Source organism: Microbacterium sp. WCS2018Hpa-23, assembly GCF_031843845.1.
Classification (GTDB): domain Bacteria; phylum Actinomycetota; class Actinomycetes; order Actinomycetales; family Microbacteriaceae; genus Microbacterium.
The window spans coordinates 110,574-167,532 of sequence record NZ_JAVTIZ010000004.1 but is presented as its reverse complement, the minus strand read 5'-3'; the positions used below and the strand labels follow the sequence as shown (position 1 = coordinate 167,532).

The window sequence follows — 56,959 nt, the reverse complement described above, 5'->3', positions numbered from 1 at the left end:
CCTCCGGCGAGATCCCTCTCGCTGCGGAAGAGCCCGCCGACCAGACGGACTCCGAAGAGGATCCCGTCGCCGCCGTCGCAGAGCTCGGCATCGAGGTCGAGTCTGCGGACGAGGACGACGAGGTCGACCCGGACGATGTCCTCGCTGATGTCGATCGCAAGGACGACGCCGACCTCTCGGAGGGCGAGCACCCCACGGTGAACCCGGCGTTCGGTCAGGGTCTTCTCACCGACGAGGCAGAGACCCGCAAGCCCTTCTCGCCGTCTTTCGACGAGCTCCTCACAGTCGGTGACTCGACCGGTTCGCAGCACCTCGCTCCGAACACGCTGATCTTCAACCCCTCGCCGGGAGACGGCTCGCTGTCCGGTCCGGTCGCTTCGACGGGTGAGATCCTCGTTACCGGCTCCTACGAACTTCCCAAGGGCCTCGGCTCCCAGGGCCACGCGCACGGCACCACCGACGGCAAAGACGTCGACGCCGTGCTCATCGACGGCGAACTGCCTCCGGCATCCTCGCCCACGCCGATCGCCGCCAGCGCGGCCGTCAGCACCATCAAGCCCGCAGGCGAGGTCATTCGCCCGCCCGCCCCCGAAAAGGGCAACAAGCTCATGCTCATCCTCGCGATCGTGGCGGGTGGTCTCGCGCTCGCGCTGGGCGTTTCCCTGATCGTCGCCTTCACCACGAATGTGTTCTGATGCAGTCACCTGAAAACGCCGTTGAGATGCTCCAGCTCGCGGCAGACGCCGCCGTCTCGAAGGGCGGTGAGGATCTCGTCGCGCTGAACGTGTCGGAGCCTCTGCCGCTCGTCGACATCTTCCTCCTCGTCACCGGAAACAGCGAGCGCAACGTCGCCGCGATCGCCGACGAGATCGAGGACAAGCTGATCGAGGCAGGGCACAAGCGCGTCCGCCGCGAGGGTCGTGCGGAGGCCCGCTGGGTGCTTCTCGACTTCGGCGACCTGATCGTGCACGTCTTCCATCAGGAGGAGCGGGTCTACTACGGCCTCGAGCGCCTCTGGAAGGACTGCCCCGTGGTCCCGTTCGAGCTCGCCGATTCCGCGGCAGACCGCGGCTGACATGAGCGTTCACCTCATCACCGGTGCCGGGTCCGGCATAGGTGCTGTACTCGCGCGCCGTCTGCTCGACCGGGGTGATCAGGTCGTGGTGCTCGCACGCGATGCGGGTCGCGCCAAAGAGATCACCGCCGCGCTTCCAGGGTCCTCTGCGATCGTCGGCGACCTCGCTCAGCCGGGGCGGCTGTCGTGGGCGCTGTCCAAGCAGACGGCTCTTCCCGAGCGCATCGATTCCCTCGTGCATGCGGCGGGAGTCGTCGACCTCGGGTCGGTGGCAGACCTGCCGGCCAATCTGTGGGAGCGTCAGCTCGCGGTGAACCTCGTGGGACCGGCAGAGCTCACCCGGCTCCTGCTGCCGGTGCTGCGCGTCTCGCGCGGCCGTGTGGTGTTCGTCAACTCGGGCGCCGGCCTGCACGCGCATGCGGGGTGGTCTGCGTATGCAGCCTCGAAGCACGGTCTCAAGGCTCTGGCGGACTCACTGCGCGCCGAAGAGGCCGAACATGGCGTCCGAGTGACCTCGATCTATCCGGGGCGCACGGCGACTCCCATGCAGGAGCGGGTGCACCAGCAGGAAGGTCGTGAATACGACGCCGCGCGCTTCATCTCGGCGGACTCGGTCGCGACGACCATCCTGACCGCGCTCGATCTTGCCGATGACGCCGCTCTGACGGACCTGACGATCCGCCCGACGGGCTGATCTCGAGACAGGTTCCGCCTTCCGACCCTGTCAAGGGGGTATCCGCCACAGCGTCCTCGATGGATGATCTGCTGGGGGAGACAAGTCTTGGAGGGCTGTTGAATGTCTGGAGATCCAGAGCCTAGATATGTACTGCGACGTGTCACGTCATCGGAGTGGGTGATCAACGATCGGCGGTACGAGACCGATGATCCACGGCACGTCGTGGCCTGCGTCCACGATGTGGATGGCGAGGTCGAGGTCGTTCGTCTTCGCGATCTGCCGCTCGAGACCCGCTATCCAAGCGCTTCCGACGTGCTCGAAGCGGTCGCGCGCGCCAAGGATCCGAGCAGAGCGACACGGCCGATCGTGATCCCGTCTCATCCTCCGCTCTTCGCCAACTGAGGGAGTCGTGCGGCGGGATCCGTGTCGGAACCCCGCCGCGCGCTGAGCTCAGGCTCCGTCGTCGGACTCCGCTCGTTCCGCAGCCAAGCGATCGGCCTCCGCGCCGTCGACCTGATCGGCATCGACGTCCGTGTCGAGGACGGCTTCGCCGTCGACCTCGCGCTCGGGAACGCCTGTGGGGTCACCGTCGTCAGGCATCGGCACCAGCGGTGGGGTCGGTGTGGACATGATGTGCTCCTCTCGTGTCATCGTGGCGACACGCTAGGGTGCTCGGCGCCCGATCAGGGAGTGGGTTGACCATTCAGCCCACGAGGAGTAGATGATCCTCCAGACCGAGCGGGCCGGATGACCCGCGGCGCCAGACGGCCCGCTCGGTCTTGGAGGATCACACCTCTTCCGGGCGCTTCTTCCGGAACGGGCGGGCCGGGGTGTGCGGGCCGTCCCATACGGTGATGATCCCCCAGGCGACGGCGGCGATCGGCACCGAGAGAACGGCGCCGACGATTCCGCCGAGGATCGTGCCCGTGGTGAGGGCGAGCAGGATGACGAGGGCGTGGAGCTTGAGAGAACGAGCCATCACGACGGGCTGCAGGAAGTTGCCCTCGAGCTGGTTCACGAGCACGACGATTCCGACGACGATGAGGGCCGCGACCGGGCCGTGCGTGACGAGGGCGACGAGAGCCGCCAGGATCCCGGCGGCCGTCGCGCCGACGAGCGGGATGAACGCCGTCAGGAAGACGATCACCGCGAGCGGGATCGCCAGTGGGATCTGAAGGATGGCGAGACCGATCCCGATGCCGAGGGCGTCCGCGGCCGCGACGATGGACGTTCCGCGGATGTAGCCGCCGAACACGTCGACCGTCTTGTCGCCGATGCGGCGTGCACGCTCGTAGCTCGTGCCGGTGAAGGGGCGGAGCAGGAACTCCCAGATGCGCGGTCCGTCTTTGAGGAAGAAGAAGAGCACCACGATCATCAGGGCCAGGCCCGTGAAGAAGCTCGCGGTCGCCGAGACACCTGCGAGTGCTCCGCGGCCGAAGGAGGCGCTGGTCAGGAACTCGCCGGCGCTCGCCCAGACGTCGTCGAGATCGATCGCCGAGATGTCGAACGGCAGCGTGCCCAGCCAGGCCGTCACCTGTGCGATGCCGTCGGTGGTGGATTCGACGAGGTCATCCCACTGGGAGCGAACCGTGAGGACGATCACCCACACGATGCCCCCGAGAATCACGATGATGCCGATCAGCGCGATCCACGTCGCCAGGATCGAAGGGACTCCCTTGCGTCGCATCAGAGCGACGAGAGGATGGATCGCGGACGCGAGGATCAGCGCGATCGTGACCGGGATGAAGACCAGCGACAGCTGGGTGATCACCAGGACGCCGACGGCGACGAGCGCGAGCACTGCCAGCGTCTGCAGACTGCGGGTCGCGGCGAGGCCGAAGCCGCGGGACCAGAGACCGGGCTCTCGGGGCGCTGCGACGCCGTCTGACAGGGGCTCCGGTCGTCGAAAAAGTCCCAGCACGCGTGTTCTCCGCTCTTCAGGGATCGCCGCTCCGGCGATCGATGGCCTCGTATGTCTATCCGGGACGCCGGGACAAGGCAAGCCCCTGGCGCTCGGTTGCGCATCCCCAGTCTGTCGCGTTCACCGGGCCTCGTCGCGAGCGACGTCGCTGTATGGCGCATTTCCGATCGATTCGTCGCGTAACAGAAGCCGGGTTCGCGAGTCTCTATAGGTGTGAGGGCGATATGACGCGCGGTCGTGCGTCGTCGTCGGATGAGAGGAGTGCCGCCGGTGAGTGTGCTGACCCGGACGCGGCTACGTCATCGATTCCGTGCGGAGGCCACGATGCGATCGGCGGTCAGGGACTTCTCGGCGGTCGGACTGCCGGCTGACCCTCTCGTCGCTCGAATCGAGCTGGGGGAGGAGGGCACGTTGGCCGCCCACCTCGACGTCGCCGATCGAACGCTGCGTGTCTGTGCCGAACAGCATAAGCGGCTCGCTGTCGCGGTCGCGTCTTTCCTCCAGGAAGGTGAGTTCCTCCGCGGAAATCAGTGGCCGACCATCCCAGGGCTGGGTCTGCTCCGGCCGATGGTGCAGGGCGACCGAGCCGTCTGGGCTCTGCCCGATGGTGACATCCTCTGCGACATCGGCGAGCTGTTCGAGCCGGTCCCGTAGTCGGGCGCGCACTGCACGGCGGACCGTGCAGGCACGCCCGGATCCGCGTGCAGATACAAGAAAACCCGCGATCTCTCGCGGGTTTCGTTGTGGACCTGGGGGGACTCGAACCCCCGACCCCCTGCATGCCATGCAGGTGCGCTACCAGCTGCGCCACAGGCCCAGAACTGCTTCCTGACTGCTCGAAGCAACTTGAACAGAGTACTACACGGATCGCGCGCAGCACCAATCGGGACAGGCCTCCCGGGCGCGTCGCCCTAGGGTGGACGCCATGACGAACATCACCGCTGTCACGCGAGACGACTTCGAGGAATGGTCGGCCTTGTGGGCCGGCTACCTGACGTTCTACGGAGCGCAGATCGCCGACGCTGTCACGAGGCACACCTTCGACCGCATCGTCGGCGACCGCGAGATCCACGGCGCCATCGCACGCGACGACGCCGGCCACGCCATCGGCATCGTGCACTGGCTCACGCACCCGGCGACGTGGAGCGACGCCGACTACTGCTATCTCGAGGACATCTTCGTCGCCGCGGAGTCGCGCGGGTCCGGAGCCGGACGGGCGTTGATCGCCCACGTGCGCGCCTGGGCGGAGGCGCGGGGCTGCGCGAAGGTGTACTGGCTCACGCAGGAGGGCAACACCACGGCGCGGACGCTTTACGAACGCGTGGCGACGCACACCGGCTACACGCATTACCAGATCTCGCTCTGACAGGGCCGGAACAACCGCACACCCCCAGGCGTTGACATCATCGTGAGCATCCTGGACAGCGTCGTGATCGGCGCCGGTCAGGCCGGTCTCTCGGCCTCCTTCCATCTGACCCGTCTCGGCATCTCCCACGTCGTGCTCGACTCCGACGCCGAGCCCGGCGGTGCGTGGCGGCATCGGTGGGATGCTCTCACTATGCGCGACGTGCACGGCGTGGCCGAGTTGCCGGACGATGCGCCCCCTCCGCGCGACGCGCAGCGGGCGAACATCGCCGTTCCGGCATACTTCGCCGCGTATGAGCGTGAGCATCACCTTCCGGTGGTCCGCCCCGTGCGCGTCGACCGCGTGGTGGACGAGGATGGCATCCTCGTGGTGCACGCGGGGGACCGGCAATGGCGGACGCGGACGATCGTGAATGCCACGGGCACCTGGACGCATCCGTTCCTGCCGCACTACCCGGGAATGGAGACGTTCCTCGGGGAGCAGCTGCACACCGTCGACTACCCGGGTCCCGCGCACTTCGTCGGCAAGAGGGTGCTCGTCGTCGGCGGCGGGGCCTCAGCCGTCCAGTTCCTCGGAGCGCTCGCCCCGCTCACCGACACGCTCTGGGCGACCCGCACGGAGCCCGTGTGGCGAGGCGACGACTTCACCCCGGAAGCAGGGGCTGCGGCGGTCGCTCTCGTCGAGCAGCGTGTGGCGCAGGGCCTCCCGCCGCAGAGTGTGGTGAGTGTGACGGGCCTGATGCTCCGCCCGCAGGAACGCGAGGCCGAGCGACTGGGCGCCTACGCCGCACGTCGCCCGATGTTCGCTCGCATCGAGCCGGACGGCGTCCGCTGGGCCGACGGGTCGTTCGAGCGCGTCGACGTCATCCTGTGGGCGACCGGGTTCCGTCCCGCGATCGCCCACCTCGCGCCGCTGCATCTGCGCAGTGCGGCGGGCGGCATCCAGCTCGACCGACACGGACGCGGAACGACTGCGGTGCAGGATCCTCGAATCCAGCTCGTCGGCTACGGTCCGTCCGCGAGCACGATCGGAGCGAACAGGGCTGGACGCTCGGCGGCGAAGGGCGTGCAGCGAGCTCTGGCCGCGGCACCCGTCCGCACCGTGTGAGTCGTCCGGATCCTGCGCGCCCGATTCCGCGATCCGGCGACGTGTCGTCGCTACGCTGAGGGCATGATCCGCATCGTCTTCCTGGTCATCTGGCTGCTGCTGTCGGCATGGCTCGTCATCTGGACCGGCGAAGGCCTGTTCGGCATCGATCAGCGCGAGTCGATCCTGCCGTTCTCCGGCGAGGACACGCTGGGCGGACCGATCATCATCGGGGTCGCCTGGGGGCTGATCCTCACCTTCGGGAGCACGATGTCAGGCCTCGGTCGCAGTAAGAGGGTGCGGGGGGAGTCGCAGATCGGCGTGGGGCGCATCGTCGAGATCTCCCGCACCGGCCTCACCGTCAATGATGTCCCGCAGTACGACCTGTTCATCCGGGTCACCCCGAAAGCGGGGGAGGACTTCGTCGGACAGCTGCGGATGCTCGTCGACCCCAGTGATCTCGCCTCTCTCCAGATCGGACAGCCGATCCCTGTGAAGTACAGCCTCACCGACCAGGACACGGTCGAGCTCGCAGACATCACCGATCCGACTGTTCGGGACGCGATGCTGCAGTGGAGGATCGATCGCGGTCTCATCGACCCTCGTCTGGTGAAAGCGCGAACGACGGGCACGCAGGTGCCCGCGTCGGTGCTGGCGGTGCGACCGACCGGACGTCGCCTCGAGGGACAGAGCGAGCTCGAGCTGAAGGTGCTCATGGCGCCAGAAGGCGCCGCGACGTGGGAGACGGACACGACGGTGTTCGCGTATCCCGAGGCGATCTCGCGATTCCAGGTCGGCGCGCCGATCTGGGCGTTCTACCGGCGCGAGGACCCGAAGACCGTGGCCGTGACGATCGAGAAGGAGGCCGGACGATGAACATCCTCGACACACTGATCTGGTTGATCAACTTCCCGGCGGCACACGGGTACGCGATGGTGTTCATCGCCGGCTTCTCGATCCTCGGTCTGTTCGCGATGTCCGCCTCCGGTTCTGCTCCCGGCGTGTCGATACGGCGTGTCCGCGAGCGCGAAGGGCTGCTCCACGGCGAGGCGGCGACACGAGGGCAGGCGGTGGGCACCGCACGGCGCATCGTGTTCCGCATCCTCGCCTTCGTCATGCTGGCGAACCTCGTGATCGGCATCGTCAGTCTCACGGGTGTGCCGATCACGCGCGCATACATCCACGAGCACGGTCAGCCGACGACGGGCACCGTCGACGGCGACTGGGTGACGTTCACTACCTCGAGCGGTGTGGAGTACACGATCGAGAGCAACTTCTTCACCCCGGCCGTGTACCCCGATCGTGATGCCTACCTGCCCTCCGGTGAGCCGGTCGTGATCCGCTACCTCCCTGGACATCCGCAGGCCTTCGTCATCGACAGCTCGCGGGGCCCTCGCTGATCGCACCCCGAGCCGGCGTCGGTAGAGGCGCGTAGGGTGAAGACATGTCGCGAATCATCGTCTTCGGCGGCCACGGCCGCATCGCTCTGCTGCTCGCTCCTCTCCTCGTCGCCCGCGGCGACGAGGTCACATCGGTCATCCGCAACCCGGATCACGTCGCCGAGGCCGAAGAGACGGGAGCCCAGGCGCTTGTCGCTGACGTCGAGACCCTCGGCACGACCGAGCTCGCGGACATCATCCGAGGTCACGACGCGGTGGTGTGGTCGGCAGGAGCAGGCGGCGGATCCGCGGAGCGCACCTACGCGGTCGACCGCGATGCCGCGATCCGCACGATGGATGCCTCGGCCGAGGCCGGAACCGCGCGCTACGTCATGGTGTCGTGGATCGGCTCGAAGGCCGACCACGGTGTCGCGGAGGACGCGGACTTCTTCCCGTATGCCGATGCGAAGTGGGCGGCCGACGAGCACCTGCGCGGCACCGAACTCGACGGCACGATCCTCGGGCCCGGAACGCTCACGTTCGACGAGCCGACCGGGCGCATCGTCCTCGATCCCGAGGACAAGGGAGAGGTCTCCCGCGCCGATGTGGCAGCGGTGATCGCCGAGTCCGTCGCCAACCCGTCGACCTTCGGTCGCACGATCCGGTTCGGGAACGGCTCCGGCGACTCGGCGGTGCCGATCGCTGACGCCCTCAGCGCCTGACACCATGTTCCGGCGACGCGCCTGGGCGGTCGGAGCAGCGGCGATTTTGGGGCTCTGCGCACTGACGACCTCCTCGACCGCATCCGCCCAGGTCGCAGGCGGCGCTGCGGCGCCCACGGTGGCTGCCGCGACGGCTGCCGAAACCGCAGGCCCTGACGAGCGCGCCGAGATGCTGGTCGGGCGGATGACGACGGCACAGCAGGCGGCGAGCATCGTGATGGGGCACATTCCGACGACGGATGCGGCGGCATTGAGCGCCTACATGGCGCAGGGGCTCGGTGGATTCATCCTGATGGGCGCGAACATCCCGGCGACGGATGGGGAGCTCGCGGCACTCACCGCATCGCTGACGGTCGACCCCGAGCTTCCTCCGCTCATCGCGATCGACCAGGAGGGCGGCATCGTCTCGCGCCTGCCTGCCGACGAGTACGCCGCGTCGACGACTCTGAAGTCGCTGCCTGTCGCCGACACCGCTGCGGCCTTCTCCGCCAGGGCGGCGCTGGTCGCCAAGTCGGGGATCACCGTCGCCTTCGGCACGGTCGCGGATGTGACCGCCGATCCGTCGTCGTTCATCTACGGCCGAGCGCTCGGCACAGATCCGCAGTCATCGGCCGATCGGGTCGCCGCCGCCACGGCAGCCCAGGAACCCGTCGTCGCGTCGACGCTCAAGCACTTCCCCGGGCACGGTGCAGCTCCAGGCGACTCGCACCATGCGATCCCCTCGACGGTTGAGACGCTCGACGAGTGGCGCGCGAAGGATGCCGTGCCGTTCGTGGCCGGCATCGATGCCGGGGCATCTCTGCTGATGTTCGGCCATCTCGCGTACACGTCGGTGGACCCGGCACCCGCGTCGCTCTCCGCACGGTGGCACGAGATCGCCCGCGACGAGCTGGGGTTCGACGGCGTGATCGTCACCGACGACCTCGGGATGCTGCAGTCCTCAGGACTGCCCGAGTATGCCGACCCGGTGTCCAACGCGGTCACGGCGGTCGCCGCGGGGAACGACCTGGTTCTCATGATCGCCGGGTCGACAGCCGACACGGCGTCCGAGATCGTCGCAGGGATCACCGCGGCGGTCGACTCAGGGACGATCCCTGCAGAACGGCTCGCCGACGCGGCCACAAGGGTGATGGCGCTCAGGCTCCAGTCCAGTGCGGCGGGCGCCGAGTGGTCGCTGTGCGCGGAGTGCGAGCCCGCCGGCTGACGTCAGGCGCTGACTGCCACCGGCTGAGCAGAGCCGAGCCAGGCCTGCAGGAGCGCGGCGCGAAGACGCGTGCCGCGCTCGGCGAACCCGCGCTGCTGACGCACGTACTCGGCTTTGCCTTCGGCGGTCTCGATGGGTACAGGCACCACGTCCCAGGCGGAAAGATCGTAGGGGGCGGCCTGCATGTCGAGCAGCCGGATGTCGCGGGCGAGCTCGAACGCATCGAGGAGCAGCTCCCCGGGGATGAGGGGGCCGAGCTTCAGAGCCCATTTGTACAGGTCCATGCCGGCATGCAGGCAGCCGGGCTGTTCGAACAGGGGCTGATCGTCGCGTGTCAGCTCTGTGCGGTTGCGGGGTACCGCCTTGGGCGTGAAGAAGCGGAACGCGTCGAAATGCGTGCACCGCAGATCGTGGTTCTCGACGACCGCGTCCGTGCCTGCCTGTCCGAGCCGCAGGGGAACCGGATGCCGGTGCTCCTCGGCTCGATACACCATGGCCCACTCGTGCAGACCGAAGCAACCGAACTGTCCGGGGCGCGAAGCGGTGCGCCGCAGCATCCGCTCGATGAGGGCGGCGAGTTCGGACTTCTCGTTCGTGAACATCGCGGCATCCGGGACCACACTGTCGGCGTCAGCACCGGGGGAGTACCAGCGCCAGCTCAGCCGCTCGGCGGCATCCTCGAGCTGCACGCCCGCACCGGGGTGCCACCGCCGCAGCTGGGCGGGCTTGTAGTTGTAGTAAGTGAAGAGGAAGTCCCAGACCGGGTGCTTCTCGCGCCGGGATGCTCTCTCCCGGTGCGCGGAGGTCAGCGCATCCGCCCGAAGCAGGTGCGCATGCTCACGCTCCAGCCACTCGTGTCGGGGGAGAGAGGGGGCCATTGTCAGCGGAGGATGCCGGCTTCGCCGAGCAGATCGCGCAGCCCCGCGCCGTCCTCGGCGCTCACCCAAGGGGCGACGCCTTCGGAGTGCGGCTCGTGGCCCGCGCGTCCACCGGCGAGCACGGCCTCGGCGGGCAGCAGTCGACGGATCGCGACACCGGCCACCGAGTCGGGATGCTCGTCCATGAACGCCGAGTAGATCGACTCGTCGTGCTGCCCGTCGTCGCCGATGAGCAGCCACTTGACGTGCGGGAACTCCGTTGCGAGGCGTCGCAGGTTGGTGAGCTTGTGCTCGCGTCCGCTGCGGAACCAGCGGTCGTGCGTGGGGCCCCAGTCGGTGAGGAGCATGGAGCCTGCCGGGAACAGGTGGCGTCCGAGGAAGCGACGGAGCGTCGGGGCGACGTTCCATGCCCCGGTGGAGAGGTAGATCATCGGTGCGCCGGGGTGCTCGCGCAGCACCTGGTCGAGGAGCACGGCCATACCGGGAACCGGGATGCGGGCGTGCTCGTCGACGACGAAGGAGTTCCAGGCGGCGATGAAGGGGCGGGGGAGCGCGGTCACCATGACGGTGTCATCGACGTCTGACACGATGCCGAAGTGCGTCGACTCAGCCACGATGAACGCGGTGGCCTCGATGGGCTCCTGGCCTTCGACCGAGAACGTGAACGTCTGCCATCCGGGCTCGAGGTCCACGTGGACCACAGAGTCGATCACGCCTCCGCGGTCGGCGATGACGTGGTGCACGGAATCACCGATCCGCACGGCCACCTTCGCGAAGCTGACGGGGATCCCGACGAAGCTCCGCCAGCCGCGCACGCTCGCCGGTTCTCCGTCTTTCGTACTGCGCTGCGGCGGAACGATCAGCACGCGTCCGACGACGCGCACCCATCCAGGACCGCCATAGCCGGGGAACGGGAGGATGGTCGCGGTGCGACCTCGACGGCGCGCTCGCTTCTCGCGCCACACGTGGAGGCGGTGTTCGAGGCGCGCGAAACAGTGGATCCGGGGCGCCGGGGGTGACGAAGCCATTGCTTCAGTCTTTCACGTCGGTCGCGTCCTCCGTGTCGGAGATGTCGAGGTGACGAGCCTCGAGCCGCGAGAGCACCTTCTTCGCGATGAACACCGCGAGCAGGAACAGGGCGATGATGCCCACGAAGATGTAGCCCGCGTAGTGCACGCGGTCGGCCAGCTCGTCGAAGCTCCCGGCGGCGAGAGACGTGATGCTCACGTACGCCGTGGCCCAGATCAGGCAGGCGGGCGCCGTCCACGCGAGGAAGCGGCGATACGAGTAGTGGCTCATGCCCACGGTGAGGGGGACGAGCGAATGCAGCACGGGGAGGAAGCGCGAGAGGAAGATGGCGATGCCGCCTCGGCGGGCGAGATACCGCTCCGCGCGTATCCAGTTCGCCTCACCGACCCGACGCCCGACCCAGGATGCGCGGATGTGTGGACCGATCCAGCGTCCGAGCCAGAATCCGATGCTCTCGCCGATCAGAGCACCGACCACGACGGCGATGACCATCGCCACCGCCTCGGGCAGGCTGGTGATGCCGATCGAGGCGACGAGGACGACCGTGTCGCCGGGGAACACCAGGCCGATCAGGACGCTGGTCTCCAGCATGACCGCGACCCCGGCAACGAGAGTCCGAGCGACCGGGTCGATCGATCGCATGAACTCGATCAGCCACGGCACCAGGTCGTCCACACCTTGAGAATACGGGAGGTACCGCGGCCTAGGCTGAGAACGTGCCCGAACGTCTGAGCCCCCGCGTCCTGGCGGACCGGGTGGATCCCGCAGCGCTCTTCCTCGCGCTCGAACGGGTGGAGCCTGACGTCTTCTGGCTCGACGCCGGTGCTGCCGCAGCCGAGGGGTGGAGCTTCATCGGAACCGGAGAGCCGTCCGCGTTCCCCGACGACGTTCGGTTGGATGCGTCTGCGGGGGACCAGCATGCCGCGGCCGGCGATGTCGCGCATCCTCCGCTGCGAGGTGGCTGGGTCGGCTGGTACGACTACGAGACCGGTGCCCGGGGCGCAGGGGCCCCGGTATCCGATTCCGGCCAGTCCGCAGGTGGTGCCTGGGTGCGCATCACCCGCTTCGCCGCGTTCGACCACTCGACAGGTCACGTCTGGGCCTGCGCAGCGGAGCGCGACCTCGACGAATGGGCGGGATTCGTCACGGAGCAAGGCTCGATGGACGTGCAGGGTGCCCCCGCGCTCGCCGCTTCGCCGCGGCGAGCGGACGCCAGGCACACCCCCGACGAATATGCGGCCCTCATCGAACGGTGTCGCGACCTGATCCGCGCCGGGATCGCCTACCAGCTCTGCCTGACCACCCGGTTCACGGTTCCCGGGCAGCACGATCCCGTATCCGTCTACCGTCGGCTGAGATCCGCGACCCCCGCCCACCACGGAGGTTTCGTGCGGATCGGCGGACGATCTCTGCTCAGCGCGAGCCCGGAGCAGTTCCTGCACGCCGAAGGCGGAATCATCCGCACCCGTCCCATCAAGGGGACGCGACCGCGCAGCGACGACCCGGAGCAGGATGCCGTCCTCGCCGCGGAGCTTGCGACCGACGTCAAGGAGCGCGCCGAGAACGTCATGATCGTCGATCTCATGCGCAACGACCTCTCACGGGTGTGCGAGCCGGGGTCGATCCGCGTCGACGCGCTGTGGGCGGTCGAGAGCTATCCGGCCGTCCACCAGCTCGTCAGCACCGTGAGCGGCACGGCGGCCGTCGGCACCACGGCGGGCGCGCTGTTCGCGGCATCCTTCCCCGCCGGGAGCATGACCGGCGCCCCCAAGCTGTCGGCGATGACCCGGCTGCACGAACTCGAGGGCGGCCCCCGAGGGGTCTACGCCGGATGCTTCGGATACATCGGCGACGACGGCTCGCTCGACCTGGCGATGGTCATTCGCAGCATCGTCATCGACGCGGAGAGCGCGGTGATCGGAGCGGGCGGCGGGATCACGTGGCGGTCGGTCGCGGCATCCGAGGTCGCGGAGGTGGCGACGAAGGCGCGGGCACCCCTTGCGGCCCTCGGCGCGGAAATGCCTGCGGCCTGGGCTTCCGATATCCTGAACTGATCCCCTTTTCCCTTCAGATTGGTCGTGCGTTCGTTGTCTGAGAACCTGTCCACCTCTCCCGTCGACGAGGAGACCTCCTCGGCGCACGCTATCCAGGCCAAGTGGCAGAAGTACTGGGCGGAGAACGAGACGTTCCTCACGGGCGGCGACGACGACAAGCGGCCGCGCCGCTACGTGCTGGCGATGTTCCCGTACCCCTCCGGCGACCTGCACATGGGACACGCCGAGAACTACCTCTACTCCGACATCGTGGCCCGTTTCTGGCGCCACCGCGGGCACAACGTGCTCAATCCGATCGGCTGGGACTCCTTCGGTCTGCCGGCCGAGAATGCGGCGATCCGCCAGGGCGCCGACCCGCGCGAGTGGACCTACCAGAACATCGCCCAGCAGAAGCAGGCGTTCCAGAACTACGGCGTCTCGTTCGACTGGTCGCGCGTGCTGCACACCTCCGACCCCGAGTACTACCGCTGGAACCAGTGGCTGTTCCTGAAGCTGCACGAGCGAGGCCTGGCGTACCGCAAGAAGAGCGCCGTCAACTGGTGCCCGAACGACCAGACGGTGCTCGCGAACGAGCAGGTCGTCGACGGACGCTGCGATCGCTGCGGCGCCGAGGTCGTGAAGAAGAAGCTCACCCAGTGGTACTTCAAGATCACGGATTACGCCGACCGCCTGCTCGATGACCTGAACCAGCTCGAGGGCTTCTGGCCGCACAAGGTGCTGCAGATGCAGCGCAACTGGATCGGCCGCTCGGTCGGTGCCGACGTGGACTTCCGCATCGAAGGCCGCGACGAGCCGGTCACGGTGTTCTCGACGCGTCCCGACACGCTGCACGGTGCGACGTTCTTCGTGGTGGCGCCGGACTCTGATCTGGCGAGCGAGCTCGCGAAGGATGCTCCCGTCGAGGTGCGCGAGCGCTTCGAGAAGTACCTGGGCGATGTGCAGAAGACCACCGACGTCGACCGTCAGGCGACCGACCGCCCGAAGACCGGCGTCTTCCTCGAGCGATTCGCGATCAACCCGGTCAACGGCGAGAAGCTGCCTGTGTGGGCCGCGGACTACGTGCTGGCCGACTACGGCCATGGCGCGGTCATGGCCGTGCCCGCGCACGACCAGCGCGACCTCGACTTCGCCCGTGCGTTCGATCTGCCGGTCAAGGTCGTCGTCGACACGACGGCGCCGATCACCGGTGCGATGCCGGTCATCGAGGTCGACGACGAGGGTGTGCCGATCGACACGGGGGCCGCTCTCGACGAGCAGAACCCGGCATCCACCGGTATCGCCCTGACGGGTGAGGGCCGGATGATCAACTCCGGCGCGCTGAACGGACTGTCGAAGCGCAACGCGATCGCCCGTGCGATCGAGCAGCTCGAAGCGTCGGGAACCGGTCGCGCGGCGAAGAACTATCGCCTCCGCGACTGGCTGATCTCGCGCCAGCGCTTCTGGGGCACGCCCATCCCGATGCTGCATGCCGAAGACGGCCGGATCATCCCGGTGCCCGAGGACCAACTGCCGGTGAAGCTGCCCAGTGTCGAGGGACTCGACCTGAAGCCCAAGGGCTCGTCGCCGCTGGGCGCAGCCGAGAGCTGGGTGCGCACGGTGGATGCCGCGAGCGGCGACCCCGTGCTGCGTGACCCCGACACCATGGACACGTTCGTGGACAGCTCGTGGTACTTCCTGCGCTTCCTCTCGCCGAACAGCGACACCGTGGCGTTCGACCCGGCTCAGGCCGCCCGCTGGTCGCCGGTCGACTCCTACATCGGCGGGGTCGAGCACGCCATCCTGCACCTGCTCTATGCGCGCTTCATCACCAAGGTCCTGTTCGACATGGGTCTGATCGACTTCACGGAGCCGTTCTCGAACCTGATCAACCAGGGGATGGTCCTGCTCGACGGCGCGAAGATGTCGAAGAGCAAGGGCAACCTGGTGCTGTTCGAGGAAGAGCTCGACGCGTACGGCGCTGACGCGCTGCGCGTGGGACTCGCGTTCGCGGGTCCGGTGGAGGACGACAAGGACTGGGCCGACGTCTCGACGACCGGCGCGCAGAAGTTCCTCGCCCGCGCGATGCGCGTCGCCCGTGAGGTGGCGTCTCCCGTCGACGTGGTGTTCGCCGGGGGAGATGCAGCGCTGCGCCGTGCCACGCACAAGCTGCTCGCCGATGCTCCGTCCCTCGTCGAGCAGACGAAGTTCAACGTGCTGGTCGCACGCCTGATGGAGCTGGTGAACGTCACCCGCAAGACCATCGACGGCGCTGCGGGTGCTGCCGACCCCGCTGTCCGCGAGGCCGCCGAGACCGTCGCCGTGATGCTCGACCTCATCGCGCCGCACACCGCGGAGGAGATCTGGGAGATCCTCGGTCACGAGCCTTCGGTGGGCCTCGTCACCTGGCGTTCGGCCGACCCTGCGCTGCTCGTCGAAGACACCGTGACGGCTGTCGTGCAGGTGGGCGGCAAGGTCCGCGCCCAGCTCGAGGTGCCCGCGCGCATCGGCGAGGCCGAGCTCGAGGAGCTGGCACGCGCCGACGAGCGCGTGATCCGTTCGATCGGTGACCGCGAGATCGTCAAGGTGGTCGTGCGCGCCCCCAAGATCGTCAGCATCGTCGTCAAGGGTTGACCGCCCGCGTCGTCGCAGACGACGCACCGGCTCTGCACATCAGGCCGCCCGTGGGGGTTCTCCCCGTCGGGCGGCCTGACGCGTGAGGGGCATACGATTACTCGCTTAGCGTTGCGGGATGCCCGAAACCGCCGCTCCGTCGCATCCGCCGCGCCGGTTGCGATTGGGCGTCGGCGCTGCGATCGTGCTGGCGCTCGTCGTGCTGTCGGCGGCCGTCGGACTCGGGCTGATGCGAGGGCAGGCGGCGCCGACCGAATCGGTGCCGCTGGCCACCGATGCAGCGGCGGGCGGCGGCTCCTCGGGAGAGCTCTACGTCCATGTGCTCGGCGCCGTCGAGCATCCGGGGCTCTACGTTCTCGAACTCGACTCTCGACTGGTCGATGCGGTGGCGGCTGCGGGTGGAACCACCGACGCCGCCGACCTCACCGCGATCAACCTCGCGCGTGTGCTCGCCGATGGCGAGCAGATCATCGTGCCGACGGTCGGCGCGGTCGCGGACGGGCCGGGGGCTGTGGCGCCCTCCGACGATCGCATCGATCTGAACACGGCAGACCAGGCAGCGCTCGAGACGCTGCCGCGCATCGGTCCCGCGCTGGCCGAGCGGATCATCGCCTGGCGCGACGAGAACGGGAGGTTTCAGTCCGTCGACGACCTCCTTGCGGTGCCAGGCATCGGCGAGAAGCTGCTCGCCGGCATCCGCGATGGTGTGCGGGTGTGAGGTGCGACATGCGTCTTCTGCCGGAATACCGGCGGATGCTCGTTTCGATAGGCTCCGCCCATGACGTTGCATCGAACTCGTGCATTCTCCCGCCATGCCGCCCTCGTTGTCGGCGCTCTTCTCGTGCTCGTGGGGGTCACCGCGTGCGCGGCCGACGGCGGACCTGGCGATGGCGGCTCCAGTGCGGAAGCCGCAGCGACGGAGACGCCCACCGCGACTCCGACGGAGGAGGCATCGAGTGCGGCAGACGATGAGGTGACGTGCAATGCGTTCGGTGACGTGCAGACGATCCTGCACAACGCACGGGCTGCGTTCTACGACGAGCGCATGACCGAGCGAGAGCTGGATGGCTGGACTGCGCTCGCATCGCGCGTGCTCGGCAACATCCCCGCGGCGGACGACGGACGCGTCTCCGACGCTCTCGCAGCCGTCAAGGAAGCCGTGCCCGCAGTGCAGGCACCCCTGGGGCCGAGCAACATCCTTTCGCGCGAGTGGGACGTTCCCGGGGCTGAACTGCTGGCAGCCTGCGAAGCCGCAGGATTCCCCGTCATCACCAACGGGTTCATCGGAGGCTGAGCCACCACCGCACGGCTCGGTCGTCGCCGCTGCACGCCAGGACGCCGCGGTGCGACAAACGGCCGAGCATGACGCGAGTGACCGCGAGCCGCGACGTTACGCCACCGTCAGCGGTGAAGCGATGCGGCGCGACTCGAGGATCCTGCGTCGCTCAGGACCGCGCGTGCGGCACGTTCCCCCGATGCGAGGGCGCCTTGAATCGACGCGGTGTCGCGGTGGTCGCCTGCGACGTACAGCCGCTCGGCGTAGCGCGGCGACCGTGCTGCACCCAGGGGCGCCGGTTGGGCCGGGAGCGCATCGGCGATGTCGTCGCGCCGGATCAGCTCCCACGCGCTGATGTCCGCACCCCAGATCTCACTCAGGTGGCGTCGGACCTCGTTCTCCTCGGCGGGATCAGTGCCGCGCGGCAGCAGGCAGGTCGCGGCGATGAGGTGGCGTCCTGCCGGGGCGTACGAGGGCACGGTGCGCGTCATCACAACGGTGTTCACCACGGGGCCTCGGCCTCGGCCGTCGACGGTCAGCAACGCGGATGCGGTCGGAGGTTCGGCGGCGGCGAACCACCACGTCTGCAGACCGTTCATCGCCGGACGGGCGAGCCCGGTGAGGTCGGTGACCGCATCGGGACCGACGGCGACGACCACCCGAGCCGCATTGACGGAGTCGCCCTCGCTCACCTCAACCCTGATCTCCTCTCCGCGCGCCGAAATCCTTTCCGCGCCCGCACCGAGACGGATGTCAGCACCCGCTGCGCGTGCGTGCGCGGCGAGCTGCTCCGGGACCGCGGCAATGCCTTGCGCGGGAAGGCCGGGGCGGCCGAGCGCGAAGTACCGCACGAGCAGCCGGGCGAATGCGTTCGACGTCTCGCCACGGCTCTCCGCCAGGACCCCGGCGAGGAACGGCTCGAGCACGGCGGTGCGGAGCGGACCGCTGAGGCCCACGGCATCCCATGCCTCGCGCACGGCGACATCGTTGCGGGCGAGACGCGAGAGCGGATGCACCAATGCCGGCGCGACCCAGCGTGCCAGTGCGACGGCATCCCGAGTATTGACCAGGCCGCTGCGCAGCGAAGCCGCGATTGACAGGGGGTATCGGAGCGGATGCCGCAGCTCGGCCATCCCCTCCGCAGTGCGGACCCGCACACCCACCGGGAAGCTTCCCAGGGCGAGCGCGTCGAGATCGACGCTGCGACGGAGTGCGGGATAGGCCGGGTTGAGCACCTGGAACCCGCGATCCAGTCGGAAACCATCGACGATGTCGGTGCGCTGGCGCCCTCCGACCGCGTCCGTGGCCTCGAGCACGACGACATCGAGTCCGCGCGCGGAGAGAAGCCCGGCGCAGCGGAGCCCCGCGAGTCCGGCGCCGATCACGATCACGTCATGCATTGGCGACGACCTCCGCTCGGCGGATCGCCGCAGCGCGCCGACCAATCGACGCGATCACCGGATTGCGCAGCGTCCGCTCCATGGCACCAGCGTACGACGGGATGCCGGTGGGCGGACGCTCGCGCGCAGGCGCCTACTCCGCCGACATGCAGGCCGAGGTGAGTGTCATCCGGACGAGCCCGTCGATGCTCGTCGTATCGCGGATGGTCATGCGTGCCACGGGGGCTGTCTCGCTGTACCTGATGTCCTCTTGCATCGCCTTATCCGACTCATACCCGGCGTCGTCCCAGACGCCGAGGATCCGAGCGACCGATCTCGCGTTGTCGTCTGTGCGGAAGTCGAGGTCCACGTGGTGCTGCATGCCCGATCCCTCGGTGCAGGGAACGGGGTTCGGAATCGCTGCCGATGCACCGATCGTGGCACCCGCCGCATCGATGGGAGTCCCCGCGGTCACGGCGAACGAGTCATCGAGGAGCCGACGGATCTCCGCGTCCACCTCGGTCGGTGTGAGAACCTCCGCCGGCTCGGTCGGTTCCGAGGGCTCCGTACGAGCGCTCAGGCTTGTATTCGCGTACCCGCAGCTCGGCCGGCGGTCGACGATCACCGGGAGCTCGAGTGTGACGCGGTTGCCAGCCGGATCCGGTCGGTACTCCACGATCAGTGCCTTGCCGTCCACAGCCGCTCCGTAGTCACCCGCAGCGAACGGCTGGTGCGCGTTGTTCCCCGAGGTTCGCGCCATCGGGGAGGCGACGATCGGACCGTCCTGCCGGTAGACCGTTCCCCTCGATCCCATCAGCAACGAACGCTCGACCACGACGTATCCGGTGTCGCAACCATCGTCGGTCAGCGTCGTCATCGTGACGTCGATGCTCCACAGCGTGGAGAATCCCGCTCCGAGGACAGCGACGGCCGCGCCGAGGACCCCGAGGATCTTGAACGGCAACATCCAGGTCGGTGACGAGACCCTCAACAAGCCCATCACGAGCGCGACGGACGCGATGAGCACGGATGCGCTGAGGAGGATCTGGTCGTCGAGCGGGCCGATGAGTACGGATGCGGTGCCCACGGAGAACCAGTCGACGGCGATGACCGCGACCGCGACCACGGTCGCACATGCGAACATCCAGCCTGCGATTCGGACCAGCCGTCGCTGGGAGCGGTCGGAGATCTGCATCACCTTCGAAGCCTACGGCGCGCACAGATCCGTCGACGCCGTACTCAGCAGTCTCTCGGCCAGGACATCTCGGGTCCACACATGGGTGTCGAATAGCTGGAGAGCTGCACCGCTCGTGGTGGCGCGCTCCGCTTCTGCACATCGGGAGGCGTAGAACGTCTGTCCACGGTCGTTGGCTCTCTGTCGGGGAGGCTGCTGCGGGTGCCCTTAGGTTGCCCTGATGCGAGGGTCCGCGAAGAGTACGAGCGTCCGGGGGATTTTCGCCGTCGTGATGCCTGACGGCGTGCGCGGGTGAGGCGCGATCTGCGCCTCCTGCCCGTTGCCGGGGGAGTCTGGGGGGTCGCTCTCCTGTGCGTCTTCGTCCCTGCTGCGGCGGGGTGGTGCGCGCTCGTGGGTGCGTTCGGTGCGGTCATCGTGTGTACGGTCCTGCTGAGACGTGCAGACCGAGTCGCGTCGCGGGCAGCTCTGATGGTGGTCGTGTTCGCCGCGGTCGCGGCGGTCGCGCTCACTGCGATGTCGTCGCTGCCGGGGCGTGACGGCGCCGCGTCGTGGGACGGTCGCGTGGTGGAGGTGACGGGGGAGGTCACCTCGTCGGCGTCGCTCGGCCGGGACGGGCGCCTGTGGGTGGAGGTGCAGCTCACGGGGATCGGGTCGCCGGGGGCGGTGCGGGCCGCCTCGGCGCCGGTGCGGATCGGGATCGATCCGGCTGATGGGTTCGATCTCGGTGCGGCTGTCCGGGTGACGGGAGAGGCTGCGGCGACGGATTCGGGGGAGAGGTCGGCACTCGTCGTGTTCGCGAGCAGCGCGTCGGTCGAGGCTCCCGCGTCGGGGGTGTTCGCGGTGGCGGCTGATGTCCGGGGCGCGTTCATCGAGCGCTCATCGCGGCTCCCCGAGCCCGGAGCCGGTTTGCTCCCCGGCCTTGCGGTCGGCGATACCCGCGCGGTGTCGACGGAACTGAGTGACGACATGCGCACGAGCGGACTCAGCCATCTGACCGCGGTCAGCGGAGCGAACTGCGCGATCGTCGTCGGCGCCGCGTTCTGGTTCGCAGCGCTGTGCGGAGCGGGTCGTGCGACAAGAGTCGTGGCGGCAGCCGTCGTGCTCGCCGGGTTCGTCGTGCTCGTCACACCGGAGCCGAGCGTGATCCGCGCCGCGGTGATGGCCGGGGTCGCGATGCTCTCCCTGCTGCTCGGGCGTCCGAGTGCGGGGGCCGGGATGCTCTCGCTCAGCGCCGTCGGCATCCTGATCGCCGATCCCTGGCTCGCCTCGACGCCGGGGTTCGCGCTGTCGGTCGCCGCCTCCGGCGCGCTGATCATGCTCTCGCCGTCGCTGACTCGAGGCCTCGCGCGGTGGATGCCGCAGCCACTGGCACTCGCGATCGCCGTGCCGACCGCCGCGCAGCTGGTCTGCGGGCCGGTGATCGCTCTCTTCGCAGAACAGCAGTCGCTCGTCGGACTCGTGGCGAATCTGCTGGCTGCGCCGGCTGCACCGATCGCCACGATCATCGGGCTGCTCGCCTGTCTCACGGCGCCGGTTCCTGTGGTCGCCGACCTCCTGGCTGCGTCCGCGTGGCTGCCCGCCGCGTGGATCGCCGAGACAGCGACCCTCACGGCGAGGCTGCCGTTCGCGCAGATCGTGATGGATCCCGGCATCGCCAGTGCCGCGCTCGTCACTGTGGTGAGCGGCGCGGTCGGGGTCATCCTCGTGGACGGGTTCCGCAGGGCGAAGGTCGTCCGTGGCGTGGCCTCAGCCATTCTCGCGATCGTGCTCGCCCTGGGTGGCGCCCACGTCGCCCTGAACGGACCGCTGGCGAGTGCGACCAACCCGGACGGCTGGTCGGTCGCCGCGTGTGACGTCGGCCAGGGAGATGCCCTCGTCATCAGATCGGAGGAGCGCATCGCGCTGATCGACACCGGCCCCGCCCCTGAGCCTTTGGCGGCCTGCCTTCGGGCGCTCGGCATCGATCGGATCGATCTGCTCGTGCTCACTCACTTCGATCTCGATCACGTGGGCGGCGTCGAGACCGTGCGGGGGCGAGTAGACACGGTTCTGCACGGGCCTACGGGCGAGAGCGGCGACGAGACGATGCTGCAGCGCCTCGCCGAGGGCGGGGCGACGGTGACTGCGGCGACCGCGGGGCTGCACGGCGAGCTCGGAGCGGCATCATGGCAGGTGCTCTGGCCGCAGCGCGGATCCACCGTCTTTCCACCGGGAAACGACCAGAGCGTGGTGCTCGAAGTCGGAGGTGGCGAGGTGCCGCGCTCGCTCTTCCTCGGAGACCTGTCGGCAGAGGCGCAGCGGATGCTGTCGCGTACCGCGCACATTCGGGGAAGCTTCGCGGTGGTCAAGGTCGCGCATCATGGGAGCGCCGATCAGGATGCCCAGCTCTACGTCGACCTGCATCCGATCGTGGCGCTGTTCAGCGCCGGCGTGGACAACGACTACGGCCATCCGCGCGCTGAGACACTCGCCTCTCTCGCGGCCACCGGTGCGCGCGTGCTGAGGACCGATCAACAGGGGCGGCTCCTCGTCGGACTCGAAGACGGCGCACTGCAGCTCTGGACCGAGAAGCAGCCGCCGTGACCGCGAGATCGACGTCGGCGGCCCCCGGTAGGCTGAGAACATGGCTGCTTCTCGTACCCCTTCCCGTGGCGGTGCGAAGACGGCCAAGGTCGCGCAGGTCTCGTGGCGAGAGCCCCGCCCCGCACCCGTCGTCCTGGTCTTCGGGCCCGAAGAGGTCTGCGCGGAGCGCGCGATCGCCGGGGTCCGCGACTACCTCCGCGCCGAAGATCCGGCGCTCGAGATCACCGACGTCCGCGCCGACGACTACGCGCCGGGCACGCTCCTCTCGCTCACCTCGCCGTCGCTCTTCGGCGAGCCGCGTCTCGTGCGTGTCTCGGGAGTCGAGAAGTGCTCGGATGCCTTCCTGCAAGAGGCCGTGTCATACCTCGATCACCCCCAGGAGGGCGCCACCGTCATCCTTCGGCACACCGGTGCCAGCGTCCGCGGCAAGAAGCTGCTCGACGCACTGCGCGCCGGCACGGGCGACGGCATCGAGATCCCGTGCCCCGCGATCAAGCGCGACGGTGATCGGGTCGACTTCGCGGCGGGAGAGTTCACAGCGGCCAAGAAGCGCATCGCGCCCCCTGCGCTGCGTGCTCTGGTGTCGGCGTTCGCCGACGACCTCACCGAACTCGCGGCCGCATGCCAGCAGCTGATCAACGACGTCGAGGGCGACATCACCGAAGACGTCGTCACCAAGTACTACGGCGGGCGTGTCGAGGTGTCGGCGTTCGTCGTCGCCGATACGGCCATCGCGGGGCGCTACGGCGAGGCCCTCGTCGCGCTGCGGCACGCACTCGCCTCGGGAGCCGATCCCGTGCCGATGGTGGCCGCCTTCGCGATGAAGCTGCGCACCATGGCGCGCGTCGCGGGCAATCGCGAACCCAGCCGCCAGCTCGCGCAGCGCCTCGGCATGAAGGACTGGCAGGTCGACCGTGCGAAGCGCGATCTCGCCGGATGGAATGAGCGCTCCCTCGGCATGGCCATCCAGGCCACGGCCCGCGCAGACGCCGAGGTCAAGGGTGCATCGCGCGATCCGATCTTCGCCCTCGAGCGCATGCTCACGGTCATCGCCACTCGGCAGCCGTTCGGAGAGTGAACCTCGTCGCCCTCCGGGGTGGCGCCCTCGCGCTGCGACACCGCTCGACCGTGAATTCGTTGTGGACCCGGGGCGCACGCGAAAGAGCCCGCCCCGCGAACGGGACGGGCTCTTGTCGCACCCTCAAGCGGGGGATCGGCTCAGAGAGCGGAAACCTGCTTGGCGATGGAGGACTTGCGGTTCGCAGCCTGGTTCTGGTGGATGACACCCTTGCTGACGGCCTTGTCGAGCTTGCGGGAAGCAGCCTTCAGAGCAGCCTCGGCTGCAGCCTTGTCACCGGAGACGACAGCGGCGCGCGTCGCGCGGATGTGCGTCTTCAGCTCGCTCTTCACGGCCTTGTTGCGCTCGTGAGCCTTGTCGTTGGTCTTGTTGCGCTTGATCTGCGACTTGATGTTTGCCACGTGTGGACGCTTTCTGTACGGAGTTGTTAGGAAATGCCGGCAGAAGAAGAGGGCTTCCACGCGGCGGTCGTGAGGGAAGAACCCACACGCAAGCCAAGAACCAACTCTACCAGCATCAGGGCGTTTCGCCCTAAACGGTGCGCGGGCCGTGTGCGACGACAGCAACGACACGCGGCGGCGACATCGAGACTCGGTCGCGCACGGGACGGCACCGGGTGCACAATCATCACTATCCCGACATCCTCGTCGAGACATCGACGTCAAGGAGCGCCATGACTTCTGCCCTCCCGCCCTGCTCCCGCGCGACAGCGACGACCCCGCAGGCAGCGCAGAGGTGAGCGCCCTGAAGAAGGTCGGCGCGCGATGGATGACGGTGTTCACCCTCGCGTGGCTGGCGATCTGGACGGTGCAGCTGACCCCCGTGCAGCTGCTCCTTCCGCTGCAGCTCAACACCTCGGACGACGACTGGATCAGCGGGGTCGTCTCCTCCGGTTTCGTGCTGGGCATCGGTGGACTCGCGGGCATCATCGCCGGGCCCGTCGCGGGCGCGCTCTCCGACCGTGCCGGTGTCGGCAGGCGTCGGCGGCGCCCCTGGGCGATCGGCGGGGTCCTCCTCACTGCTGTGTTCCTCGTCGTCACCGGGTTCAGCGAGGGCCCCTGGGCCGTCGGAGGAGCCTGGGTCGGGGTGACGATCGGTGTGGCCGTGTCGTCGGCCGCGTTCACCGCCCTGATCGCCGATCAGCTTCCTGCGACGCAGCGCGGTGCGGCATCCGCAGCCGTGGGCTCGAGCCAGGCGGTCGGAATCGTGCTCGGCGTCGGGCTCGTCGTGCTACTCGGCCTCGGGATCCGCGACGGCTACCTGCTGCTCGCCGCGGTGATCGCGGTGTTCGGCACGGGGGCCGCTCTGATCCTGCCCGATCCGCCCGCCCCGATCGAGGCGGCATCCGTCGACCACGCGCCGGTCGACAAGGATCGTCGGCTCCTGGCATCCCTGCGCGATCGGGATTTCGCCTGGATGCTGTGGGGGCGCCTGGTCACCAACGTCGGCAACGCGCTCGGAACGGCTCTGTTCCTCTTCTTCCTGCTCCACGGCCTGCACCAGGAGACGGTCGTCGCGCAGGACAACCTGCTGCTGCTGATCGTCGTCTACACGCTGTTCGTCGTGCTCGCGTCGGTGCTCACCGGCATCGTGTCCGACCGCACCGGCAACAGGCGCACCCTCACGATCCTGGCAACGCTCGTGCAGGCCTCGTCGGGCGTCGTGATCGCCGTCGTGCCGACCTTCGAGGCGACCATGATCGCTGCAGCCCTCATGGGGCTCGGCTACGGAGCGTTCTCGACCGTCGGCCTGGCCTTCGCCGCCGACCTGCTGCCGGATGAGAAGGACCACGCCCGCGACCTCGGGATCGTCAACGTGACGGCCGCTCTCGGCCAGCTGATCGGTCCGGTGCTCGGTGCGGGCCTCGTGGCGCTCGTCGGCGGCTTCTGGCTCGTGTTCGTCGCAGCTGCAGTGCTCTCGCTCGTCGGCGGCGCGCTCACCGCTCTGGCGCGACAGCCCGCTCGTCAGAACCAGGATCACCGTCTGTCTCAGGACCAGGCTCCGTCTCGGGAGCCGTGACCCCCGCCTCTATCGTCGCGACGGCCAGCCGGACGACGGCATTGAAGACATGCGGTCGCATCGCCGTCACGAGGTGCGTCGTGCGAGGGACGACGATGAGCTCGGAGTGCGGTGCGAGCCGCTGGAACAGCGCCTCGTTCACCCGCAGCTGGTCCCACTGACCGTTGACGAACCACAGCGGCACCCCGATGCGTCCGACCGCCGTCGCGAGGTCCAGCGCCGAGAGGTTGCGCAGCGCGGTGTCCTGCGTGTCGAGCGCATAGCCGCCGGCCGCGAAGTCGGAGCGCGTCTCTTCGGGGATCGTCGCCTCGAGGATGCGCTTCGTGATCCACATCCCGCGATCGGGCAGACGATCCACTGCTCTCGCGATGACTCGGTAGGCGGCGAGACCCGCACCGCGGGGGAGCGAGGTGCACGATGCCGCGATGAGCCCTGCCACCGGCGGTGTCTGCGCACCGCCGACATAGGCGAGCGACAGCAGGCCGCCCATCGAGTGCCCCACGAGCAGTACGGGCCCGCGCGTCGCGGCGTCGCGCACGGCGGCGTCAATCGTGTGCAGCGCCTCGTGCAGAGTGAAGTCCTCCGCCATCCGGGTTCCGTGACCCGGAAGATCGACGGCGACCGCGGGGATGCCCTGCTCCTCGAGGAACGCGAGCTGCGATCGCCACATGGTCGCGGACGTGCGGATGCCATGCACGAAGACGATCTGGACGCTCACGCGTTCAGCATAGAGAAAGCGGGGTCGGTGGATGAACCACCGACCCCGCTTCAGGAAGAACTGATCGAGTCAGCCTTCGCAGGAATTACTTCTCGTATCCCACGTTCTCCACCGGCGTGATGCCGAAGAGGTCGAGACCCACGTAGGGCTCGGGCGTGAGGTTGGCGAGGCCTTCCTTGACGGTCCAGATCTCCGGGCCGTTGAGGACCGGGATGATGCCCCAGGTCTTCGCGAAGATCTCGGACTCCATCTCCATGGCCTTCTTGGTCTGCTCGACCGGGTCGGAGATCGTCTCGAGCTCCTCGTGGATCATCTTGTCGATCTCCTCGGTGCCGGTGCCCGACAGGTTCAGGCCGCTGTCCGAGCAGTACAGCTGGCAGAACCAGGCAGCACCGAACGGGTCGGACGACGTGAAGTTGAGGAAGAAGATGTCACCGTTCTGCGTGGTGTAGTCCTCGGCGAAGTCGGCGGACGGACGGGTGTCGATCGTCACCTCGACGCCGACCTCCTTCAGCTGTGCCTGCACCGCGAGCGAACGAGCGCGTGCGGTCTCGGTGTCGGAGTGAACCGGGAAGACCAGCGACAGACGCTCGCCGTCCTTCTCGCGGATGCCGTCGGCACCGGCGACCCAGCCGGCCTCATCGAGGAGCTTGTTGGCACCCTCGGTGTCGCCGTCCTTGCGGCCGGCCTCTTCCAGCGCGTTCACGTAGTCAGGCTGGAACGCGAACAGTGTGAGGGACCCTGCGGGCTCCTCGGTGTAGTTCAGACCGTTGAAGACGATCTCCTTGACCTGCTCGATGCTGATCGCCTCGAAGACGGCCTTGCGGACCTCGAGGTCTGCCAGCACGGGGTTCGTCGAGTTCAGTGTGAAGATCGCGTTGGCCGTGGCCTGACCCTTGTAGGTCTTGACGCCCTCGAGGCCCTCGACCTGTGCGAGCAGCTCTGCGCTGCCGGTCTCGGCCATGTCGACCTCGCCGTTGCGCAGGGCGTTGACCGCCGCGGTCGGCTCCATCTGGATGAAGGAGACCTTGTCGAGCAGCGGAGCGTTGCCCCACCACTTCTCGTTCGGGACGAGAGTGACGACGCCGCCGGTCTTGTCGAAGTTGTCGATCGTGTACGGGCCAGCGCCCCACTCCGGGTGCCAGTCGCCGAGGAAGGCGGTGTTGAAGAGCTCAGGCGTGTTGACAGCCGGGTGCAGAAGCTGCGAGTAGACCATCTCGGGCCAGGCGAACTCGCCCTTGAAGGTCACGATGACGTCGCGGTCGTTCTCGCCGGCCTCGACGGACTCGATCTCCTTCCAGCCGTCGGTCGCGTTCGGCTGGTATTCCTCGTTCTCGCCGCTGTTGGCTTCCCAGGTGGCCTTGAACGCGGTGACGTCGATCGGTGTGCCGTCGTTCCAGACAGCCTTCTCGTTGACCTTGAAGTGCAGGACGGTCTTGCCGTCTTCGACACCGAAGGAGTAGTCGTCGAGGTACGCGTCGTTCTTCTTGACGGTGCCGTCAGGATCCATGAGCAGGATCTGCGGGCGGAACCACGTGCCGACCTGGGTGACGCGAGCGTCGCCGTCGCTGTGGAAGTAGTTCAGCTGCTCGGCGATGTTCGAGATGGGGATGCGGAGTTCGCCGCCCTCTGCGAGGTTCTCGCGGGGCTGCGGGTTGTAGTCCGCGCCCTCGACCGTCTGAGCTTCGCTTTCGCCGCTGTTGCCGCCGCCGTTGCCTGCCGGTGCACACCCGCTCATGACGAGTGCGAAGGCGGCGCCGAGAGCAGCGATGCCCATCAGCTTCTGATGCCGTTTCATGGTACTCCTTAGTGCCTGTCGGCCTTACTTGGGATAGGGGCAGACTAACCCCGCATGTCGCGGGCGAAACCCCAGGGACACGGAACCGTTATCGGACTGTGCACAATTGCGCGGGGGTCAGCTGACGGCGACGGCCTCGGCGTCGAAACCCTCGACGGGGAGGATGATCCGCTCGCGTGTGCGCTCGATGTCGGGGTCGGGGATCGGGATCGCCGAGAGCAGCGCCTTCGTGTACGGATGCTGCGGATCGTCGAACACCTGATCGACGTCACCGTGCTCGACGAACGATCCCTTGTACATGACCGCGACACGATCGGCGATGTGGCGGACCACGGCGAGATCGTGGGCGACGAAGAGGTACGACAGGCCGAGCTTGGCCTTGAGCTCGTCGAGCAGGTTGATGACACCGGCCTGGATCGAGACGTCCAGAGCCGACACCGGCTCGTCGAGCACGACGATCTTGGGGTTCGTCGACAGCGCGCGGGCGATGCCGATGCGCTGGCGCTGTCCGCCCGAGAACGCCTGCGGGAAGCGGTCGCTGTGTGCCGGGTCGAGACCCACGAGTCCCATGAGCTCTTCGACGCGGTCGAACACGTCGTCCTTGCTCATGCCGATCGCGAACATCGGCTCGGCGATGATGTCCCAGACCGTCATGCGGGGGTCGAGCGCGCCCATCGGGTCCTGGAACACGATCTGCAGGTCGCGACGGAGCTTGCGCTCCTCCGCCCGGTTCTTGATGTCGGCGACGCTGGTCCCGCCGATCCGGATGTCGCCGTCCTCCTGGGCGACGAGATCCATGATCTGCAGCAGGGTGGTCGTCTTGCCGCTGCCGGACTCGCCGACGATCGCGAGGGTCTCACCCTGACGGATGTCGAAGCTGATGCCCTTGACCGCGCGCACCTCGCCGACCTTGCGCTTGAAGAAAGCGCCCTTCATCAGCGGGAACGTCTTGTTCAGGTTGACGGCCTCGAGAGTGATCGGTCGTTCCTCGCGCGGCACCTTGGCGAGCGAGCTCTCGGGGATCTCCGGGACGGGGAACACCGGCAGTCCGCCGATCTTCCCGTCGTCATCGATGTCGTTCGCGCGGATGCACGCGACGGAGTGATTCGCGTGGCCACTCGTGGTGACGGGCAGCAGTTCGGGCTCGCGCTCACGGCACGCGTCGATCGCGATCGGACAGCGAGCCGCGAAGGGGCACGCGTCGGGCAGGTTGATCAGCAGAGGCGGGTTGCCCTTGATCGGGATCAGCGGCACCTTCTCGGTCTTGTCGACGCGAGGGATGGCTCCGAGGAGGCCGATCGAGTACGGCATCCGGGTGCGGTAGAACAGCTCGCGCACGGGCGCCTGCTCGACGGGCTTGCCCGCGTACATCACGAGCACGTCGTCTGCCGTCTTCGCGACCACGCCCATGTCGTGGGTGATGATCATCATCGCGGCGCCGGTCTCGGCCTGCGCCTTCTCCATGAGTTCGAGGATCTGCGCCTGGATGGTGACGTCGAGCGCGGTGGTGGGCTCGTCGGCGATGATCAGCTTCGGGTCGTTGGCCATGGCGATCGCGATCACGACGCGCTGGCGCATGCCGCCGGAGAACTCGTGCGGGAACGCCTTCATGCGGCGCTCGGCCTCGGGGATCCCGACGAGCTTCAACAGCTCCACCGAGCGGTCCCAGGCCTCCTTCTTCGACAGTCGGCGGTGCACGGTGAGCGCCTCGATCAGCTGGTCGCCGATCGTGAACACCGGGGTGAGCGAGGTGAGCGGGTCCTGGAAGACCATCGCCATGCCGTTGCCGCGGATCACCGAGAGCTGCTTGTCGGTCTTGCCGAGCAGCTCCTGGCCGTCGTAGACGATGGAGCCGGTGACCTTGGCGTTGTCGTCGAGCAGGCCCATGATCGCGAGCGACGTGACGGACTTGCCCGAGCCGGACTCGCCGACGATGCCGAGCGTCTTTCCCGCTTCGAGGTCGAACGAGACGCCTCGCACGGCGTCGACACGGCCCGCTTCGGACGGGAAGCTGACCTTGAGGTCGCGGACGGACAGAACAGTACTCATGCGCGACCTCCAGCCGCCGAGGTCGGATCGAGGGCGTCGCGCAGACCGTCGGCGATGAGAGCCATCGAGACGGTGAGCAGCGTCAGCGCCGCCGCGGGGAAGTAGAACAGCCACGGAGCGCTCACGAGGGTGCTCGAGCCGTAGCCGATGAGCGCACCGAGCGAGACATCCGGCAGCTTCACACCGAAGCCGAGGAACGAGAGCGCGGTCTCGGTGAGCACGGCCGAGACGACGCCGAGCGTGAAGTTGATCACGAGCAGCGAGCCGATGTTCGGCAGCATGTGACGGACGACGATGCGCATGCCCGAGAGGCCGGCGTACCGTGCGGCGTGCACGTACTCGCGCTCGCGGATCGAGAGCGACAGCGTCCAGATGATGCGGGCAGGGAAGAACCAGCCGACGACGAAGATCATCACGAGCGAGATCACGAGCCAGTTTCCGCCGGCGTCGTTCGAGATCATCGCGAGGATCAGGAAGTTCGGGACCACCATCATGAAGTGGATGATCGCGAGCATGATCCGCTCGTACCGGCCGCCGAAGTAGGCGGCGGTGGCGCCGATGAGCGCCGAGACGACAGTGGTGCCGATCGCGACGAGCGCGGCGATCATCATGGACCGCTGGAGGCCGACGGCCACCTGGGCGAAGTTGTCGTTGCCCGAACCGTTCGTCCCGAACCAGTGCTCGGTCGAGGGGGCCTGGCGCAGCGCGAGGAAGTCGAGGTCGGTGTGCGAATAGGGAGCGATGAGAGGCCCGACGATCGCGAACACCACCAGCAGCGCCAGGATCACGACGCCGATCAGCGCGCCGCGGTTGCGCATGAACCGACGCGTGTACAGCGTCAGCATGGAGGTCCGCTTGCGGTTCTTCGGAGTCTCGGGCTCCGCGATCTCGGGGGAGACCCCGATGCTTTCCAGAGCCATCAGCTCACCCGCACTCTCGGATCGAGGACGACCACCGCGACGTCGGCGAGGATCGCGCCGATCGCGGTCATCAGGGCGCCGAATGCCGCGACCGCAACGACGCCATGAACGTCATTGTTGTTGAGTGTGTCGAGGAAGTACTTGCCCATGCCGTTCCAGTTGAAAATGCGCTCGGTGATCACCGCGCCGGTGAACACAAGGGGAATCGTGAACGCCACCTGAGTGGCCACGGGGATCAGCGAGGTCCGGAGCGCGTGCTTGCGAATCGCCTGCTGCTTGGTGAGGCCTTTCGCCCGTGCGGTGCGCACATAGTCGGCCTTGATGTTGTCGAGCAGCAGCGAGCGCTGCAGGAAATGGATCGACGCGTAGCCGGTGATCACGAGGCCTAGCGTCGGCAAAGTCAGGTGTTGGAGCACATCTATGAGGACGGGGAAGAACCCTTCCACCCCCTGACTGGATGAGCCTGTGACGTAGAACACCGTCGTTCCGACCGCGGCGTTGAAGTTGATCGCCAGGAGGACCAGAGCGAAGCCCGCGACCACGGTCGGGATGTTCATCGTGATGATGCTGGTGCCCTGACCGATCCGGTCGGCGAGCTTGTACTGCCGCGAGGCGGTGTACACGCCGAGGGCGATGCCGAGGACCGTCGTGATGATGGTCGCACCGAGGACCAGTTCGGCGCTGATCCAGATTCTGTATCCGACCTGCTCATTGACGGACTCGCCGGTGGGGCTGAGGCCCCAGTTCCAGTGGAAGAGGATGTTGGAGAACCACGTCCACCACCGTTCGATCAGAGGTACCGACTCGCTCAGATTGCGAGGACGCAGCAAGCTGTCGATCTGGTCGGCAGAGAGTGGAGGACGCCGCCCGACGTAGTTGTTCTCCGGGTCGAGATAGAGCCACGCGAGGAAGTAGGTGATGTTCGTCGCGATGACGATCATCACCACCCAACCCAGCAGGCGGCGCAACAGATACTTGATCAAGGTGATGATTCTTTCTCTTTTACAGGCGCGCGCGGGATCCGCCGACGCAACGCTGAGCCGGGAAGACAGTCAATCACCATCTGCCGATCTGCGCGACACGACGCCTGCACGTGGTCTGTGACGGAGTCTTATCGCTCACGGGATCCGGTGTCACGGATGGCTCCCGGGCAACCTCGGCAGAATATCACCGGATCGGGCGAAGCGAGCATAAGCCTCGCCTCACCGTAGAATCGACGGGACATGTCACCACGCGCCCTCACTCCTCTTCAGCCTGCCGCGACGCCTTCGGTGCAGATCCGCAATTTCTGCATCATCGCGCACATCGATCACGGCAAGTCGACCCTCGCCGACCGCATGCTCCAGATCACCGGCGTGGTCTCGGACCGTGACATGCGCGCCCAGTACCTCGACCGCATGGACATCGAGCGCGAGCGCGGCATCACCATCAAGAGCCAGGCCGTGCGGATGCCGTGGGAGATCGATGGCGAGACCTTCGCGCTCAACATGATCGACACCCCCGGCCACGTCGACTTCACCTATGAGGTGTCCCGGTCTCTCGCCGCATGCGAGGGAGCCATCCTGCTCGTCGACGCCGCACAGGGCATCGAGGCTCAGACACTTGCGAATCTCTATCTGGCGCTCGAGAACGATCTGCACATCATCCCGGTGCTCAACAAGATCGATCTGCCGGCCGCTGACCCCGACAAGTACGCCAAGGAACTGGCATCTCTCATCGGGGGCAAGCCCGAAGACGTGCTGCGCGTCTCCGGTAAGACCGGTGTCGGGGTCGAGGAGCTGCTCGACCGCCTGGTCAAGGAGATCCCGGCACCCGTAGGCGACGCCGACGCGCCTGCCCGAGCCATGATCTTCGACTCGGTCTATGACGCCTACCGCGGTGTCGTCACCTACGTCCGCATGATCGACGGCAGCCTGTCGCCCCGCGAGCGCATCCAGATGATGTCGACGGGTGCCAATCATGAGGCGCTCGAGGTCGGTGTGTCCAGCCCCGAACCGGTGCCCTCCAAGGGACTCGGCGTCGGCGAGGTGGGCTACCTGATCACCGGTGTGAAGGACGTCCGTCTGTCGAAGGTCGGTGACACGATCACGACGGCACGCAGGCCCTCGACCCAGGCTCTGCCGGGCTACACCGACCCGAAGCCCATGGTCTTCTCGGGGGTCTACCCGATCGACGGCAGCGACTACGCGGAGCTCCGAGAGGCGCTCGACAAGCTCAAGCTCTCCGACGCCTCGCTGCAGTACGAGCCTGAGACGTCGGTCGCCCTCGGTTTCGGCTTCCGCTGCGGGTTCCTCGGACTCCTGCACCTCGAGATCATCACCGAGCGGCTCGAGCGCGAGTTCGGTCTCGACCTCATCACCACCGCGCCCAGTGTGATCTACGAAGTGCTCACCTCTGACACCGGCGAGACCGTGACGGTCACGAACCCGAGCGAGTACCCCGACGGGCGCATCGGCTCGGTGTCCGAGCCCATGGTGAAGACGGCCATCCTGCTGCCCAAGGACTACGTCGGCACCGTGATGGAGCTGTGCCAGTCGCGTCGCGGTGCGCTGCTGGGCATGGAGTACTTCTCCGAGGAACGTGTCGAGCTCCGCTACATGATGCCGCTCGGTGAGATCGTCTTCGACTTCTTCGATCAGCTCAAGTCCAAGACGCAGGGCTATGCCTCGCTCGACTACGAGCCCGCCGGACAGCAGGAGGCGGACCTGGTCAAGGTCGACATCCTCCTGCAGGGCGACAAGGTCGACGCGTTCAGCTCGATCGTGCACCGCGACAAGGCCTACGCCTACGGCACCCTGATGACGGAGCGACTGCGCAAGCTGATCCCTCGCCAGAACTTCGAGGTGCCGATCCAGGCCGCCATCGGCGCCAGGATCATCGCCCGCGAGACGATCAGGGCGCTGCGCAAGGACGTGCTCGCCAAGTGCTATGGCGGTGACATCAGCCGCAAGCGCAAGCTCCTCGAGAAGCAGAAAGAGGGCAAGAAGCGCATGAAGATGGTGGGCCGTGTCGAGGTGCCGCAGGAGGCGTTCATCGCCGCGCTCTCCGGCGACGTCGAGGGCAAGGACAAGAAGTAGGGCCCTTGCGGGTCGGGCGTTCCCGGCGCGTGGAGGGTGATCGTCCAGGAAACGGGAAGTAGGCTGAAATCATGCGGCGCGGGACTTTCCGAGACGACACGGTGGACTATGCGGCCGTGGGTGCGACCCACGCGCCCGATCTGATGCAGTACCCGCCGGAGCGCAGCCTCCCGGCGGAGAACTCCTGGCGGATCGGCAGCGGCATCGAACGTTTCCAGTCCGCCGGTGAATCGCTCCTGACCTGGACGGCGCAGCGCGCCTCAGGCCTGAGCATCGAGGATGTCCGCCCGGCTCCGGGCCCCGCGTACGCCGGGGTGAGCTTCGATGCGGAGGGCACCCCGATCGCCCCGAGCAAGAATGACGTCGAGCAGCGCTTCGATGCCGAGGGCACTCCGTTCGCTGGTCCCGGGATGACCCTTCGTCTGCATGGGCGTGTGAGCGGGATGCGCGCGGATGCCGAACTCCGTGTGATCTCGGTCACCGAAGAGAAGCGTCGCATCGGATTCGTGCTGGGCACGGTCGGCGGCTCCGTCGTGCGCGGTGAGGAATCCTTCGACATCGACTGGCGCGAGGACAACGACGAGGTGTGGTTCTCGGTGCGCGCATTCGATGCGCCGAACTCCCTGCTGTACCGCGTCGTCCCCGCGCTCGTGAAGCGCCGTCGCCGGGAGCTGTTCGCGCGCTACCTGCGGGCGATCTCTCCGCTCTACGCGACTCCGGTCTGATGGCCGCAGTTCTCTGATGGCCGGTCCCCTTCCTCTGGGCGATCCGGCACCGGCAGACGGACGCCTTCCGTCCGATCTCGCGATCGACCCGGCTGTGCCGTTCTCGGCGTATCTCCACGTCCCCTTCTGCCGGGTGCGCTGCGGCTACTGCGACTTCAACACCTACACGTCCGGCGAGCTTCGCGGTGCGAAGCAGGAGGACTACGCCTCGACGCTGATCACCGAGATCGACCTGGCGAAGCGCGTGCTCGCGGATGCGGGCGCGCTGCGCCCGATGGACACTGTGTTCTTCGGCGGAGGCACGCCGACTCTCCTGCCCGCGGGAGATCTCGCCCGGATGCTCGGTGCGGCGACCGACGCGTTCGGTCTGACGGACGGCGCCGAGGTCACGGTCGAGGCGAACCCCGACACCGTGACGCCCGGGGTCGCCCGCACACTCGCGGATGCCGGTGTGACGAGGCTCTCGATCGGCATGCAGTCGGCAGTGCCGCATGTGCTCGCCGCTCTCGACCGCACCCATCGCCCCGAGAACGTGACGACAGCAGTCGCGGCGGCGAAGGATGCAGGCCTCGCGGTCAGCGTCGACCTCATCTACGGAGCGCCGGGGGAGTCGCTGGCCGACTGGGAGGCATCGCTCGATGCGGCGCTCGCGCTCGAGTCGGACCACATCTCGGCCTATGCGCTGATCATCGAGGACGGCACGAAGCTCGCGCGGCAGATCCGCCGAGGTGAGGTGCCGACGCCGGACGACGACCTGCAGGCCGACATGTACGAGCTCGCCGATGCGCGTCTCGCAGCGGCGGGCTTCGACTGGTACGAGATCAGCAACTGGTCGCGCACTGTGGAACAGCGCTCGCGACACAATCTCGCGTACTGGCGGGGAAGTGACTGGTGGGGCTTCGGCCCCGGCGCGCACAGCCACATCGCAGGGCTCCGGTGGTGGAACGTGAAGCACCCGGCCGCCTACGCGCAGCGTCTCGCCGCCGAGGAGTCGCCGGCCGCCGGAACCGAGCGTCCTGATGCGAAATCGAGGACCCTCGAGCGGATTCTGCTGCTGAGCCGCATCCGCGAGGGGATCGCGGTCGCCGACCTGCAGCCGGACAAGCGCACGCGTGTCGCCGGCCTGATCGCGGACGGCCTCGTCGACCCCGCCGCCGCGGTGCGCGGGCGCGGGCGCGTGCAGCTCACACTGCGAGGACGCCTGCTCGCCGATGCTGTGGTGCGCGAGCTCACGGACTGACCGCGTATCGGGTCGCTACGGCAGCAGGTCGAGTGCCTCTGTACGTCGCTGTGCGACGGTGGAGGACTGGGTGTCGAACAGTCGCGTCATCCGTTCGGGGCCGAACCGTGGCCACCCCGGGTCACCGGTCTTGATGAAGGAGATCCACGCCGAGTGCATCTCGTCTGCAAGGTTCTGCGGCGCATCGGCTCCGGCGAGCCGTTGTGCTTCGGGGTCGCGGAGGCGGTCGAACACGAAGCCCAGCTCGAGAGCGTGAGCCGCACGCAGATCGCGGACAGTGCTCTGCCAGGCGAATTCGTAGACATAGGTCGGCGCTGTGCGCGCCCTGGCCAGTCGGGTCAGCGGCGCGCGCAGCATGATGTCTGTGGCGAGCTGGCCGAAGATCTCGCCCGTGGAAGCTCCGGGAAAGGTCGCACGATAGGCCGCGACGGCCGTCCGCGGGATCCGCAGAGCGAGTCGTGCGAGCAGCAGCTTCGAGGGACTGACTCCGGCGAGGGCAGCCGGGGGGAACCAGAGACGATACTCGTCCGTGTTGCTCCCGATGAGAAGCGGGACGTCGGTGTCGGCGAGGACCTCGTGCGGCGAGTGGGGAAGAGACTCGGCATCCACCGCGAACTGGAACCCGGGCGCCCCGCCCAGCGGCGACGAGCCGGCGGCCTGTCGCCTGCGCGCATGGAGCAGCTTCGCAGGGGACGCTCCGAGGAAGCCCGCGCGGTCGGCCCTGATGCCGAGCTGCTTCGCCAGCTGCGCCGTGACGCGGCCCGCTCTTTTCGCGGTCTGCGCCTCGAGCGGTCCGGATTCGATGATCGCCCGCGCGATCATCGAGCGCGACGAGAGGTTCGCGAGCAGACCGGCGACGATCGCACCCCCGGCGGATTCACCCATGGCCGTGATCTGCGACGGGTCGCCGCCGAACGCGGCTATCTCGCTGTGCACCCAGGCGAGTCCGGCCGCGGCGTCCTGCAGACCGAGATTCCGAGGGGCACCGTCGAGCACCGAGAAGCCCTCGGAGCCCAGACGGTAGTTGATCGACGCGAACACGATCCCCGCCCGAGCGAACGCGGCTCCGTCGTAGAGGGGGAGCGCGGCGGTACCCCGCTCGAGCGCGCCGCCGTGGATCCAGAGGACGACGGGCGCGCCCGCGGCATCCTCCGGCGCCCAGATGTTGGCCGAGAGGATCTCGTCTCCCGGGATCTCGACCGAGCCCAGCAGGTCGCCGATCGCCCCGGGGTACGGATGCTGCGGAGCCGTCGGACCGAACGCCGTGGCGTCCCGGACGCCCTCCCACACGGGAGCGGGCTGCGGCGCGCGAAAGCGGTTCGCCCCGAACGGTGCGGCGGCGTACGGGATGCCGAGGTAGCGACGCACTCCGCCGATCGCTTCGCCCCGCACGATTCCGGTGGACACGGTGACCTGCGGCGCGACACTCATACCCGTCATCGTAGGGCGATCAGCGCGGCACCCGCCTCGGCGGGTAGAATTGGCACTCGTACCCAGTGAGTGCCAGAGGGAGGGGGTTGCGATGGTCAGTGAAAGAGGCCTCCAGGTTCTCCGCGCGATCGTGCAGGACTACGTCGAGACGCACGAGCCGGTCGGCAGCCGATCGATCGTCGACCGCTATTCGTTCGGTGTGTCCGCTGCGACGATCCGCAACGACATGGCACTGCTCGAAGACGAAGAGCTCATCGCCGCGCCGCACACATCATCGGGTCGAGTCCCGACCGACAAGGGCTACCGCGTCTTCGTCGACCACCTCGCGCAGCTGCGTCCGCTCACGGTCGCGCAGCGCACGGCGATCGAGTCGTTCCTGACGGCGCCCTCCGACCTCGACGACCTGATGGTGCGCACCGTCCGTGTGCTCACCCAGCTCACGGGACAGGTCGCCCTCGCTCAGTACCCGTCGTTCGCGCGGGCGCACCTCACCCATCTCGAACTCGTCGCGTTGTCGCCCAACCGGCTGCTGATCGTCCTCGTCACCGATGCGGGTGGGGTCTCCCAGCGCATGGCGCCGCTGCCGGTCGATGTCGACGAAGCCGACATGGCGATCCTCCGTGCGCGTCTGTCGGCGCTCATCACCGGGCGCGCGGTGAGCGATGCGGCCGAGCGACTGCAGAACCTGCTCGCCGCAGACGAGCACTCGCGCGACGTCGCGCTGCGGGCACTCGCGACGATCATCATCGATGAGCTCGGGGCTTTCCGTCAGGAGCGCCTTGTGATGGCGGGAGCGGCGACCCTCGCGCGACGCGAGCAGGACTTCCGCGGCAGCATCCACCCTCTGCTCGAGGCGATCGAAGAGCAGGTCACCCTGCTGCGCCTGATGAGCGAGATGGAGGCGGACTCACATGGCCTCGCGGCCAGCATCGGTACCGAGAACGCCTCGTTCGGCCTCGGAGAGGCATCGATCGTGGCCAGCAACTACGCCGCGCCCAGCGGCACGGCGCGTGTCGGCGTGATGGGGCCGACGCGCATGGACTATCCGAGCAATCTCGCGGCTGCGCGGGCTGTCGCCCGCTATCTCTCGCGGATGCTCGATGAAGACGAGGCGTCCCGCTGACGCGGGCGCCCAGAGAACAGCACACGCAGAAGGGCCATTGTGGCAGACCACTACGAGGTACTCGGCGTCTCTCGCGACGCCTCCACCGACGAGATCAAGAAGGCGTACCGACGTCTGGCTCGTCAGCTCCACCCCGACGTGAACCCGGGTGAAGACGCCGCCGAGCGGTTCAAGCTCGTGACGCACGCGTACGACGTGCTCAGCGACGACGAATCGCGTCGTCGCTACGACATGGGCGGCGGAGACGGCGCTGCCGGCAACTTCGGCGGCTTCGGCGGTTTCGGTGACATCTTCGAGACGTTCTTCGGTGCGGGTCAAGGCGGCGGCAGGGGAGCGCGTCCACGGTCCCGCCGGGAGCGCGGACAGGACGCGCTGGTCCGCGTGACGCTTGATCTGGGCGACGTCGTCTTCGGTGCGCACCGTGACATCGAGGTCGACACCGCTGTCCTGTGCGAGACCTGCAACGGCTCGTGCTGCCAGGAGGGCACGTCTCCCGTCACCTGCGACATCTGCGGTGGCTCCGGTCACGTGCAGCGCCAGGTGCGCAGCCTGCTCGGCAACGTCGTGACGTCGCAGCCGTGCGGCACCTGCGAGGGCTACGGCACGACCATTCCCTACCCGTGCGGCACCTGCGGCGGTCAGGGACGCGTGCGCTCGCGCCGCACGGTCTCGCTCGACATCCCGGCCGGCGTCGAGACGGGCCTGCGTCTGCAGCTCCCCGGATCCGGCGAGGTCGGCAAGGCCGGCGGCCCGAACGGCGACCTGTACGTCGAGGTCACCGTCAATCCGCATCCGTCCTTCAGCCGTGACGGCGACGACCTGCTGGCGACGCTCGAGGTCTCGATGCCCGACGCGATCCTCGGCACCGAGACCACGATCCAGGGGCTCGACGGCGAGGTCGACCTCGAGGTCCGCTCCGGCGTGCAGTCGGGTGACGTCCTGACGATCAAGGGTCGCGGCATCACTCCACTGCGAGGCAGCCAGCGCGGCGATCTCCGCGTCGGCGTCCAGGTGGTCACCCCGACCAAGCTCGATTCCGCACAGCGGGCGCTCATCGAGGACTTCGCGAAGAAGACGAAGGCGCCGGGCCCCCAGCTGGCGCAGTTCCAGCAGGGACTCTTCTCGAAGCTCCGCGACCGCTTCCGCTCGCACTGACCCGGACGGCGCTCATGGCTCTGCACTTCCTCGTCGAATCGTCGTCGGATGCCGCGGTCGGCGACCTCGTGTCGCTCACCGGGGCCGAGGCCAAGCATGCCGCGGTGGTCCGCCGTCTCCGCGTCGGCGAGGCGGTGACTGTGGGCGACGGTGCGGGCGTATGGCTCACCGGCATCGCAGAGGAGGTCTCGCCCTCCCGTGTCGACGTCCGTGTGTCCGAGCGATCCGCAGACCTGGCGCCCACTCCTCGTCTCGTCCTCGTGCAGGCGCTGGCGAAGGGCGATCGCGACGAGCTCGCGGTGCAGGCAGCGTGCGAGCTCGGCGTCGACGAGATCGTGCCGTGGCAGGCGAGCCGCAGCATCTCGAGGTGGGAGGGCGCCAAGGCGATCAAAGGCCGAGAGCGCTGGGCGACAATCGTCCGCGAGGCGGCCAAGCAGGCGCATCGTGCGTGGGTGCCTGAGGTGTCGGCCCCGGCATCGACCGCAGATCTCGTGAAGCGTACGTCGTCCGAGCGCGTGCTGCTGCTCGATCCGAGCGCGACCACGCGGTTGTCGGAGCTCGAGCCCGACGGCCGAGACCTCGTGCTCGTGGTCGGACCGGAGGGCGGCATCTCGGACGATGAGCTGAAGAAGCTGTCTGACGCCGGCGCCGAGCGCGTGCTTCTCGGAGACACGGTGCTGCGCACCTCGACAGCCGGCCCCGCAGCTATCGCGGTCCTGTCCGTGGCGCTCGGCCGCTGGTGATCGGCTACGGGCCCGTCCGTGCTGCGGTCAGTAGACTGGGAGCATGTCCGAGCCCTCGATCTTCACGCGCATCCTGAACGGTGACATCCCGGGCGAGATCCTGCTCGACACCGGTCGGGTGTTCGCGATCCGTGACATCAACCCGCAGGCGCCGCTGCATGCGCTCGTGATCCCCAAGACCGAGGACTATCGCGACGTGACCGAGCTCGCGGCGGGTGACCCCGGTCTTCTTGCGGAGATGGTCGCAGCGGCCGCGCAGCTCGCGTCCGAGCACGCGAACGGGGAGTACCGCCTCATCTTCAACAACGGCGCGAGCGCCGCCCAGTCCGTCTTCCACGTGCACGCCCATGTGCTCGGCAACATCGAGGAGAACAAGCTCGTTGGCTTCTGACGAAAACGATTCTGTGACCGCATCCGACACCGCCGTCGAGAAGATCTATGCCGACGGTGTCGCCATGGTGCAGCTCCTCGGCCCCCAGGACCGACTGCTGCGGATGCTCGAGAAGGAGCACCGCGACGTGCAGGTGCTCGTACGAGGCAACGAGATCACGCTCACGGGTGCGGCTGACGCCGTCGCGAAGGCGAAGACACTGGTCGACGAGCTGATGACCATGACGAAGGCCGGGCACGACCTCGCTCCGAGCGATGTGACCAGTTCCGCGCGCCTCCTGCGCAATGACGGCGGTCCTCGCCCGAGCGAGGTGCTCGGCGAAGCGATCCTGTCGACCAGGGGCAAGGTCATCCGACCCAAGACCCTCGGCCAGAAGGAGTATGTCGACGCGATCGAGGAGAACACGATCGTCTTCGGCATCGGCCCGGCCGGTACCGGAAAGACCTACCTCGCGATGGCGAAGGCCGTCCAGGCGCTGCAGCGCAAGGAGGTCACCAGGATCATCCTCACGCGTCCTGCCGTCGAGGCCGGCGAGCGTCTGGGCTTCCTGCCCGGCACTCTCACCGACAAGATCGACCCGTATCTGCGCCCGCTCTACGACGCGCTGAACGAGATGATGGACCCCGAGATCGTCCCTCGCCTGATGGCGACGGGGACGATCGAAGTGGCACCGCTCGCGTACATGCGCGGCCGCACGCTCAACGACTCGTTCGTCGTGCTCGACGAGGCGCAGAACACGACGCCCGAGCAGATGAAGATGTTCCTGACGCGTCTCGGCTTCGGCTCGAAGATGGTCGTCACGGGTGACATCACCCAGGTGGATCTTCCCCAGGGCTCGTCGGGACTGCGTCTCGTGACGCGTGTGCTCGACGGAATCGACGACATCCACTTCGCTCGCCTCACGAGTGAGGACGTGGTGCGTCACTCTCTCGTCGGCCGCATCGTCGATGCGTACAGCGAGTACGACGAACGTCGCACCGCTCAGCGCTTCGAGCGCGAGCAGGCTGCCGAGTTCGCCAATCGCGCCGACCGCCGAGGCGCACAACGACCAGGACCCCGGGACCGGATGCCGAAACGTGGCCTCTCCTGATGAAACGAGCACAGCAATGATCGAGATCAACAACGAGTCGGCTATCGACGTCGACGAGACGGTGCTGCAGCGACTGACCGACTTCAACCTCGCGCAGATGCACGTCAGCCCTGACGCCGAGGTCGCGATCGTGCTCGTCGACGAAGGCGCCATGGAAGCCCTCCACGTGCAGTGGATGGACGAGCCCGGCCCCACGGACGTGCTCAGCTTCCCCATGGACGAGCTGCGCCCCGGCACCGAGGATCGCCCGACGGCTCCCGGGCTGCTCGGCGACATCGTGCTGTGCCCGCAGGTCGCCGAGGCGCAGGCCCAGGCCGCCGGTCACACGCTGATGGATGAGCTGATCCTGCTCACCACGCACGGGCTCCTCCACCTGCTCGGGTTCGACCACGCCGAGCCCGACGAGGAGCGCGAGATGTTCGGACTGCAGAAGGAGCTCATCCAGGGCTTCGCCGCGTCTGAACGTCGACGATGACCGCGGCCCTCCTTCTCGCCGGCGCCGTGCTGCTGGTCGCGTTCGGCGGCCTCATGGCCGCGATCGATGCGGCCTTCGGCGTCACGTCGCGCTCCGACATCGCCGAGATGGGCACAGAAGGGCGCAATGCCCGGCAGCTGGCCCGTATCGCCGCCGACCCTGACGCTCACGTCAACGCCGTCGCCTTCATCCGCGTTCTCGCCGAGACGGCGGCGGCCGTGCTCGTCACGGTCGCCTTCAGCATCCTGTTCGAGAACATCTGGTGGGCGATGCTGGCCGCGGCACTGCTGATGACGGGCATCAGCTTCGTGCTGGTCGGGGCGAGTCCCCGGTCCTTCGGTCGTCACCATGCCGAGGGGATGCTGCGCGCCAATGCGCCGGTTGTGCGCGGACTGCGCGTCATCCTCGGGCCGCTCGCTCAGGGGCTCGTCTTGCTCGGCAACCGGGTGACCCCCGGACGCGGGCGCAGCTCGTTCACCTCGGAGGAGCAGCTGCTGAGCATGGTCGACGAGGCCGCCTCGAACGATCTGATCGAGGCTGACGACCGCGACCTCATCCACTCCGTCTTCGACTTCACCGACCAGTTCGTGCGTGCGGTGATGGTGCCCCGAACCGAGATGGTGACCGTCGACGCGACGGCGACGACGAGTGAGGCCATGGCGCTGTTCCTGCAACGCGGCGTCTCGCGCATGCCTGTGGTCGACGATGACGCCGACGACGTCGTCGGAGTGCTGTATCTCAAGGACCTCGTGCTGTTCGCGTTCCGCGACGAGAACGCGTGGCGCGCGGCATCCATCCGTCCGATCTCGCGACCGGCGACGTTCGTCCCCGAGTCCATGCGCGCGGAGACGCTCCTGCAGCAGATGAAGCGGGATGCCGTGCACGTGTGCCTGGTGATCGACGAACACGGCGGAATCTCGGGACTCGTGACCCTTGAAGACCTCATCGAGGAACTCGTGGGCGAGATCTCCGACGAGTACGATCAGGTGTCGGCTGAAGTCGTCGAACTCGGCGACGGACGCTATCGCGTGAGCGCCCGACTCTCGTTGGAAGATGTCGGCGATCTGTTCGGCCTCGAGCTCGAGGACGAGGACGTCGACTCCATCGGCGGACTGCTGGGCAAGGCGCTCGGACAGGTTCCGCAGCCGGGAGCCACGGCGACCATCGACGGACTGACGCTCACCGGCGGAGCCTCCAGAGGGCGAGGCCGCGGAATCGCGACGGTCTTCGTCGAACGAGCAGAGCACGACGCGGAATCGACCGCAGACGAGAGAGATGACGACGATGACTGAGCAGACGCGAAGCGGATTCGTGACCTTCGTGGGGCGGCCGAACGTCGGGAAGTCGACTCTCACGAACGCGCTGGTCGGCGAGAAGATCGCGATCACGAGCGAGAAGCCCCAGACCACACGACGGGCGATCCGCGGGATCGTCAACCGCCCGGAGGGCCAGCTCGTCATCGTCGACACCCCCGGCATCCACAAGCCCCGGACGCTCCTGGGCGAGCGGCTGAACGATCTCGTCGAGCAGGTTCTCGGCGACGTCGACGTCATCGGCTTCTGCGTGCCTGCGACCGAGAAGGTCGGTCCCGGTGATCGCCGCATCGCCGCGTCGCTCGACGGATATCGCCGCGCCAAGAAGATCGCGATCGTCACGAAGACGGATGCGGCCAGCCGTGACGACATCACCGAACGGCTCATGGAGGTCGATGCGCTTCGCGAGGACTGGGACGCCGTGATCCCGATCTCCGCGCTCACGAACGACCAGCTCGAGGTGCTCGCCGACGAGGTGCTCTCCCTCATGCCCGAGGGGCCGGCGCTCTACGGCGAGGGCGTCACCACCGACGAGTCGGAGGAGGACCGGATCGCCGAGATGATCCGCGAGGCCGCGCTCGACGGCGTCCGCGACGAGCTTCCGCACTCGATCGCCGTCGTGATCGACGACATCGCACCGCGCGAGGGCACCGACCTGACCGACGTGCACGCGTCGATCGTGGTCGAGCGTGACAGTCAGAAGGCGATCATCATCGGCCACAAGGGCAAGCGCCTCGCCGATGTGGGGCGGCGAGCACGCGTCGGCATCGAGGAGCTCCTGGGCACGCGGGTGTTCCTGGGACTGCACGTGAAGGTCGCGAAGGAATGGCAGCGCGACCCGAAGCAGCTGGGCCGACTCGGCTTCTGATGGCCCGCCACTGGATCGCCACCTCTTGGGGCTCGCCGGATGCCTGGCAGTTCGTCCAGTACGAGGTGCCGCGTCCGGGCCCCGGTGAGGTCACCATCCGGGTGCACGCGGCCGGAGTGAACCCGGCGGACGCGAAGCATGTCGCCGCGGCCAGGCCAGGCGCCGAACTCCCGGTGCCGATCGGATACGAGATCTCGGGTGAGATCACGGCGCTCGGACCGGACACGAGGATCGGGTCGGGCGACGCCGCGCTCGGCGACGAGGTCATCGCGTTCCGAGTGAGGGGCGGGTACGCCACCGAGTTGACCATCCCAGCGGAGAAGGCGTTCTTGAAGCCGACCACGCTCACGCACCCAGAGGCGGCCAACCTCCTTCTCGCCGGAACCACGGCGGCAGAGATGCTGGCGGTGACAGGCACAGCTCCGGGCGAGACGATCCTGCTGCACGGCGCATCCGGTGCGGTCGGCGTGAGCGTGCTGCAGCAGGCCGCACGTCGAGGCATCCGTGTGATCGGGACCGCCAGCCCTGCACGGTTCGATGTCGTCCGTCGATTCGGGGGAGTCCCCGTGCACTACGGGTCCGGCCTCGCTGATCGGATCAGGGATGCCGCGGGCGCGGCAGCCGTATCCGCAGCCCTCGACGCAGTAGGCACCGACGAAGCCGTCGACGTGTCGCTCCAACTCGTCACCGACCGGGGACGCATCGTGACGATCGCCGCTGCAGGCAGGGCGAAGAGCGACGGCATCCTGGCGATCGCCGGCTCGATGCCCGACAGCGCGCGGTTCCGGGATGCCATGCGAGGAGAGCTGGTCGCGCTCGCGCAGGCGGGAGAGCTGGTCGTCCCGCTGGCGAGGACCTTCGCTCTGGAGGATGCACCGGCAGCGCTCGCACTCCTCGCCGACGGGCATCCAGGCGGCAAGCTCGCACTGGTCCCGTCGGCGTAGTCGGACGCTTCCCGCAATCCTGCTACCATGGCCGCATGCCTTTCGGCGGTCTGCTTCTTCTTAGCTGCCGCGACGAGTCCTAAAGCTAGGGCCTTCCTCGTCGCGGCGCTTGTGTTGGCCCGTTCACATTTCTGACGAAGAGAAGAAGCCCCATCATGCAGAACACTCAGCGCCCGTCTGCGATGCCGATCCACAAGTATCGGCCGTACCACGAGCAGATCGCGGTCAACCTGCCTGACCGCACCTGGCCCGACGCCCGCATCACCGAAGCCCCGCGCTGGTGCGCGGTCGACCTCCGCGACGGCAACCAGGCACTCATCGATCCGATGTCGCCCGAGCGCAAGCGCGTGATGTTCGAGCTGCTCGTCAGCATGGGCTACAAGGAGATCGAGGTCGGGTTCCCGTCGGCGAGCCAGACCGACTTCGACTTCGTCCGTCAGCTCATCGAAGAGAACCTGATCCCGGACGACGTCACGATCCAGGTCCTGACCCAGGCGCGTGAGCACCTGATCGCCCGCACCTACGAGTCGATCGCCGGCGCGAAGCAGGCGATCGTGCACCTCTACAACTCCACGAGCGTGCTGCAGCGCGAGGTCGTCTTCCGCACCGACAAACAGGGCATCATCGACATCGCCCTCGAGGGCGCTCGCCTGTGCCGCCAGTACGAGAAGACGATCCCCGACACGAAGGTCTACTACGAGTACTCGCCCGAGAGCTACACGGGCACCGAGCTCGAGTTCGCAGTCGACGTCTGCAACCAGGTGATCGAGGTCTTCGAGCCGACTGCCGACCGCAAGGTGATCATCAACCTGCCGGCCACCGTCGAGATGGCTTCGCCCAACGTCTACGCCGACTCGATCGAGTGGATGAGCCGCCACCTCGCCCACCGCGAGAACGTGATCCTGTCACTGCACCCGCACAACGACCGCGGCACCGCGATCGCGGCCGCCGAGCTGGGGTACATGGCCGGCGCCGACCGCATCGAGGGCTGCCTGTTCGGCAACGGCGAGCGCACCGGCAACGTCGACATCGTGGCGCTGGGCATCAACCTCTTCACGCAGGGCATCGACCCGCAGATCGACTTCAGCGACATCGACCAGGTCAAGCGCACGGTCGAGTACTGCAACCAGCTGCCGGTGCCGGAGCGCAGTCCCTGGGCGGGTGACCTGGTTTTCACCGCGTTCAGCGGATCGCACCAGGACGCGATCAAGAAGGGCTTCGAGGCGATGGCCGTCCGAGCCGAGGCAGAAGGCGCAACGGTCGACGACATCGAGTGGGCCGTGCCGTACCTGCCGGTCGACCCGAAGGACCTCGGTCGCTCCTACGAGGCCGTGATCCGGGTCAACTCGCAGTCGGGCAAGGGCGGTGTCGCGTACCTGCTGAAGGCCGACCACGCGATCGACCTGCCCCGCAAGCTGCAGATCGAGTTCTCGGGTGTCGTGCAGACCAAGACCGACGCCGAGGGCGGCGAGGTCACCAGCGAGCAGATCTGGTCGATCTTCAACGACGAGTACCTGCCCGCCGCTGACACCGAGGCCAAGTGGGGTCGATTCGAGCTGCTCTCGACGCAGACCCGCAGCGACATGTCGGGCGATGTGGTGCTCGATGTGACCCTGCGCGACGATGATCAGCAGGTCGCCGTCGCAGGCAATGGCAACGGGCCGATTGCGGCGTTCATCGAGGTGCTGCGCGGCCAGGGCTTCGACATCACGCTCTACGACTACGTCGAGCATGCTCTCAGTGCCGGTGGTGACGCGCAGGCTGCGGCCTACGTCGAGCTGCAGATCGGCGACCAGCGCCTCTGGGGCGTGGGCATCGACGGCGACATCTCGACCGCGTCGCTCAAGGCGATCGTCTCGGGTGTCAACCGCTCGATCCGCACGCGGCAGCAGGAGCTCGCCGCAGTCTGACTTCACCTGCGGGCGCCCTCTCGGTCAGCGATCGAGGGGGCGTCTCGTCTTTCGCGGGATACGTCGGGTCACTCGGCGCTGGGCTTGATGATCGGGATCACGCCGGTTTCGGCTGCCACCTTGCGACGGTAGATGCGACGCTGCTCGGGCAGCGAGACGTCGAAGGTGACGGCGAGGATGCGGATGACGCTCGTGACCGCGATGCCGATGACGGCCGCGAGGGTGATGGGCATACCCAGTGCCACGGCGATGACGATGAACGTGCAGCCGGCGCCGGCCGCGACCGCGTAGAGCGAGCCGACGTGCATGATGGCGGTCGGCAGGCCCATCAGCATGTCTCGCAGCACGCTGCCGCCGACGGCCGCGCAGACGCCGATGAAGACCGCCGGCACTTCGGGGATGCCGAACGCGAGCGCCTTGCTCGTCCCGAAGGCACCGAACATCCCGATCACGACAGCATCGAGCACGACGATCGCCGTGTTCAGCCGGGTGAACAGCCCGGCGAGGAGCATGCCGAGCAGCGCCGCTCCACCTGCTGTGACCAGATACCACTGGTTCTGCAGCGTCGCCGGCGTCTGACCGAGCAGGATGTCGCGGATCAGACCGCCGCCCATGCCGATCATGATCCCGATGATCGAGACGCCGAGCCAGTCGAGCCGTCGCTGCCCCTGGAATCCGGAGGCGAACATCGCGCCCTGCACGCCGCCGAGGCCGACGCCGAGCAGGTCCGCCCAGAGCGGAATGATGAAGAGCGGTTCGGTCACGCCCCTATTCTCCCGCACGGAGGATAATCGAACGGTGCCCACTTACCGAGACGAAGCGGTGATCCTGCGCACCCACAAGCTGGGTGAGGCGGATCGCATCGTCACGATGCTCTCGCGGCGTCACGGCAAGATCCGAGCCGTGGCGAAGGGAGTGCGCCGCACCTCGTCGAAGTTCGGCTCGCGGCTCGAGCCCTTCATGGTCGCCGATGTGCAGCTGTATCAGGGCCGCACGCTCGACATCGTTCAGCAGGCTGAGTCTCTCGGCTCCTACGGATCCGACATCGCGGCGCACTACGACCGGTTCACGTCGGCCAACGCGATGGTCGAGACGGCCGATCGTCTGAGCGACTCCGAGGCGACGCCGGAGCAGTACCTGCTGCTGGTGGGCGGTCTCCGCGCGCTGTCCCGCGGTGAGCATTCTCCTCGCAGCATCCTCGACTCCTATCTGCTGCGCGTGATGGCGCTGTCGGGGTGGGCACCGTCGCTGGGCGATTGCGCCCGGTGCGCCGCGCCCGGCCCCCATGCCCACTTCGTCGGCCAGCTCGGCGGGGCGGTCTGCGTGAACTGCGCGCCGGCCGGCAGCCCGAAGGTCGCTGAGAAGACCCTGTCGCTGCTCCGCTCGCTGATGGCCGGCGATTGGGAGACGATCGACGCCGCGCCCCACGCCGACAACGCTGCCGCATCAGGTCTGGTCGCGGCGTACGCCCAATGGCACCTGGAGCGCGGCATCCGTTCGCTCGCACACCTCGTGGCCGACATCCCTCGAGAAGGAGCACGGTGAGCCCGAAGCCCTACACCCACAAGGATGCCGTGGCGTACCGCCCACTGGACTGGACGGGGGTATATCCGCCGACCTTCCCCGCAGTGCCCGAGCACGTCGCGATCGTCATGGACGGCAACGGACGCTGGGCGAACCGTCGCGGTCTCAATCGCGTCGAGGGCCACAAGGCGGGAGAGGAGGTGCTCCTCGACGTGGTCGCCGGCGCGATCCAGGCCGGGGTGAAGCACCTCTCTGTATACGCGTTCTCGACTGAGAACTGGGCGCGGTCTCCTGAAGAGGTGCGCTTCCTGATGGGGTACAACCGTGATGTGCTCCATCGCCGACGCGATCAGCTCAACGAGTGGGGTGTGCGCGTCCGCTGGGCCGGCCGCAAGCCGCGCCTGTGGGGCAGCGTCATCAAGGAGCTGCAGTACGCCGAGCAGCTGACCAAGGACAACGACGTGCTCACGCTCACGATGTGCGTGAACTACGGCGGGCGAGTCGAGCTGGTGGACGCGATGCGGTCGATCGCCGCCGATGTGGCAGCGGGAAAGGTCAAGCCGAACGCGATCAGCGAGAAGATGATCCGCCGCAACCTCTATGTGCCCGACATGCCGGACGTCGACCTGTTCGTGCGCAGCTCAGGCGAGCAGCGCACCTCGAACTTCCTGCTGTGGCAGGCGGCCTACGCCGAGATGGTGTTCCTCGACACGCTCTGGCCCGACTTCTCCCGCGAGGAGCTGTGGCGCTCGATCGGCATCTACCTGTCGCGCGACCGCCGTTTCGGCGGGGCGATCGACACCCCTGACGCGCCGGCCTGATCCCGCAGCCATCTTTCCGTCTGACGAGGGTGGCGCATCCTCACGATCGTCAGATGCGGGTGGTCGCCCGTGACGTCCGGCATCCGTTCCGCCCACTTGTGCAGGGTCTTGGTCTGCCACGCGATGATGTTCTCTTCGGGGTCTCCGGAGAACATCCTCCAGATCGGCTTCTCGACATTGTCGTTCCACATCCGGGTGCGCAGGATGCTGCGCCCGATTGTTCGCCGCAGCAGGCGTGTGCGGACCACGCGGTACGGGTAGTCCAGCCAGATCACGAGCTGCGCACGCGGCGCGAGGATCGCATCGGTGCCCTTGCTCGTGTACTGCCACTCGGTGACCCAGCGGTCCTCGGAAGCGAAGGCGCGCACGTCGTCGATGAACGATGGCCGCGGAGTCCAGTTCTCGCCGTGGAACAGCCCGTCGATCTCGACGTGGCGCAGATCCCACAGGTCGGCCACGCGTCGAGCGAGTGTCGTCTTGCCCGATCCGGTGACCCCGGCGATGAGCACTCGCTCGGGCCGGCGCGGCAGCGGATCGTCGACGGAGAGCATCCGAGAATCCTACCGACGGAATAGCCCATAGGTGCATGCGGTTGGATGTCAGTGTGACTGAAGCCATCTCGATCGACATCTGGTCCGACATCGCCTGCCCGTGGTGCTACATCGGCAAGCGCAACCTCGAGAAGGGACTCGAAGCCGTCTCAGGCGACGACGACGCCCCGCAGGTGAACATCACCTTCCATTCTTTCGAGCTCTCACCCGACACCCCCGTCGACTTCGACGGCGACGAGATCGACTTCCTCGCCGGCCACAAGGGGATGCCGCGCGAGCAGGTCGAGCAGATGCTCTCGCACGTCACAGGCGTCGCCGAGGGAGCTGGGCTCGCGTACCGCTTCGACCTGCTGCAGCACACGAACACGGTCAAGGCCCATGAGCTGCTGCACTTCGCGAAGGCTCAGGGTGTGCAGCACGAGATGGAAGAGCGCCTCATGTCGGCCTACTTCACCGAGGGCAAGCACGTCGGCCGTATCGACGACCTGGTGGAGCTCGCGGTCGAGGTCGGGCTCAACCCGGACGACACCCGCGACGCACTCGTGTCATCGCGGCACCTCGCGGATGTCCGCCAGGACCAGGCTCAGGCTCAGGCCTACGGCATCCAGGGCGTGCCGTTCTTCGTGATCGACGGACAGTACGGCATCAGCGGTGCGCAGCCGCCCGCAGCGTTCGAGAACGTCCTCCGCGACCTCTGGGCCAAGCGCGGCGACGCCGAGCCCAAGCCCGAGGCCGCAGCGGTCTAGCGGGTCAACGCGGCTTCGATCGCCCCGACGATCTCGGGGTCGTTCGGCTTCTGCTTCGGGCGGAACCGGACGACCTCGCCGTCGGGCAGCACGAGGAACTTCTCGAAGTTCCACTCGACGCGGCCGGCCTTGCCGCCGGCATCCGGAGTCTCCTTCAGAGACTTGTAGAGGTCCGTGGCGTTCTTGCCGTTGACCTTCACCTTGTCGTTGATGGGGAAGGTCACCCCGTAGGTGGTGGAGCAGAACTCGAGGATCTGGTCGACCGAGCCGGGCTCCTGACCGAAGAACTGGTTGCACGGGAACCCGACGACGCTGAACCCGCGGTCGCCGTACAGCCGCTGCAGTTCTTCGAGCTGCTCGTACTGCGGGGTGAGGCCGCACTTCGAGGCGACGTTGACGACGAGCACCACATCGGCACCGAGATCATCGAGCGTCTTCTCGTTGCCGTCGGCGTCTGTGAAGGGGATGGAACGGACTGCGGGATCGGTCATATTCACAGCTTAGGTCGATGCGCCGAGACGGGCTCCGTGTCTGGGAGAATGGGAGGGACATGACTCTCGCCACCGCTTCCGCTCGCACCCTCAACATCGGTCCGATCGCCCTCGACGTACCGGTGGTCCTCGCACCCATGGCGGGTATCACGAACACCGCGTTCCGTCGGCTCTGCCGCGAGTACGGCGCAGGGCTCTACGTGAGCGAGATGATCACGTCTCGCGCGCTCGTCGAGCGCAACGAGACGACGATGCGCCTGATCCGCCACCACGAGTCCGAGACGCCGCGCTCGATCCAGCTCTACGGCGTCGATCCGCACACCATCTCCGAGGCAGTCCGCATCATCGTCGCCGAGGATCACGCCGACCACATCGACCTGAACTTCGGCTGCCCGGTTCCGAAGGTCACACGCAAGGGCGGGGGAGCGGCGCTGCCATGGAAGAGCTCGCTCTTCTCGCAGATCGTCACGCAGGCCGTGAAGGCCGCCGGTGACGTGCCGCTGACCATCAAGATGCGCAAGGGCATCGACCCCGACCACCTGACGTTCCTCGACGCCGGGCGCGCGGCCGAAGACGCGGGTGTCTCTGCGATCGCTCTGCACGCCCGCACCGCGAGCGAGTTCTACTCCGGCTTCGCCGACTGGAACGCGATCGGCGAGCTCAAGCAGGCTGTGACCAGCGTCCCCGTGCTCGGCAACGGTGATATCTGGTCGGCCGATGACGCCGTGCGCATGATGCAGCAGACCGACTGCGACGGCGTGGTCGTCGGACGCGGATGTCTCGGTCGCCCGTGGCTGTTCGGCGAGCTCGCTGCGGCATTCGGTGCCGAATCGCACCCGGTCGACGCGACGCTCGGCTTCGTCGCCGACGCCTTCCGCCGCCACGCCGAGCTGCTCGTCGAGTTCTTCGAGGACGAGGACCGCGGATGCCGCGACGTCCGCAAGCACGTCGCCTGGTACTTCAAGGGCTATCCGGTCGGCGGAGACATCCGCACCGGGCTCGCGACGGCATCCAGCCTCGCCGAGATCGACGAGCTGCTCGGTCAGCTCGATCACACGGCGCCGTACCCCGGCGCCGATGCCGAGGGCCAGCGTGGTCGCTCGGGTCGCCCGAAGCGTCCGGCACTGCCGGACAAGTGGCTGGAGTCGCGCGAGCTCGCGGCGTCGGCATCCGAGATGATGCGAGGGGCGGAGATCGAGAACAGTGGCGGTTGATCCTCAGGTGAACTCGGCGCGAGGGCGCTCGGACGGATACGACCCGCGCGATGCCGAACGATTCTTCGCCGAGACGCATCGATCCGAACGCGACGACTTCGCCCGCGACCGCGCGCGCGTGCTGCACTCGGCCGCGCTGCGCCGCCTGGCCGCCAAGACGCAGGTTCTCAGCCCCGCCAGCACGGCCGACTTCGCTCGCAACCGCCTCACCCACTCGCTCGAGGTCGCCCAGGTCGGCCGCGAGCTCGCGACCGCGCTCGGCGTCTCCGCAGATGTGGTCGACACCGCGTGCCTCAGTCACGACCTCGGACACCCGCCCTTCGGGCACAACGGCGAGCGGGCGCTCAACGAGTGGGCGGAGCCCATCGGTGGTTTCGAAGGCAACGCGCAATCGCTGCGCATCCTCAGCCGTCTCGAGGCCAAGGCCATCGACGACGACGGGCGCTCGGTCGGGCTCAACCTGACCAGGGCCAGCCTCGACGCGACCTGCAAGTACCCGTGGACAGTCGACAGCCCCGTTCCAGACCCCGGTGGTCGGCTCAAGTTCGGCGTGTATCCCGAAGACGAAGAGGTCTTCCGATGGATGCGTGAGGGAATCCCCGGGCGTCGGCGATGCATCGAGGCCGAGATCATGGACCTCTCCGACGACATCGCCTACTCGGTGCACGATTTCGAAGATGCGATCGTCAACGGCTACGTCGACGTCGCCCAGCTCTCCGACCCGCGCCAGCACGAGGCGCTGATCGACCGCATCCAGCAGTGGGTCGGCTACGACTTCACGCGCGACGATCTCGCCGATGCGCTGTACCGTCTCGCCTCGCAGCCGATGTGGCTGCAGTCGTTCGACCGCTCGCGTCACGACCTGGCGCGGCTCAAGAACCTCACGAGCGACTTCATCGGTCGCTTCGCCCGCGCAGCCGTCTCCGCCACCCGCGAGGCGTATGCCGGGCCGACGCTCGTGCGCTACAACGCGCATGTCGTTGTGCCACGGGTGATCGAGGCCGAGATCGCGGTGCTCAAGGGCATCATGGGCCAGGCCATCGTCACGATCGACGCGCGCAAGGGCGTCTACAAGGAGCAGCGACGCGTGCTCACACGGCTCGCCGATGCGCTGTGGTCGACGGACACGCTCTGGTCGGCCGGGGCGGATGTGCTCGAGCCCGCGTTCTCGGCCGACTTCCGTTCCGCGACGACCGATCACGAACGCGCGCGGGTCATCGTCGATCAGATCGCGAGCCTCACCGATCAGAGTGCGATCGACTGGCACAACAGGCTGGTCGGCGAGATCGACCCCGCGGAGGTGGGCATCTGGACGCCGCGTCATGCGCGACCGGGTGCTCGTCAGCACACGCCGCGGCAGGCGGTCGTCGAAGGGGCCGGCTGATGCCCCGCATCCGCCAGGCCGACGTCGACGAGGTCAAGGCCCGCACGAACATCGCCGACATCGTCGGAGAGCGCGTTGCGCTCAAATCGGCCGGGGTGGGATCCCTCAAGGGGCTCTGCCCCTTCCACGACGAGAAGAGTCCCAGTTTCCATGTGCGGCCCCAGGTCGGCTACTACCACTGCTTCGGATGCGGTGAGTCGGGCGACGTGTACTCCTTCCTCCGCGAGATGGACCACGTCAGCTTCACCGAGGCGGTCGAGCGTCTCGCAGGCCGAATCGGCTACGCCCTGCACTACGAGGACGGCGGATCTGCTCCCGAGACGAGCGGGCGCAGTCGTCTGTACGCCGCGAACACCGCCGCCGCGGAGTACTTCCGCGGGCAGCTGCTGACGGCGGATGCCGAGGCCGGGCGCCGCTTCCTCGGAGAGCGCGGCTTCGACGCCGGGGCCGCGGCGCACTTCGGCGTGGGATTCGCGCCTCGGGGCTGGGACAAGATGCTGAAGGCGCTCACGGCGCAGGGTTTCACGCGCGACGAGCTGAGCGCCGCGGGATTGGTCTCCACAGGTCAGCGTGGCGTGTACGACCGATTCCGCGGCCGTCTGGTCTGGCCCATCCGCGACGTGTCGGGCCAGACGATCGGGTTCGGCGCGCGCAAGCTGTTCGACGACGACCAGGGCCCGAAGTACCTGAACACTCCCGAGACGCCGATCTACAAGAAGGCGCAGGTGCTCTACGGGCTCGACCTCGCGAAGCGCGACATCTCGCGGGGCGACCCGCGCCGGGTGGTGGTGGTCGAGGGGTATACCGACGTCATGGCCTGCCACCTCGCCGGTCTCACGACCGCGATCGCGACCTGTGGCACGGCATTCGGCACCGATCACATCAAGGTTCTCCGACGCGTCATGGGCGACGACAACGCCTCGGGTGAGGTCGTCTTCACGTTCGACGGCGACGAGGCGGGGCAGAAGGCCGCGCTGCGCGCATTCACGGAGGACGACCGCTTCAACGCGCAGACTTTCGTCGCGGTCGCCCCTGACGGCCTCGACCCCTGCGATCTCCGACTGCAGCGCGGCGATGCCGCCGTACGGTCGCTCATGGAGACCAAGCAGCCGATGTTCGAGTTCGCGATCGACCGCAAACTCTCGGGCTTCGATCTCTCCACGGTCGAAGGACGCGTGGGCGCCCTCCGTGCCGCCGCGCCGATCGTCGCCGAGATCCGCGATCGTCTGCTGCGCCCCGGATACGAGCGGGTGCTGGCCAGGCGCCTGGGCATGGACCCGACCGAGGTGCACAACGAGGTCGAGCGCGCCTCACGCGGTGGATCGCAGACCACGCGTCACGAGTCACCCCGGCACGAGGTGACGATCGATCCCACGACCGGTGCGCCGGCCGTGGCCCCGGTGACGCTGGCCAGCCTGCCGCGCACGGCGGATGTCGCCGTCGAGCGCGATGCGCTGATGGGTGCCCTCCAATACGGACACCAGATCGACCAGGCGCTGCTTGGCCGCGCGCTCGGCAGTCCTTTCCGCACCCCCGGGCTCGACGCCGTGCGTGAGGCCGTCGCAGCCGCCCCCGACCGCACTCGCGCGGGCTGGGTGACCGACGCCGTGAACTCGGTTCGCGAGCCGTACCGGTCGCTCGCCGGCGAGCTGCTCATGACACCGTTCCCCGCGCGCAACGAGGCCGGAGCCGTCGCGTCGACCACAGACCTCGCGCGCAGACTCATCATGCGCAGCCTCGAGCACGAGAAGCAGGAACTGCTCGGCGCTGTGCAGCGGGTGCCCGCCGATTCCGACGGCGGGCGTGCGCTGCGCATGCGGCTGCGTGACATCGACGTGGAGCGTCAGCGGTTCGCCGAGTCGTAACGGCAGCCGTCCAGCAGGGCAGGGCAGGATGGAGGAATGTTCTCCCGGCCCGAATCGACCAACGCGATCGACAGCTCCGACCTGGTCATCGACCGCATCGGGCACAGCGGTGCCACACGTGCGATCGACGGAGTGAGCTTCTCGCTCGCACCAGGCGAGCTCATCTGCGTCGCGGGGCCCACAGGGTCGGGCAAGTCCACCCTGGTCGCCGCTCTGGCCGGATCCACGGATCCATCGGTGCGAGTCGTCGGAGGCAGCGCCCAGGTGTGCGGCGTCGACATCCGTCGCCCTGGGCGCAAACACCGCCTGCTGACCTATCGCACCGGGTTCGTGCCGCAGGGTGCGGGGGCCGATCTGCCGCCGCAGCTCACGGTGAACGAGGTGATCGCCGAGCCGATCCTCATCCGCGAGAAGCGTGTCAACACCAAGGCGCTGTCGATCAGGGTGGCGACGCTGCTCGACGAGCTGCACCTGCCGCTGGGCACCGCCGCGAAGTTCCCCTATGAGCTCAGCGCGGGCATGCGGCAGCGCGTCGCGATCGCGAGATCGTTCGTGCTCGAACCCCGCGTGCTCATCGCCGACGAGATCCTCGCGAATCTCGACCTCGAGGTCCGTCCCGTCGTCTTCGATGCGATCACGCGGCGACGCAAAGAGCAGGGGATGGGTGCGCTGCTCGTCACCAACGACGCCGATTTCATCCGCGAGTTGAACGCCGAGACTCTCATGCTCCGCGGCGGTCACGTCGTCGCTCGCGGGGTGGGAAAGGACCTCCTGTGGGCGCCGAATGCGGAGGCGGATTCGCAGCACTGAGGGTGCCCGCGGGCGACACGCCCGATGTGCGGCCCGTGTCACGACCACGCTCC

55 protein-coding genes and 1 tRNA gene (1 of these 56 running past the window's edge) are annotated in these 56,959 nt (G+C 67.8%); 38 read left to right on the top strand and 18 right to left on the bottom strand.

The window, feature by feature from the left end:
• From RQG77_RS08310 to RQG77_RS08295, 4 genes are all read left to right on the top strand, one after another.
• A protein-coding gene (locus RQG77_RS08310) for a hypothetical protein (RefSeq protein ID WP_311244305.1) crosses the window boundary here: on the top strand, positions 1–695 show its 3' portion. The gene continues 553 nt to the left of window position 1, outside the view; only the last 695 of its 1,248 coding nucleotides appear in the window; its start codon lies off the left edge, out of view; it ends in the stop codon at positions 693–695.
• Positions 695–1,075 carry a ribosome silencing factor gene (gene rsfS, locus RQG77_RS08305; protein WP_311244304.1) on the top strand — a complete coding sequence of 127 codons (381 nt, stop codon included), beginning with the start codon at positions 695–697 and terminating at the stop codon, positions 1,073–1,075. Before RQG77_RS08310 ends, rsfS begins: the two co-directional genes overlap by 1 nt.
• A gap of 1 nt (position 1,076) precedes the next feature.
• Positions 1,077–1,769: an SDR family oxidoreductase gene (locus tag RQG77_RS08300; protein WP_311244303.1), complete on the top strand. Its 693-nt coding sequence runs from the start codon at positions 1,077–1,079 to the stop codon at positions 1,767–1,769.
• 159 nt (positions 1,770–1,928) lie between these two features.
• A complete protein-coding gene (locus RQG77_RS08295; RefSeq protein WP_311244302.1) occupies positions 1,929–2,153 on the top strand; it encodes a hypothetical protein in 225 nt (74 codons plus the stop codon).
• Positions 2,154–2,201: 48 nt separating this feature from the next.
• On the opposite strand, the gene RQG77_RS08290 is transcribed toward RQG77_RS08295, so the two are convergent.
• Together RQG77_RS08290 and RQG77_RS08285 are read right to left on the bottom strand one after the other, a co-directional pair.
• Complete coding sequence (locus RQG77_RS08290) at positions 2,202–2,381, bottom strand: hypothetical protein (protein WP_311244301.1); 180 nt, start codon at positions 2,379–2,381, stop codon at positions 2,202–2,204.
• 157 nt (positions 2,382–2,538) lie between these two features.
• Positions 2,539–3,669: an AI-2E family transporter gene (locus tag RQG77_RS08285; protein WP_396653404.1), complete on the bottom strand. Its 1,131-nt coding sequence runs from the start codon at positions 3,667–3,669 to the stop codon at positions 2,539–2,541.
• Between the two features lie 273 nt (positions 3,670–3,942).
• On the opposite strand from RQG77_RS08285, the gene RQG77_RS08280 reads away from it, so the two are divergent.
• Entirely contained in the window at positions 3,943–4,326 is a 384-nt protein-coding gene (locus RQG77_RS08280; protein WP_311244300.1) for a hypothetical protein, read from the top strand.
• A gap of 90 nt (positions 4,327–4,416) precedes the next feature.
• On the opposite strand, the gene RQG77_RS08275 is transcribed toward RQG77_RS08280, so the two are convergent.
• Positions 4,417–4,489: transfer RNA gene (locus RQG77_RS08275), tRNA-Ala, on the bottom strand.
• A 108-nt stretch (positions 4,490–4,597) separates the two neighbouring features.
• On the opposite strand from RQG77_RS08275, the gene RQG77_RS08270 reads away from it, so the two are divergent.
• The 6 genes from RQG77_RS08270 (at position 4,598) to RQG77_RS08245 (ending at position 9,429) form a co-directional block, all read left to right on the top strand.
• Positions 4,598–5,038, top strand: a complete 441-nt coding sequence (locus tag RQG77_RS08270; protein ID WP_311244299.1) for a GNAT family N-acetyltransferase — start codon at positions 4,598–4,600, stop codon at positions 5,036–5,038.
• Positions 5,039–5,080: 42 nt separating this feature from the next.
• Complete coding sequence (locus RQG77_RS08265) at positions 5,081–6,145, top strand: NAD(P)-binding domain-containing protein (RefSeq protein ID WP_311244298.1); 1,065 nt, start codon at positions 5,081–5,083, stop codon at positions 6,143–6,145.
• Positions 6,146–6,208: 63 nt separating this feature from the next.
• Positions 6,209–7,000, top strand: a complete 792-nt coding sequence (locus tag RQG77_RS08260) for a hypothetical protein (RefSeq protein WP_311244297.1) — start codon at positions 6,209–6,211, stop codon at positions 6,998–7,000.
• The gene (locus tag RQG77_RS08255; RefSeq protein WP_311244296.1) at positions 6,997–7,524 is read left to right on the top strand and encodes a hypothetical protein; all 528 of its coding nucleotides are present in this window, start codon (positions 6,997–6,999) and stop codon (positions 7,522–7,524) included. The genes RQG77_RS08260 and RQG77_RS08255 overlap by 4 nt, the downstream gene beginning before the upstream one ends.
• Positions 7,525–7,568: 44 nt before the next feature.
• On the top strand, positions 7,569–8,225 hold the full coding sequence (locus tag RQG77_RS08250) for an SDR family oxidoreductase (protein ID WP_311244295.1): 657 nt from the start codon (positions 7,569–7,571) through the stop codon (positions 8,223–8,225).
• Positions 8,226–8,229: 4 nt separating this feature from the next.
• On the top strand, positions 8,230–9,429 hold the full coding sequence (locus RQG77_RS08245; protein WP_311244294.1) for a glycoside hydrolase family 3 N-terminal domain-containing protein: 1,200 nt from the start codon (positions 8,230–8,232) through the stop codon (positions 9,427–9,429).
• A 2-nt stretch (positions 9,430–9,431) separates the two neighbouring features.
• Here the strand turns inward: RQG77_RS08245 and RQG77_RS08240 are convergent, their stop codons facing one another.
• From RQG77_RS08240 to RQG77_RS08230, 3 genes are read right to left on the bottom strand one after another with little or no spacing between them, the layout of a single operon-like run.
• Positions 9,432–10,307, bottom strand: coding sequence for a 3-methyladenine DNA glycosylase (locus tag RQG77_RS08240; protein WP_311244293.1), 876 nt, complete (start codon positions 10,305–10,307; stop codon positions 9,432–9,434).
• A gap of 2 nt (positions 10,308–10,309) precedes the next feature.
• Positions 10,310–11,335 carry a phosphatase domain-containing protein gene (locus RQG77_RS08235; protein WP_311244292.1) on the bottom strand — a complete coding sequence of 342 codons (1,026 nt, stop codon included), beginning with the start codon at positions 11,333–11,335 and terminating at the stop codon, positions 10,310–10,312.
• 4 nt (positions 11,336–11,339) lie between these two features.
• Entirely contained in the window at positions 11,340–12,011 is a 672-nt protein-coding gene (locus RQG77_RS08230; protein ID WP_311244291.1) for a DedA family protein, read from the bottom strand.
• A gap of 41 nt (positions 12,012–12,052) precedes the next feature.
• On the opposite strand from RQG77_RS08230, the gene RQG77_RS08225 reads away from it, so the two are divergent.
• The 4 genes from RQG77_RS08225 to RQG77_RS08210 all read left to right on the top strand — a co-directional run bounded on the left by RQG77_RS08225 (position 12,053) and on the right by RQG77_RS08210 (position 17,294).
• Positions 12,053–13,390, top strand: a complete 1,338-nt coding sequence (locus RQG77_RS08225; protein WP_311244290.1) for an anthranilate synthase component I family protein — start codon at positions 12,053–12,055, stop codon at positions 13,388–13,390.
• A 33-nt stretch (positions 13,391–13,423) separates the two neighbouring features.
• Positions 13,424–16,000, top strand: coding sequence for a leucine--tRNA ligase (leuS, locus tag RQG77_RS08220; protein WP_311244289.1), 2,577 nt, complete (start codon positions 13,424–13,426; stop codon positions 15,998–16,000).
• A gap of 118 nt (positions 16,001–16,118) precedes the next feature.
• Positions 16,119–16,718, top strand: coding sequence for a ComEA family DNA-binding protein (locus RQG77_RS08215; protein WP_311244288.1), 600 nt, complete (start codon positions 16,119–16,121; stop codon positions 16,716–16,718).
• A 60-nt stretch (positions 16,719–16,778) separates the two neighbouring features.
• Positions 16,779–17,294: a hypothetical protein gene (locus RQG77_RS08210; protein WP_311244287.1), complete on the top strand. Its 516-nt coding sequence runs from the start codon at positions 16,779–16,781 to the stop codon at positions 17,292–17,294.
• Positions 17,295–17,401: 107 nt separating this feature from the next.
• Here RQG77_RS08210 and RQG77_RS08205 read toward each other — a convergent pair whose 3' ends face one another.
• The gene (locus RQG77_RS08205) at positions 17,402–18,676 is read right to left on the bottom strand and encodes an FAD-dependent oxidoreductase (protein WP_311244286.1); all 1,275 of its coding nucleotides are present in this window, start codon (positions 18,674–18,676) and stop codon (positions 17,402–17,404) included.
• A gap of 133 nt (positions 18,677–18,809) precedes the next feature.
• Complete coding sequence (locus RQG77_RS08200; protein WP_311244285.1) at positions 18,810–19,853, bottom strand: hypothetical protein; 1,044 nt, start codon at positions 19,851–19,853, stop codon at positions 18,810–18,812.
• A 465-nt stretch (positions 19,854–20,318) separates the two neighbouring features.
• Here RQG77_RS08200 and RQG77_RS08195 point away from each other — a divergent pair, with 465 nt between their 5' ends.
• Together RQG77_RS08195 and holA are read left to right on the top strand one after the other, a co-directional pair.
• A complete protein-coding gene (locus RQG77_RS08195; RefSeq protein WP_311244284.1) occupies positions 20,319–22,433 on the top strand; it encodes a ComEC/Rec2 family competence protein in 2,115 nt (704 codons plus the stop codon).
• 40 nt (positions 22,434–22,473) lie between these two features.
• Positions 22,474–23,511 carry a DNA polymerase III subunit delta gene (gene holA / locus RQG77_RS08190; RefSeq protein WP_311244283.1) on the top strand — a complete coding sequence of 346 codons (1,038 nt, stop codon included), beginning with the start codon at positions 22,474–22,476 and terminating at the stop codon, positions 23,509–23,511.
• 140 nt (positions 23,512–23,651) lie between these two features.
• On the opposite strand, the gene rpsT is transcribed toward holA, so the two are convergent.
• A complete protein-coding gene (rpsT, locus tag RQG77_RS08185) occupies positions 23,652–23,912 on the bottom strand; it encodes a 30S ribosomal protein S20 (RefSeq protein ID WP_053096545.1) in 261 nt (86 codons plus the stop codon).
• 292 nt (positions 23,913–24,204) lie between these two features.
• Here rpsT and RQG77_RS08180 point away from each other — a divergent pair, with 292 nt between their 5' ends.
• The gene (locus RQG77_RS08180) at positions 24,205–25,530 is read left to right on the top strand and encodes a nitrate/nitrite transporter (RefSeq protein WP_396653403.1); all 1,326 of its coding nucleotides are present in this window, start codon (positions 24,205–24,207) and stop codon (positions 25,528–25,530) included.
• Here the strand turns inward: RQG77_RS08180 and RQG77_RS08175 are convergent.
• The 5 genes from RQG77_RS08175 to RQG77_RS08155 all read right to left on the bottom strand — a co-directional run bounded on the left by RQG77_RS08175 (position 25,448) and on the right by RQG77_RS08155 (position 31,998).
• Positions 25,448–26,248, bottom strand: coding sequence for an alpha/beta hydrolase (locus RQG77_RS08175; RefSeq protein WP_311244281.1), 801 nt, complete (start codon positions 26,246–26,248; stop codon positions 25,448–25,450). The two genes, RQG77_RS08180 and RQG77_RS08175, sit on opposite strands and share 83 nt — an antisense overlap.
• Positions 26,249–26,333: 85 nt before the next feature.
• Entirely contained in the window at positions 26,334–28,046 is a 1,713-nt protein-coding gene (locus RQG77_RS08170) for an ABC transporter family substrate-binding protein (protein ID WP_311244280.1), read from the bottom strand.
• Between the two features lie 117 nt (positions 28,047–28,163).
• Positions 28,164–30,095 (bottom strand): ABC transporter ATP-binding protein, encoded by a 1,932-nt coding sequence (locus RQG77_RS08165; protein WP_311244279.1) that lies wholly within the window; start codon positions 30,093–30,095, stop codon positions 28,164–28,166.
• Positions 30,092–31,015, bottom strand: coding sequence for an ABC transporter permease (locus RQG77_RS08160; RefSeq protein ID WP_311244278.1), 924 nt, complete (start codon positions 31,013–31,015; stop codon positions 30,092–30,094). The genes RQG77_RS08165 and RQG77_RS08160 overlap by 4 nt, the downstream gene beginning before the upstream one ends.
• Positions 31,015–31,998 (bottom strand): ABC transporter permease, encoded by a 984-nt coding sequence (locus RQG77_RS08155; RefSeq protein ID WP_311244277.1) that lies wholly within the window; start codon positions 31,996–31,998, stop codon positions 31,015–31,017. The genes RQG77_RS08160 and RQG77_RS08155 overlap by 1 nt, the downstream gene beginning before the upstream one ends.
• Before the next feature lie 240 nt (positions 31,999–32,238).
• On the opposite strand from RQG77_RS08155, the gene lepA reads away from it, so the two are divergent.
• The 3 genes from lepA (at position 32,239) to hemW (ending at position 36,057) form a co-directional block, all read left to right on the top strand.
• The gene (gene lepA, locus RQG77_RS08150) at positions 32,239–34,092 is read left to right on the top strand and encodes a translation elongation factor 4 (RefSeq protein WP_311244276.1); all 1,854 of its coding nucleotides are present in this window, start codon (positions 32,239–32,241) and stop codon (positions 34,090–34,092) included.
• A gap of 71 nt (positions 34,093–34,163) precedes the next feature.
• A complete protein-coding gene (locus RQG77_RS08145) occupies positions 34,164–34,817 on the top strand; it encodes a DUF1990 family protein (protein WP_311244275.1) in 654 nt (217 codons plus the stop codon).
• 16 nt (positions 34,818–34,833) lie between these two features.
• Positions 34,834–36,057: a radical SAM family heme chaperone HemW gene (gene hemW / locus RQG77_RS08140; protein WP_311244274.1), complete on the top strand. Its 1,224-nt coding sequence runs from the start codon at positions 34,834–34,836 to the stop codon at positions 36,055–36,057.
• Positions 36,058–36,072: 15 nt separating this feature from the next.
• On the opposite strand, the gene RQG77_RS08135 is transcribed toward hemW, so the two are convergent.
• Entirely contained in the window at positions 36,073–37,488 is a 1,416-nt protein-coding gene (locus RQG77_RS08135) for a carboxylesterase family protein (protein WP_311244273.1), read from the bottom strand.
• A gap of 91 nt (positions 37,489–37,579) precedes the next feature.
• Between RQG77_RS08135 and hrcA the strand changes: the two genes are divergently transcribed.
• The 10 genes from hrcA to leuA all read left to right on the top strand — a co-directional run bounded on the left by hrcA (position 37,580) and on the right by leuA (position 47,500).
• On the top strand, positions 37,580–38,611 hold the full coding sequence (gene hrcA / locus RQG77_RS08130) for a heat-inducible transcriptional repressor HrcA (protein WP_311244272.1): 1,032 nt from the start codon (positions 37,580–37,582) through the stop codon (positions 38,609–38,611).
• Positions 38,612–38,650: 39 nt separating this feature from the next.
• A complete protein-coding gene (dnaJ, locus tag RQG77_RS08125; protein WP_056516817.1) occupies positions 38,651–39,766 on the top strand; it encodes a molecular chaperone DnaJ in 1,116 nt (371 codons plus the stop codon).
• A gap of 14 nt (positions 39,767–39,780) precedes the next feature.
• A complete protein-coding gene (locus RQG77_RS08120) occupies positions 39,781–40,509 on the top strand; it encodes a 16S rRNA (uracil(1498)-N(3))-methyltransferase (RefSeq protein WP_311244271.1) in 729 nt (242 codons plus the stop codon).
• 43 nt (positions 40,510–40,552) lie between these two features.
• Positions 40,553–40,900, top strand: coding sequence for an HIT domain-containing protein (locus RQG77_RS08115; protein WP_311244270.1), 348 nt, complete (start codon positions 40,553–40,555; stop codon positions 40,898–40,900).
• Between the two features lie 64 nt (positions 40,901–40,964).
• Positions 40,965–41,990, top strand: coding sequence for a PhoH family protein (locus RQG77_RS08110; protein ID WP_235559979.1), 1,026 nt, complete (start codon positions 40,965–40,967; stop codon positions 41,988–41,990).
• A 16-nt stretch (positions 41,991–42,006) separates the two neighbouring features.
• Positions 42,007–42,465, top strand: coding sequence for an rRNA maturation RNase YbeY (gene ybeY / locus RQG77_RS08105; protein ID WP_056516826.1), 459 nt, complete (start codon positions 42,007–42,009; stop codon positions 42,463–42,465).
• Entirely contained in the window at positions 42,462–43,757 is a 1,296-nt protein-coding gene (locus tag RQG77_RS08100) for a hemolysin family protein (RefSeq protein ID WP_311244269.1), read from the top strand. The genes ybeY and RQG77_RS08100 overlap by 4 nt, the downstream gene beginning before the upstream one ends.
• Entirely contained in the window at positions 43,750–44,646 is an 897-nt protein-coding gene (gene era / locus RQG77_RS08095) for a GTPase Era (RefSeq protein ID WP_056311591.1), read from the top strand. Before RQG77_RS08100 ends, era begins: the two co-directional genes overlap by 8 nt.
• The gene (locus tag RQG77_RS08090; RefSeq protein ID WP_311244268.1) at positions 44,646–45,590 is read left to right on the top strand and encodes a zinc-binding dehydrogenase; all 945 of its coding nucleotides are present in this window, start codon (positions 44,646–44,648) and stop codon (positions 45,588–45,590) included. The genes era and RQG77_RS08090 overlap by 1 nt, the downstream gene beginning before the upstream one ends.
• A gap of 155 nt (positions 45,591–45,745) precedes the next feature.
• Positions 45,746–47,500: a 2-isopropylmalate synthase gene (gene leuA / locus RQG77_RS08085; protein WP_311244267.1), complete on the top strand. Its 1,755-nt coding sequence runs from the start codon at positions 45,746–45,748 to the stop codon at positions 47,498–47,500.
• A gap of 68 nt (positions 47,501–47,568) precedes the next feature.
• Here leuA and RQG77_RS08080 read toward each other — a convergent pair whose 3' ends face one another.
• Complete coding sequence (locus tag RQG77_RS08080; protein WP_056516839.1) at positions 47,569–48,264, bottom strand: trimeric intracellular cation channel family protein; 696 nt, start codon at positions 48,262–48,264, stop codon at positions 47,569–47,571.
• 34 nt (positions 48,265–48,298) lie between these two features.
• Here RQG77_RS08080 and recO point away from each other — a divergent pair, with 34 nt between their 5' ends.
• Together recO and RQG77_RS08070 are read left to right on the top strand one after the other, a co-directional pair.
• Entirely contained in the window at positions 48,299–49,045 is a 747-nt protein-coding gene (gene recO, locus RQG77_RS08075; RefSeq protein ID WP_056307262.1) for a DNA repair protein RecO, read from the top strand.
• Positions 49,042–49,845, top strand: a complete 804-nt coding sequence (locus RQG77_RS08070) for an isoprenyl transferase (protein ID WP_311244266.1) — start codon at positions 49,042–49,044, stop codon at positions 49,843–49,845. Before recO ends, RQG77_RS08070 begins: the two co-directional genes overlap by 4 nt.
• Here RQG77_RS08070 and RQG77_RS08065 read toward each other — a convergent pair.
• The gene (locus tag RQG77_RS08065) at positions 49,785–50,396 is read right to left on the bottom strand and encodes an AAA family ATPase (protein ID WP_311244265.1); all 612 of its coding nucleotides are present in this window, start codon (positions 50,394–50,396) and stop codon (positions 49,785–49,787) included. The two genes, RQG77_RS08070 and RQG77_RS08065, sit on opposite strands and share 61 nt — an antisense overlap.
• Before the next feature lie 53 nt (positions 50,397–50,449).
• On the opposite strand from RQG77_RS08065, the gene RQG77_RS08060 reads away from it, so the two are divergent.
• Complete coding sequence (locus tag RQG77_RS08060) at positions 50,450–51,142, top strand: DsbA family oxidoreductase (RefSeq protein WP_311244264.1); 693 nt, start codon at positions 50,450–50,452, stop codon at positions 51,140–51,142.
• On the opposite strand, the gene RQG77_RS08055 is transcribed toward RQG77_RS08060, so the two are convergent.
• Positions 51,139–51,633 carry a glutathione peroxidase gene (locus RQG77_RS08055; protein WP_311244263.1) on the bottom strand — a complete coding sequence of 165 codons (495 nt, stop codon included), beginning with the start codon at positions 51,631–51,633 and terminating at the stop codon, positions 51,139–51,141. The genes RQG77_RS08060 and RQG77_RS08055 overlap by 4 nt on opposite strands.
• Before the next feature lie 59 nt (positions 51,634–51,692).
• Between RQG77_RS08055 and dusB the strand changes: the two genes are divergently transcribed.
• Genes dusB through RQG77_RS08035 form a run of 4 tightly spaced genes read left to right on the top strand, consistent with a single transcriptional unit; the run spans position 51,693 to position 56,906 of the window.
• Positions 51,693–52,847 (top strand): tRNA dihydrouridine synthase DusB, encoded by a 1,155-nt coding sequence (dusB, locus tag RQG77_RS08050; protein ID WP_311244262.1) that lies wholly within the window; start codon positions 51,693–51,695, stop codon positions 52,845–52,847.
• Entirely contained in the window at positions 52,837–54,231 is a 1,395-nt protein-coding gene (locus RQG77_RS08045) for a deoxyguanosinetriphosphate triphosphohydrolase (protein WP_311244261.1), read from the top strand. Before dusB ends, RQG77_RS08045 begins: the two co-directional genes overlap by 11 nt.
• A complete protein-coding gene (gene dnaG / locus RQG77_RS08040) occupies positions 54,231–56,096 on the top strand; it encodes a DNA primase (protein ID WP_311244260.1) in 1,866 nt (621 codons plus the stop codon). Before RQG77_RS08045 ends, dnaG begins: the two co-directional genes overlap by 1 nt.
• Positions 56,097–56,132: 36 nt before the next feature.
• Complete coding sequence (locus RQG77_RS08035; protein ID WP_056307278.1) at positions 56,133–56,906, top strand: ATP-binding cassette domain-containing protein; 774 nt, start codon at positions 56,133–56,135, stop codon at positions 56,904–56,906.
• The last annotated feature ends 53 nt before the right edge of the window (positions 56,907–56,959 follow it).

Bases quoted from the DNA above. Each gene is read 5' to 3' on its own strand.
- rsfS (WP_311244304.1), top strand. From the start codon at position 695: ATGCAGTCACCTGAAAACGCCGTTGAGATGCTCCAGCTCGCGGCAGAC.
- RQG77_RS08300 (WP_311244303.1), top strand. From the start codon at position 1,077: ATGAGCGTTCACCTCATCACCGGTGCCGGGTCCGGCATAGGTGCTGTA.
- RQG77_RS08290 (WP_311244301.1), bottom strand. From the start codon at position 2,381: ATGTCCACACCGACCCCACCGCTGGTGCCGATGCCTGACGACGGTGAC.
- RQG77_RS08270 (WP_311244299.1), top strand. From the start codon at position 4,598: ATGACGAACATCACCGCTGTCACGCGAGACGACTTCGAGGAATGGTCG.
- RQG77_RS08260 (WP_311244297.1), top strand. From the start codon at position 6,209: ATGATCCGCATCGTCTTCCTGGTCATCTGGCTGCTGCTGTCGGCATGG.
- RQG77_RS08255 (WP_311244296.1), top strand. From the start codon at position 6,997: ATGAACATCCTCGACACACTGATCTGGTTGATCAACTTCCCGGCGGCA.
- RQG77_RS08250 (WP_311244295.1), top strand. From the start codon at position 7,569: ATGTCGCGAATCATCGTCTTCGGCGGCCACGGCCGCATCGCTCTGCTG.
- RQG77_RS08245 (WP_311244294.1), top strand. From the start codon at position 8,230: ATGTTCCGGCGACGCGCCTGGGCGGTCGGAGCAGCGGCGATTTTGGGG.
- RQG77_RS08240 (WP_311244293.1), bottom strand. From the start codon at position 10,307: ATGGCCCCCTCTCTCCCCCGACACGAGTGGCTGGAGCGTGAGCATGCG.
- RQG77_RS08235 (WP_311244292.1), bottom strand. From the start codon at position 11,335: ATGGCTTCGTCACCCCCGGCGCCCCGGATCCACTGTTTCGCGCGCCTC.
- RQG77_RS08215 (WP_311244288.1), top strand. From the start codon at position 16,119: ATGCCCGAAACCGCCGCTCCGTCGCATCCGCCGCGCCGGTTGCGATTG.
- RQG77_RS08210 (WP_311244287.1), top strand. From the start codon at position 16,779: ATGACGTTGCATCGAACTCGTGCATTCTCCCGCCATGCCGCCCTCGTT.
- RQG77_RS08205 (WP_311244286.1), bottom strand. From the start codon at position 18,676: ATGCATGACGTGATCGTGATCGGCGCCGGACTCGCGGGGCTCCGCTGC.
- RQG77_RS08195 (WP_311244284.1), top strand. From the start codon at position 20,319: ATGGTGGTCGTGTTCGCCGCGGTCGCGGCGGTCGCGCTCACTGCGATG.
- holA (WP_311244283.1), top strand. From the start codon at position 22,474: ATGGCTGCTTCTCGTACCCCTTCCCGTGGCGGTGCGAAGACGGCCAAG.
- RQG77_RS08170 (WP_311244280.1), bottom strand. From the start codon at position 28,046: ATGAAACGGCATCAGAAGCTGATGGGCATCGCTGCTCTCGGCGCCGCC.
- RQG77_RS08165 (WP_311244279.1), bottom strand. From the start codon at position 30,095: ATGAGTACTGTTCTGTCCGTCCGCGACCTCAAGGTCAGCTTCCCGTCC.
- RQG77_RS08160 (WP_311244278.1), bottom strand. From the start codon at position 31,015: ATGGCTCTGGAAAGCATCGGGGTCTCCCCCGAGATCGCGGAGCCCGAG.
- lepA (WP_311244276.1), top strand. From the start codon at position 32,239: ATGTCACCACGCGCCCTCACTCCTCTTCAGCCTGCCGCGACGCCTTCG.
- RQG77_RS08145 (WP_311244275.1), top strand. From the start codon at position 34,164: ATGCGGCGCGGGACTTTCCGAGACGACACGGTGGACTATGCGGCCGTG.
- hemW (WP_311244274.1), top strand. From the start codon at position 34,834: ATGGCCGGTCCCCTTCCTCTGGGCGATCCGGCACCGGCAGACGGACGC.
- RQG77_RS08135 (WP_311244273.1), bottom strand. From the start codon at position 37,488: ATGAGTGTCGCGCCGCAGGTCACCGTGTCCACCGGAATCGTGCGGGGC.
- hrcA (WP_311244272.1), top strand. From the start codon at position 37,580: ATGGTCAGTGAAAGAGGCCTCCAGGTTCTCCGCGCGATCGTGCAGGAC.
- RQG77_RS08120 (WP_311244271.1), top strand. From the start codon at position 39,781: ATGGCTCTGCACTTCCTCGTCGAATCGTCGTCGGATGCCGCGGTCGGC.
- RQG77_RS08115 (WP_311244270.1), top strand. From the start codon at position 40,553: ATGTCCGAGCCCTCGATCTTCACGCGCATCCTGAACGGTGACATCCCG.
- RQG77_RS08110 (WP_235559979.1), top strand. From the start codon at position 40,965: ATGGTGCAGCTCCTCGGCCCCCAGGACCGACTGCTGCGGATGCTCGAG.
- ybeY (WP_056516826.1), top strand. From the start codon at position 42,007: ATGATCGAGATCAACAACGAGTCGGCTATCGACGTCGACGAGACGGTG.
- RQG77_RS08100 (WP_311244269.1), top strand. From the start codon at position 42,462: ATGACCGCGGCCCTCCTTCTCGCCGGCGCCGTGCTGCTGGTCGCGTTC.
- era (WP_056311591.1), top strand. From the start codon at position 43,750: ATGACTGAGCAGACGCGAAGCGGATTCGTGACCTTCGTGGGGCGGCCG.
- RQG77_RS08090 (WP_311244268.1), top strand. From the start codon at position 44,646: ATGGCCCGCCACTGGATCGCCACCTCTTGGGGCTCGCCGGATGCCTGG.
- leuA (WP_311244267.1), top strand. From the start codon at position 45,746: ATGCAGAACACTCAGCGCCCGTCTGCGATGCCGATCCACAAGTATCGG.
- RQG77_RS08065 (WP_311244265.1), bottom strand. From the start codon at position 50,396: ATGCTCTCCGTCGACGATCCGCTGCCGCGCCGGCCCGAGCGAGTGCTC.
- RQG77_RS08055 (WP_311244263.1), bottom strand. From the start codon at position 51,633: ATGACCGATCCCGCAGTCCGTTCCATCCCCTTCACAGACGCCGACGGC.
- dusB (WP_311244262.1), top strand. From the start codon at position 51,693: ATGACTCTCGCCACCGCTTCCGCTCGCACCCTCAACATCGGTCCGATC.
- dnaG (WP_311244260.1), top strand. From the start codon at position 54,231: ATGCCCCGCATCCGCCAGGCCGACGTCGACGAGGTCAAGGCCCGCACG.
- RQG77_RS08035 (WP_056307278.1), top strand. From the start codon at position 56,133: ATGTTCTCCCGGCCCGAATCGACCAACGCGATCGACAGCTCCGACCTG.